Origin of the sequence: Lysinibacillus sp. RC79 (genome assembly GCF_041262405.1) — a bacterium.
Classification (GTDB): Bacteria; Bacillota; Bacilli; order Bacillales_A; family Planococcaceae; genus Lysinibacillus.
In genome coordinates this window covers 173,015-230,685 of the sequence record NZ_JBGCCD010000003.1, presented here as the reverse complement: position 1 = coordinate 230,685, position 57,671 = coordinate 173,015, and the positions used below count along the sequence as shown (strand labels likewise).

At 38.6% G+C, this 57,671-nt stretch carries 57 protein-coding genes (1 of these 57 cut by a window edge); 55 read left to right on the top strand and 2 right to left on the bottom strand.

Going from position 1 to position 57,671, the window contains the following annotated elements:
* Nucleotides 1-339: 339 nt before the first annotated feature.
* Nucleotides 340-771, bottom strand: coding sequence for a hypothetical protein (locus ABH968_RS04845; protein WP_370042898.1), 432 nt, complete (start codon nucleotides 769-771; stop codon nucleotides 340-342).
* 187 nt (nucleotides 772-958) lie between these two features.
* On the bottom strand, nucleotides 959-1,273 hold the full coding sequence (locus ABH968_RS04840; RefSeq protein ID WP_370042897.1) for a hypothetical protein: 315 nt from the start codon (nucleotides 1,271-1,273) through the stop codon (nucleotides 959-961).
* A gap of 974 nt (nucleotides 1,274-2,247) precedes the next feature.
* On the opposite strand from ABH968_RS04840, the gene ABH968_RS04835 reads away from it, so the two are divergent.
* The 55 genes from ABH968_RS04835 to fliP all read left to right on the top strand — a co-directional run.
* On the top strand, nucleotides 2,248-3,462 hold the full coding sequence (locus ABH968_RS04835; protein ID WP_370042896.1) for a GGDEF domain-containing protein: 1,215 nt from the start codon (nucleotides 2,248-2,250) through the stop codon (nucleotides 3,460-3,462).
* Between the two features lie 100 nt (nucleotides 3,463-3,562).
* Entirely contained in the window at nucleotides 3,563-3,922 is a 360-nt protein-coding gene (locus ABH968_RS04830) for an Asp23/Gls24 family envelope stress response protein (protein WP_053483333.1), read from the top strand.
* A gap of 18 nt (nucleotides 3,923-3,940) precedes the next feature.
* Complete coding sequence (locus ABH968_RS04825; protein ID WP_370042895.1) at nucleotides 3,941-5,590, top strand: DAK2 domain-containing protein; 1,650 nt, start codon at nucleotides 3,941-3,943, stop codon at nucleotides 5,588-5,590.
* A gap of 544 nt (nucleotides 5,591-6,134) precedes the next feature.
* Complete coding sequence (sdaAB, locus tag ABH968_RS04820) at nucleotides 6,135-6,797, top strand: L-serine ammonia-lyase, iron-sulfur-dependent subunit beta (RefSeq protein WP_370042894.1); 663 nt, start codon at nucleotides 6,135-6,137, stop codon at nucleotides 6,795-6,797.
* Nucleotides 6,798-6,811: 14 nt separating this feature from the next.
* Nucleotides 6,812-7,723, top strand: coding sequence for an L-serine ammonia-lyase, iron-sulfur-dependent, subunit alpha (gene sdaAA, locus ABH968_RS04815; RefSeq protein WP_370042893.1), 912 nt, complete (start codon nucleotides 6,812-6,814; stop codon nucleotides 7,721-7,723).
* 281 nt (nucleotides 7,724-8,004) lie between these two features.
* On the top strand, nucleotides 8,005-10,050 hold the full coding sequence (recG, locus tag ABH968_RS04810; RefSeq protein ID WP_370042892.1) for an ATP-dependent DNA helicase RecG: 2,046 nt from the start codon (nucleotides 8,005-8,007) through the stop codon (nucleotides 10,048-10,050).
* Nucleotides 10,051-10,182: 132 nt separating this feature from the next.
* On the top strand, nucleotides 10,183-10,761 hold the full coding sequence (gene fapR / locus ABH968_RS04805) for a transcription factor FapR (protein ID WP_370042925.1): 579 nt from the start codon (nucleotides 10,183-10,185) through the stop codon (nucleotides 10,759-10,761).
* Nucleotides 10,758-11,750 (top strand): phosphate acyltransferase PlsX, encoded by a 993-nt coding sequence (plsX, locus tag ABH968_RS04800; protein ID WP_370042891.1) that lies wholly within the window; start codon nucleotides 10,758-10,760, stop codon nucleotides 11,748-11,750. Before fapR ends, plsX begins: the two co-directional genes overlap by 4 nt.
* A 397-nt stretch (nucleotides 11,751-12,147) precedes the next feature.
* Nucleotides 12,148-13,101, top strand: a complete 954-nt coding sequence (gene fabD / locus ABH968_RS04795) for an ACP S-malonyltransferase (RefSeq protein WP_370042890.1) — start codon at nucleotides 12,148-12,150, stop codon at nucleotides 13,099-13,101.
* On the top strand, nucleotides 13,094-13,840 hold the full coding sequence (gene fabG / locus ABH968_RS04790; protein ID WP_370042889.1) for a 3-oxoacyl-[acyl-carrier-protein] reductase: 747 nt from the start codon (nucleotides 13,094-13,096) through the stop codon (nucleotides 13,838-13,840). The genes fabD and fabG overlap by 8 nt, the downstream gene beginning before the upstream one ends.
* 58 nt (nucleotides 13,841-13,898) lie before the next feature.
* Nucleotides 13,899-14,135, top strand: a complete 237-nt coding sequence (acpP, locus tag ABH968_RS04785; RefSeq protein WP_036124798.1) for an acyl carrier protein — start codon at nucleotides 13,899-13,901, stop codon at nucleotides 14,133-14,135.
* A gap of 330 nt (nucleotides 14,136-14,465) precedes the next feature.
* Nucleotides 14,466-15,230 (top strand): ribonuclease III, encoded by a 765-nt coding sequence (gene rnc / locus ABH968_RS04780; protein ID WP_370042888.1) that lies wholly within the window; start codon nucleotides 14,466-14,468, stop codon nucleotides 15,228-15,230.
* A gap of 3 nt (nucleotides 15,231-15,233) precedes the next feature.
* Nucleotides 15,234-18,815, top strand: coding sequence for a chromosome segregation protein SMC (gene smc / locus ABH968_RS04775; protein WP_370042887.1), 3,582 nt, complete (start codon nucleotides 15,234-15,236; stop codon nucleotides 18,813-18,815).
* Nucleotides 18,812-20,065: a signal recognition particle-docking protein FtsY gene (gene ftsY, locus ABH968_RS04770; RefSeq protein ID WP_370042886.1), complete on the top strand. Its 1,254-nt coding sequence runs from the start codon at nucleotides 18,812-18,814 to the stop codon at nucleotides 20,063-20,065. Before smc ends, ftsY begins: the two co-directional genes overlap by 4 nt.
* Before the next feature lie 192 nt (nucleotides 20,066-20,257).
* Entirely contained in the window at nucleotides 20,258-20,593 is a 336-nt protein-coding gene (locus ABH968_RS04765) for a putative DNA-binding protein (protein WP_370042885.1), read from the top strand.
* A gap of 12 nt (nucleotides 20,594-20,605) precedes the next feature.
* On the top strand, nucleotides 20,606-21,964 hold the full coding sequence (gene ffh, locus ABH968_RS04760) for a signal recognition particle protein (protein WP_370042884.1): 1,359 nt from the start codon (nucleotides 20,606-20,608) through the stop codon (nucleotides 21,962-21,964).
* Nucleotides 21,965-22,058: 94 nt separating this feature from the next.
* Nucleotides 22,059-22,331 carry a 30S ribosomal protein S16 gene (gene rpsP / locus ABH968_RS04755; protein WP_010858419.1) on the top strand — a complete coding sequence of 91 codons (273 nt, stop codon included), beginning with the start codon at nucleotides 22,059-22,061 and terminating at the stop codon, nucleotides 22,329-22,331.
* Nucleotides 22,332-22,346: 15 nt separating this feature from the next.
* Complete coding sequence (locus ABH968_RS04750; protein WP_004269410.1) at nucleotides 22,347-22,580, top strand: KH domain-containing protein; 234 nt, start codon at nucleotides 22,347-22,349, stop codon at nucleotides 22,578-22,580.
* Nucleotides 22,581-22,929: 349 nt separating this feature from the next.
* Nucleotides 22,930-23,445 carry a ribosome maturation factor RimM gene (gene rimM / locus ABH968_RS04745; protein ID WP_370042883.1) on the top strand — a complete coding sequence of 172 codons (516 nt, stop codon included), beginning with the start codon at nucleotides 22,930-22,932 and terminating at the stop codon, nucleotides 23,443-23,445.
* Nucleotides 23,445-24,182 carry a tRNA (guanosine(37)-N1)-methyltransferase TrmD gene (gene trmD / locus ABH968_RS04740; RefSeq protein ID WP_370042924.1) on the top strand — a complete coding sequence of 246 codons (738 nt, stop codon included), beginning with the start codon at nucleotides 23,445-23,447 and terminating at the stop codon, nucleotides 24,180-24,182. The genes rimM and trmD overlap by 1 nt, the downstream gene beginning before the upstream one ends.
* Nucleotides 24,183-24,298: 116 nt before the next feature.
* Entirely contained in the window at nucleotides 24,299-24,643 is a 345-nt protein-coding gene (rplS, locus tag ABH968_RS04735) for a 50S ribosomal protein L19 (protein WP_049668419.1), read from the top strand.
* A gap of 106 nt (nucleotides 24,644-24,749) precedes the next feature.
* Entirely contained in the window at nucleotides 24,750-25,319 is a 570-nt protein-coding gene (gene lepB, locus ABH968_RS04730) for a signal peptidase I (RefSeq protein WP_370042882.1), read from the top strand.
* Between the two features lie 56 nt (nucleotides 25,320-25,375).
* Complete coding sequence (ylqF, locus tag ABH968_RS04725; protein WP_370042881.1) at nucleotides 25,376-26,248, top strand: ribosome biogenesis GTPase YlqF; 873 nt, start codon at nucleotides 25,376-25,378, stop codon at nucleotides 26,246-26,248.
* A 295-nt stretch (nucleotides 26,249-26,543) separates the two neighbouring features.
* Nucleotides 26,544-27,302: a ribonuclease HII gene (locus ABH968_RS04720; RefSeq protein WP_370042880.1), complete on the top strand. Its 759-nt coding sequence runs from the start codon at nucleotides 26,544-26,546 to the stop codon at nucleotides 27,300-27,302.
* A gap of 339 nt (nucleotides 27,303-27,641) precedes the next feature.
* On the top strand, nucleotides 27,642-29,534 hold the full coding sequence (locus ABH968_RS04715) for a hypothetical protein (RefSeq protein WP_370042879.1): 1,893 nt from the start codon (nucleotides 27,642-27,644) through the stop codon (nucleotides 29,532-29,534).
* Nucleotides 29,531-29,833 carry an EscU/YscU/HrcU family type III secretion system export apparatus switch protein gene (locus ABH968_RS04710; protein WP_053483314.1) on the top strand — a complete coding sequence of 101 codons (303 nt, stop codon included), beginning with the start codon at nucleotides 29,531-29,533 and terminating at the stop codon, nucleotides 29,831-29,833. The genes ABH968_RS04715 and ABH968_RS04710 overlap by 4 nt, the downstream gene beginning before the upstream one ends.
* A gap of 162 nt (nucleotides 29,834-29,995) precedes the next feature.
* On the top strand, nucleotides 29,996-31,156 hold the full coding sequence (gene sucC / locus ABH968_RS04705; RefSeq protein ID WP_370042878.1) for an ADP-forming succinate--CoA ligase subunit beta: 1,161 nt from the start codon (nucleotides 29,996-29,998) through the stop codon (nucleotides 31,154-31,156).
* Nucleotides 31,157-31,173: 17 nt separating this feature from the next.
* Nucleotides 31,174-32,076 (top strand): succinate--CoA ligase subunit alpha, encoded by a 903-nt coding sequence (gene sucD, locus ABH968_RS04700; protein ID WP_370042877.1) that lies wholly within the window; start codon nucleotides 31,174-31,176, stop codon nucleotides 32,074-32,076.
* A gap of 446 nt (nucleotides 32,077-32,522) precedes the next feature.
* On the top strand, nucleotides 32,523-33,419 hold the full coding sequence (gene dprA / locus ABH968_RS04695) for a DNA-processing protein DprA (protein ID WP_370042876.1): 897 nt from the start codon (nucleotides 32,523-32,525) through the stop codon (nucleotides 33,417-33,419).
* Between the two features lie 91 nt (nucleotides 33,420-33,510).
* Nucleotides 33,511-35,589, top strand: a complete 2,079-nt coding sequence (topA, locus tag ABH968_RS04690) for a type I DNA topoisomerase (RefSeq protein WP_370042875.1) — start codon at nucleotides 33,511-33,513, stop codon at nucleotides 35,587-35,589.
* 18 nt (nucleotides 35,590-35,607) lie between these two features.
* Complete coding sequence (gene trmFO / locus ABH968_RS04685) at nucleotides 35,608-36,921, top strand: FADH(2)-oxidizing methylenetetrahydrofolate--tRNA-(uracil(54)-C(5))-methyltransferase TrmFO (protein WP_370042874.1); 1,314 nt, start codon at nucleotides 35,608-35,610, stop codon at nucleotides 36,919-36,921.
* Nucleotides 36,922-37,231: 310 nt separating this feature from the next.
* Nucleotides 37,232-38,131: a tyrosine recombinase XerC gene (xerC, locus tag ABH968_RS04680; RefSeq protein ID WP_053483308.1), complete on the top strand. Its 900-nt coding sequence runs from the start codon at nucleotides 37,232-37,234 to the stop codon at nucleotides 38,129-38,131.
* Between the two features lie 20 nt (nucleotides 38,132-38,151).
* Complete coding sequence (hslV, locus tag ABH968_RS04675; RefSeq protein ID WP_053483307.1) at nucleotides 38,152-38,697, top strand: ATP-dependent protease subunit HslV; 546 nt, start codon at nucleotides 38,152-38,154, stop codon at nucleotides 38,695-38,697.
* Nucleotides 38,697-40,094: an ATP-dependent protease ATPase subunit HslU gene (gene hslU, locus ABH968_RS04670; protein WP_370042873.1), complete on the top strand. Its 1,398-nt coding sequence runs from the start codon at nucleotides 38,697-38,699 to the stop codon at nucleotides 40,092-40,094. The genes hslV and hslU overlap by 1 nt, the downstream gene beginning before the upstream one ends.
* Nucleotides 40,095-40,181: 87 nt before the next feature.
* The gene (gene codY, locus ABH968_RS04665) at nucleotides 40,182-40,961 is read left to right on the top strand and encodes a GTP-sensing pleiotropic transcriptional regulator CodY (protein WP_370042872.1); all 780 of its coding nucleotides are present in this window, start codon (nucleotides 40,182-40,184) and stop codon (nucleotides 40,959-40,961) included.
* A gap of 1,274 nt (nucleotides 40,962-42,235) precedes the next feature.
* On the top strand, nucleotides 42,236-42,628 hold the full coding sequence (gene flgB, locus ABH968_RS04660) for a flagellar basal body rod protein FlgB (RefSeq protein ID WP_370042871.1): 393 nt from the start codon (nucleotides 42,236-42,238) through the stop codon (nucleotides 42,626-42,628).
* Nucleotides 42,629-42,631: 3 nt separating this feature from the next.
* Nucleotides 42,632-43,093, top strand: a complete 462-nt coding sequence (flgC, locus tag ABH968_RS04655; RefSeq protein WP_370042870.1) for a flagellar basal body rod protein FlgC — start codon at nucleotides 42,632-42,634, stop codon at nucleotides 43,091-43,093.
* Nucleotides 43,094-43,116: 23 nt separating this feature from the next.
* Complete coding sequence (gene fliE, locus ABH968_RS04650) at nucleotides 43,117-43,422, top strand: flagellar hook-basal body complex protein FliE (RefSeq protein ID WP_370042869.1); 306 nt, start codon at nucleotides 43,117-43,119, stop codon at nucleotides 43,420-43,422.
* A 361-nt stretch (nucleotides 43,423-43,783) separates the two neighbouring features.
* Nucleotides 43,784-45,376: a flagellar basal-body MS-ring/collar protein FliF gene (gene fliF, locus ABH968_RS04645; protein ID WP_370042868.1), complete on the top strand. Its 1,593-nt coding sequence runs from the start codon at nucleotides 43,784-43,786 to the stop codon at nucleotides 45,374-45,376.
* A 15-nt stretch (nucleotides 45,377-45,391) separates the two neighbouring features.
* Nucleotides 45,392-46,405, top strand: a complete 1,014-nt coding sequence (fliG, locus tag ABH968_RS04640) for a flagellar motor switch protein FliG (protein ID WP_053594207.1) — start codon at nucleotides 45,392-45,394, stop codon at nucleotides 46,403-46,405.
* Complete coding sequence (gene fliH / locus ABH968_RS04635; protein ID WP_370042867.1) at nucleotides 46,398-47,186, top strand: flagellar assembly protein FliH; 789 nt, start codon at nucleotides 46,398-46,400, stop codon at nucleotides 47,184-47,186. Before fliG ends, fliH begins: the two co-directional genes overlap by 8 nt.
* Before the next feature lie 5 nt (nucleotides 47,187-47,191).
* Nucleotides 47,192-48,517, top strand: coding sequence for a flagellar protein export ATPase FliI (gene fliI, locus ABH968_RS04630; RefSeq protein ID WP_053483299.1), 1,326 nt, complete (start codon nucleotides 47,192-47,194; stop codon nucleotides 48,515-48,517).
* 1 nt (nucleotide 48,518) lies between these two features.
* Complete coding sequence (fliJ, locus tag ABH968_RS04625; RefSeq protein ID WP_370042866.1) at nucleotides 48,519-48,968, top strand: flagellar export protein FliJ; 450 nt, start codon at nucleotides 48,519-48,521, stop codon at nucleotides 48,966-48,968.
* A gap of 4 nt (nucleotides 48,969-48,972) precedes the next feature.
* Entirely contained in the window at nucleotides 48,973-49,581 is a 609-nt protein-coding gene (locus ABH968_RS04620) for a MotE family protein (protein WP_370042865.1), read from the top strand.
* A 23-nt stretch (nucleotides 49,582-49,604) separates the two neighbouring features.
* The gene (locus ABH968_RS04615) at nucleotides 49,605-50,894 is read left to right on the top strand and encodes a flagellar hook-length control protein FliK (protein WP_370042864.1); all 1,290 of its coding nucleotides are present in this window, start codon (nucleotides 49,605-49,607) and stop codon (nucleotides 50,892-50,894) included.
* Nucleotides 50,895-50,896: 2 nt separating this feature from the next.
* Nucleotides 50,897-51,577: a flagellar hook assembly protein FlgD gene (flgD, locus tag ABH968_RS04610; RefSeq protein WP_370042863.1), complete on the top strand. Its 681-nt coding sequence runs from the start codon at nucleotides 50,897-50,899 to the stop codon at nucleotides 51,575-51,577.
* Between the two features lie 15 nt (nucleotides 51,578-51,592).
* Nucleotides 51,593-51,964, top strand: a complete 372-nt coding sequence (locus tag ABH968_RS04605; RefSeq protein ID WP_370042923.1) for a TIGR02530 family flagellar biosynthesis protein — start codon at nucleotides 51,593-51,595, stop codon at nucleotides 51,962-51,964.
* 77 nt (nucleotides 51,965-52,041) lie between these two features.
* Entirely contained in the window at nucleotides 52,042-53,010 is a 969-nt protein-coding gene (gene flgG / locus ABH968_RS04600) for a flagellar basal body rod protein FlgG (protein WP_370042862.1), read from the top strand.
* 153 nt (nucleotides 53,011-53,163) lie between these two features.
* A complete protein-coding gene (locus ABH968_RS04595; protein ID WP_049668748.1) occupies nucleotides 53,164-53,385 on the top strand; it encodes a flagellar FlbD family protein in 222 nt (73 codons plus the stop codon).
* Nucleotides 53,375-53,806, top strand: a complete 432-nt coding sequence (gene fliL, locus ABH968_RS04590; protein WP_370042861.1) for a flagellar basal body-associated protein FliL — start codon at nucleotides 53,375-53,377, stop codon at nucleotides 53,804-53,806. The genes ABH968_RS04595 and fliL overlap by 11 nt, the downstream gene beginning before the upstream one ends.
* Before the next feature lie 31 nt (nucleotides 53,807-53,837).
* Nucleotides 53,838-54,833, top strand: coding sequence for a flagellar motor switch protein FliM (gene fliM / locus ABH968_RS04585; protein WP_370042860.1), 996 nt, complete (start codon nucleotides 53,838-53,840; stop codon nucleotides 54,831-54,833).
* Complete coding sequence (fliY, locus tag ABH968_RS04580) at nucleotides 54,826-56,046, top strand: flagellar motor switch phosphatase FliY (protein ID WP_370042859.1); 1,221 nt, start codon at nucleotides 54,826-54,828, stop codon at nucleotides 56,044-56,046. Before fliM ends, fliY begins: the two co-directional genes overlap by 8 nt.
* Before the next feature lie 21 nt (nucleotides 56,047-56,067).
* Entirely contained in the window at nucleotides 56,068-56,430 is a 363-nt protein-coding gene (locus ABH968_RS04575; RefSeq protein WP_079560469.1) for a response regulator, read from the top strand.
* Between the two features lie 4 nt (nucleotides 56,431-56,434).
* Nucleotides 56,435-57,109 carry a flagellar biosynthetic protein FliO gene (locus ABH968_RS04570; protein ID WP_370042858.1) on the top strand — a complete coding sequence of 225 codons (675 nt, stop codon included), beginning with the start codon at nucleotides 56,435-56,437 and terminating at the stop codon, nucleotides 57,107-57,109.
* On the top strand, nucleotides 57,106-57,671 hold the 5' portion of the coding sequence (gene fliP, locus ABH968_RS04565) for a flagellar type III secretion system pore protein FliP (protein WP_370042857.1). 100 nt of this gene lie beyond the right edge of the window; only the first 566 of its 666 coding nucleotides appear in the window; the start codon lies at nucleotides 57,106-57,108; its stop codon lies off the right edge, out of view. Before ABH968_RS04570 ends, fliP begins: the two co-directional genes overlap by 4 nt.

Below are 57,671 nucleotides of genomic sequence, written 5' to 3'. Positions count from 1 at the left end.
CTCTTGAGACATGATTAAAATTCATTTTCGTTAAGTTGCTATTGTGGGGATGACACTGTTTGATACTGTTTTTGGAAACATTGGTGCGAAACTTCTAAAAGCCGCAGATTCATAAGATGGTGAAATAACAACATTTATGATGGCTATAACGAAAACTACATAAAAATAGACAGACAAAATGCCTGTCCATTCTGTGTTTTAGGATAGGGAAATTATAACGCAAGTGATTATTCTTTTATTTCTGGTAAAGTATCAGCTCATTTGTTGAATACTACTAATCATTTCTATTAAGTCAGTGGTTGTTCCGAAACTATTGAATGAGCATTCAACTAAAGCATTTTATTGATAAATCCATTGTTTTTCTGATGTGCTGTTCAAATTGTATTCTGCACTTGTGATTTTTCCTGATGAATCTTCAGAAATAATACCAACCGTATCAAGATTTTTTTCTATTAAAATTAAAGTATTTGGTTTTCTCTCAATATTCTTATTGTAATACTCTGAGTAAATAATATTAGAAACTTTTTCATAATCTTCTGTACTATAAATCTCTTTTAAGATGCTATCTACATCTTCCAAATTGCTTATATAGTAAGAATCTAAATCAAGAGCCAACTGATTTTTCGCATTATTTAGTAGCTGTGTTTCATATGTGTGTAGCATTTCATCAGAATACTCTTCATGTGAAGTGGAATAATTAGAAGCACATCCACCAACCAAAAACAGGGGTATTATTATACAAGAAGTAGTAATAATTAATACCTTTCTCAAAGGTATTCCCCCCTTAGTTTACGGTAATTTTTCCATTTTGATCACAGTATATAGTCAATGTATGAGAGTTATTATAAACTGAATCCTTGTAAAGTGTAAAATAACCACTCATATACATGTAACTATTAGATATCCAGTTCCATCCAGATACAGCGGTACCTGACCATCCCTTAGCGTAATTTCCCATTCATGCTCGGTTCCCTGATTCTAAAACTCTCTTTCCATCATAATAAAATGTGACACTTAGAGAATATTCTGCAACTGTAGAGCCAGAAGACGTAAGGTAAAACCTTCCTGTTGCGGTTTTACTCTTATAAGATCCACGCGCATTTGGATTTGTTACATCCACTTCATCAATTTCATAATAGACCACTTCATCACTAGTTAGTACAATTTTCTGCAATCCTTCTGACTCATAAACTTCTGCATCCGTCTGTTCCTCAGCAAATACACTACTTGATACACTAAAGAAAATTGTTAGAGATAATACTATACTTAACATATTTTTAAGTTTTTTTATGTCTATCACTCCATTCTTATTGTCATAGTTTCTTTAATCCCGACAAAATACATAATTAGATTTGGCTCATCCGAATGTTTTAGTTTTATTCTCTAATAAGAAATATCCTTTGGTATAGAAGAAAAATGAAATAATGTATCATCCTTTGTCAGCCTTTACCACCCCCAAAAAAATAAATTATATATATAGTTTAATAAATCTACTGAATTTTCGCAATATTCGACAAAAAATAACAAGAATGATTTCTTTGCGTAGAACAATCCAAAATGTTTAGGTTTGTTGGATCTTCTTCTACTTCTGCTTTCCTGTAACTTGCGTACTAAATATATCGATCATTCTGAAGTCAATGAAGCAAAGAGCTATTGATTTTTTCGGTTGCTCCTACCATTGTTATGTTTGGTATCATCCGACTTGCTATCATGGCTTTGTATCGATATGCAATTGCTTTTATTATAAAATTGCTGATCTTCATGTTGACAAAATGAAAGGATTGTCGGCTGATGGCGTTTTTTAACTGCTTAAAATGCTATGTGTACGCAAAATAGTAAGTAGCTAATTGCATAACCTTGGTTGTGGATGCCATTTGTTAAAACTTATTCCATGTATTTAGGTGATTGGAGTGGAGGCTGGGCGACTCCTTGGGGATCAGCAATAGAGGAACGAAGGCTAAGAGCATCACATCCTGTGATAACGCCTTCGTGTCCAACATCGTGTTGGCCCAAGCGGCTCATCGGACGCCCCCAGGAAGCGCCCAGTCGGAACGGAAATCAACCACACGATATGGTGATGAGCCACATATAATATTGATTATTTTTCTAGTCTATTTCAATTTATCATCCGCCCTGAGCCGGTTTTGTTCTTTTTCAATGATTTTGCAAAGACTACTTGTATTTTTCATTATTTAGACGATAAATAAAGAACAAATTATTGCAAGATTGTTATTAGGAGCGGAAGTTATGGAAAATCAAGAAAAGCTAACTCTCTCTATTCAAATAGAAATGCTTCAATTTAATTTAATGCGAATGCGAACAGTAGCGTGGACATTGATGTATGTAACAGCCATCATTATAATTATTCATTATGGTGAGGTTTTCTTTACAAAAACAGAAAGAGAGATGGTGCCAGCTTATATAGGCATTCACATTATATTGTTTTCTATAGATTTAGCGGTGTTATTATTTGTGAAGGAAAAGAGGATTAAGGTTACAACTCTTAATTTACGAAAATACGAATCTATCTTACTTGCGTATATCTATACAATATTATTATTAATTACTATCATAACCGTAATGGACGTTTATTTCTTTAAACATGTGGCTCTTTATGAGGTGCTATTTTTAATGATTTGTACTTTTTTTCCCCTCCCTTTCCGGAAAATTTTTTGGATTATGTTATTAACAGTACCACCCATTTTGATAAGTGCTTATTTGAGTGTCGGGATATCTGGTGAAAGTATTAAACTATTTTTACCGATGTCCCTTATTATTCCGATAGGGCTAATTATTCAGCGTCATACATTTAAAATAAAAAGACAATTTACGAAACAACATATTTTATTACAAGAAGAAATGATAAAATCCAAGAATTTGTCGAAATTATTAGCTGAGAAAAATAATGAACTATCAGAGCAAGCACTTCGGGATACGTTGACAAATTTGCCTAATCGACGAGCTTTTAATAATAAATTGACACAAATAGGGCAACAACTTAGTAAACCAAAATCTTTGTCTGTCATGATGATTGATATTGATTTCTTTAAAAATTTCAATGATTATTACGGTCATTTACAAGGTGACGAAGCATTGATAAAAGTGGCAGCTCTAGTAGATGAGATTGCAGAAAAGTATAATGCATTTGCAGCACGATGGGGAGGCGAAGAGTTCGTAATTGTTAGTCAGCATGCCGCAAAGTTTTCAGAGCATGTTTGTGAGGAAATTTTAGAGGAAGTACGCAACTTAAACATTCGTCATGAACGTTCAAAAGTAGCTGATATTGTAACAGTCAGCATCGGGATGTGTCATGCTAAAATCTCGAATAGCGAGCAATTGAAAGCATGCTGTGCATTAGCTGATCAAGCACTATACACAGCAAAACAAAACGGTCGTAACAACTTTTACAGAAAAAGTGGAAATTTCGATGAAGATGTATGTTTACCTTTATCATGTCAGTAAAACGTTGATACAGAGCGCTTTCTTGCCTTCCAAGGTTGCTTAATGTATAACGAAAGTGTTACAATATCATTTAGTCAAAAAGAGCCAAGGGGGCATTTCTATGTCAATTGAATTAAACAATGAATTCGGCCAAATTGATATTTCAACAGATGTACTTGCACAAATAGCTGGTGGCGCTGCTGTAGAATGCTACGGTATTGTTGGCATGGCATCTAAACATCAAATTCGTGATGGTCTAACTGATATTTTACGTAAAGAAAATTTTGCTAAAGGTGTTGTTATTCGAAAACAAGACGACGATTTACATATTGATATGTACATTATTGTTAGTTACGGGACAAAAATTTCGGAAGTTGCTTATCAAGTACAATCGAAAGTGAAATATACAGTGGATAAAACATTAGGTATGAGCGTAAAATCTGTCAATATCTTTGTGCAGGGCGTTCGTGTAGCGAATTAAGAGGAGGAACAAAATCGAATGCAGTCTTTAAACGGAATAAAGTTTGCAGAAATGGTGCAAATGGGTGCCCATCACCTATTCCAAAATGCAAATTATGTTGATTCATTAAATGTATTTCCAGTACCAGATGGTGATACAGGAACGAATATGAACTTATCGATGACATCTGGGGCAAAGGAAACGGAGCTTTATGCATCAGAACATATCGGCAAAACAGCTCAAGCTTTATCAAAAGGTTTACTTATGGGAGCACGCGGAAATTCTGGCGTTATTTTATCGCAGTTATTCCGTGGCTTTGGTAAATTTATTGAAAAAGAAGCGACAATTGATGCCAAGGGCTTTGCAGGTGCCTTCCAAGCGGGTGTTGAAACGGCCTATAAAGCAGTGATGAAGCCGGTTGAAGGAACAATTTTAACAGTTGCACGTGAAGCGGCGAAAAAAGGTGTAGAAGTGGCAGAAACTGAAACCGATATCATTGCGGTGATGGAAGCATTTACTGCTGAAGCACAGGCTTCGTTAGAACGTACACCAGATCTTCTCCCTGTTCTAAAAGAAGTAGGGGTAGTAGATAGTGGCGGTCAGGGTCTTCAATTTGTATATGAAGGATTTTTAGCATCCTTAAAAGGCGAGCCATTACCGGTGAAAAATGAAGCAACTTTAAATGATTTAATTAATGCAGAACATCATAGAGCACAAGATTTCATGAATACTGCGGATATTGAATTTGGATATTGTACAGAAATCATGGTACGTTTTGAAGAAGGAAAAGAGCCATTTAGCGAAGAACAATTCCGCAATGAATTAAACCCTCTGGGTGATTCTTTACTCGTTATTTCAGATGAAGAGATTGCAAAAGTGCATATTCATTCTGAGCAACCAGGCACTGTTTTAGCAATGGGCCAAAAATATGGTAGTCTCATTAAAATTAAGGTCGATAATATGCGTGAACAGCATTCTGCCATTGTTGGTGAGGATCATAAAGCACCTTCTTCAGCTAAAAAAGCAGAAAAGCATCCATATGCAATTGTAACGATTGCAATGGGCGAGGGAGTTGCTGGATTACTTCGTTCAATTGGTGCCTCTTATGTGATTGAAGGCGGTCAAACAATGAATCCTTCAACTGAAGATATTGTGAAGGCAGTACAAGAAATTGGTGCTGAAAAAGTATTAATTTTGCCAAATAACAAAAATATCGTCATGGCAGCAGAACAAGCAGTAGAGCTTTTAGATATAGAAGCGGCTGTAGTGCCAACGAAAACAATCCCTCAAGGTATGGCAGCGATTCTATCGTTTAATCCAGAGGCGGCAGTTGAAATGAACCAAGCAACAATGACAGAAGCTTTTGCAAATGTTAAAACAGGACAAGTAACTTATGCAGTTCGAGATACATCTATTGATGGTGTGGAAATTCATAAGGACGATTTCATGGCTCTTGCTGAGGGGAAAATTGTATTATCTACTCCAGCATTAAAAGATGCTGCTGAGAAGGTCATTACTGATTTAGTGGATGAAGATGCAGAAATTGTGACAGTCATCTATGGTGAGGATACAACGGAAGAAAACGCCTCAGAATTAGTGAAATTTATTGAAGAGAATTATCCAGAGGTTGAAGTAGAGTTATTTAATGGTAAACAAGGATTATATCCATATATTATTTCAGTAGAATAATTTGATGCTACTTTGCATGTAAGTAGACAAAGCAGTGCACAAGCCGTGTACTGCTTTTGTTTATGGTACAAGGAGAATAGAGGATAAGAAACTATAAAATCAGCTTAAAATAAATGATTTGATGTATGTATCCAGAGGACGATGAACTTGGAAATACTGGAATATCAGCGTTTTGAAATCATTGTGTTTACGGAGTAGACAAAAGTTAATCAATATTTCCATTATGTAAATTATAGGAGTGTAAATTTTCTGAAAGTTGATAAAGAAGTGCTTTACTTTTATAGTAACTATCAAGCATGATATAAGTAAAAATCAATTTCGCCTTTGCGTAATTGTGTCCGGATTTTGAATTGTGCCTGCACAATTTATTCCTTTCAAAAATCTGTGACATCCGCCGGAGGCTTTATCTTCATTCAGTAGGTGTTTGGGCATCCACTTAAAAGGAACCACGTCCGCATTTATCTCACCGACTTCAGAGGTGGGAGTCTTCTACTGAATGAAGATAATCGATAATATTATATGGATAGATTAGAGGGGTGTTATTATGAAGTTTACTTCAGTATTTGATATTATTGGACCAGTGATGATTGGGCCTTCTTCTTCTCATACGGCAGGTGCCGCACGAATTGGACGCGTTGCCAGGGATTTATTTGGAAGACAACCAAAGTGGGCGAAAATCCACTTATATGGTTCGTTTGCTGAAACGTATAAAGGACATGGAACAGATGTAGCTTTGGTAGGGGGCCTATTAAATTACGATACATTCGATGAGCGGATTAAAACAGCTTTTGCCGATGCAGAAAAGGCAGGCTTAGAATATGAGTTTATCCCAGAAACAGCAAACATGGAGCATCCGAATACAGCTCGCCTTGTGATTGGCGATGATGAAGGAGAGATGTCTGTCGTTGGTATTTCTATCGGTGGCGGTAAAATTGAAGTGAGTGAGGTTAATGGCTTCAAGCTACGTCTAACAGGTGGCATGCCAGCAATCCTTGTTGTACACGATGATCGTGCTGGTTGTATTGCCAATGTGGCAAATTGCTTAGCGATGCATGCTGTCAACATTGGGCATATGGAGGTTTCTCGTATTGAACGTGGTTTAACGGCTCTTATGGTGATAGAAATCGATCAAAACATCGAGGAAAAAGTATTACAACAAATTTCTTTAATACCACATATTTCGAAGGTTTCTAAAATTAATAACTAAGGAGGTGCCCCAATATGGACGTATTGTTTCATAATGTTCGTGAACTTGTTGAACGAGCGGAGCAAGAAGGAAAACTAATTTCTGAAATTATGATTGAGCAGGAAATGTTAATTACAGGACGCACAAGAGCAGAAATTATACAGCAAATGGACACTAATTTAACGGTGATGGAAGAAGCTGTTGAAAGAGGCTTGAAGGGTGTGAAATCTGTAACGGGTTTAACTGGTGGTGACGCAGTATTGCTTCAAAACTACATTGCGCAAGGCAATTCATTGTCGGGAGATTTATTATTAGATGCGGTGAGTAAAGCAGTTGCAACAAATGAGGTTAATGCGGCTATGGGTACGATTTGTGCTACCCCAACTGCAGGCTCGGCTGGGGTTGTACCAGGGACACTGTTTGCAGTGAAGAACAAGCTAAATCCTACACGTGAGCAAATGATTCGTTTTTTATTCACATCGGGTGCTTTCGGCTTCGTTGTTGCCAATAACGCTTCGATTTCAGGTGCTGCTGGTGGCTGTCAAGCGGAGGTTGGTTCAGCTGCTGGAATGGCAGCGGCAGCGATTGTAGAGATGGCTGGCGGTACGCCACAACAATGTTCAGAAGCATTTGCCATTACACTCAAAAATATGCTAGGGCTTGTTTGTGACCCGGTAGCTGGATTAGTAGAGGTTCCTTGTGTTAAGCGAAATGCTATGGGGGCGGCAAATTCACTAGTGGCAGCGGATATGGCACTTGCAGGGGTCACAAGTCGCATCCCGTGTGACGAAGTGATTGGTGCGATGTATCGCATTGGACAATCTATGAGTCCGAATTTAAAAGAAACTGCACGTGGAGGCCTTGCTGCAACACCAACAGGTAAAGCTATTAGTAAAGCCATTTTTGATAATGGCAATTTAGAAAGTATCAAGTCACTTCAAAAATAAAAATATTCAACACGCTTTCCTAAGTGGAAGGCGTGTTTTTTTGAGGCAATAGAATTGAATTGCTATCTTACTGAAAATGAAAAGTTATATAATGATATTGAATATATAAAAATGCTTAGTATGATTTGTTCAAAAGTGTTAAACGCAAACAACAATATTATGAAAGCTAAGAGTAATCGTTAGAAAGGGGAAAACTCATATGCTGAAAAATAATATGGTTATACGAATGACTATAGGTAAAGTACTGGCGGTGAAAAAATTTGGAGGAGCTGTCGTTCAAGGTGACTGATTTAACGAGCCCCGTGACTGATTTAAAGGGAATCGGGAAAGAAACAGCAGGACATTTAGAAACGTTGGGCATCGAGACGATCGCGGATTTGTTATGGACGTTTCCGCATCGTCATGAGGATTTTCGCTTAAAGGATTTGGCACAAACACCACATAATGAACGTGTCACTGTTGAGTGTAAAGTGGAACGTGAGCCGACAGTATTGTTTTTAGGCCGCAATAAATCACGATTACAAGTCACGGTGCTGGCAGGTCGACATTTAGTTAAGGTTGTTTTTTTTAATCAAGGCTATTTGAAGCAGAAGCTTGTACCGGGAGCTATTATTACCGTTACAGGTAAATGGGACCGCGGCAGACAAGTTATCAATGGGACGTCTGTTTCGTTTGGTCCGAAAACAGATCAGGTCGACTTTGAACCTGTTTATAGTTTAAAAGGTTTGATTCCGCAAAAACGTTTTCGTAAATATATGCGACAAGTGCTAGATGAGTTTGGTACAGAGATACCAGATGCTGTTCCACAACGTTTACAGGAAGATTATAAGCTTGCTTCAATGCGTGATGGGCTTGAGGGAATTCATTTCCCTGTTGATGCAGGACATGCAAAGCAGGCTAGAAGACGCTTTGCCTATGAAGAGTTGCTAAACTTTCAACTACGTATACAAGCGTTACGTAAAATTCGCAAGGACAGTGAGCGCGGTACTGTTATACAGTTTGATTTGCAAAAGTTGCGATCCTTTATTGCATCGTTACCATATGAATTAACAGGTGCACAAAAACGCGTCGTCAATGAAATTTGCAAAGATTTGAAAGAGCCACATCGTATGAACCGCTTACTTCAAGGTGATGTAGGGTCGGGGAAAACTGTTGTTGCGGCAATATGTTTATATGCGGCTGTAACTGCTGGTTTTCAAGGGGCGTTAATGGCGCCGACGGAAATTTTAGCTGAGCAGCATGCTGAAAATTTACAGGAATGGTTTGAGCCATTTGGTGTACGTGTAGCTTTACTATCAGGATCGACGAAAGCAAAGGAACGTCGTTTACTTTTAGAAAAACTGGCAAACGGAGACGTAGATATTTTAATTGGTACACATGCGCTAATTCAGCCTGATGTCGTTTTTTGCAAGCTTGGTTTTGTTATAACGGATGAACAGCATCGTTTTGGTGTAGAGCAGCGTAGAATATTGCGTGATAAAGGAGAAAATCCAGATGTGCTCTTTATGACGGCGACACCAATACCGCGTACACTCGCGATTACAGCGTTCGGAGAAATGGATGTTTCGATGATAGATGAAATGCCAGCAGGGCGTAAGCAAATTGAAACACATTGGATGAAAAAAGAGCAATTTGGCTCTGCTATGTCAAAACTAGAATTAGAGCTTGCTGCTGGTAGACAGGCTTATGCTATATGTCCACTAATCGAGGAATCAGACAAGCTGGATGTACAAAATGCAGTAGAAATCTATGAGCAGCTTGCATCATATTTTAGTGGGCGTTACAATGTCGGATTAATGCATGGTCGCCTATCTGCGGATGAAAAAGACGCTGTCATGCGAGCTTTTAGTGAGGGAACTATTCATGTGCTCGTGTCTACAACTGTTGTTGAGGTTGGGGTTAACGTACCGAATGCAACTTTTATGATTATTTATGACGCTGAACGCTTCGGCTTAGCTCAGTTGCATCAGCTACGTGGGCGTGTTGGACGTGGTGAACATCAGTCATATTGTGTGTTGCTAGCCGATCCGAAATCCGATGAAGGTAAAGAGCGAATGCAGTCGATGACAGAAACGAATGATGGCTTCCGCCTAGCTGAAAAGGATTTGGAACTACGTGGTCCAGGTGATTTCTTTGGGCGTAAACAAAGTGGTTTGCCTGATTTTAAAGTAGCGGATTTAGTGCACGATTATCGCATACTAGAGACTGCGAGAAAAGATGCAACGGATATGCTTAAGACGGATGCTTTTTGGCATGATGATGAGTACAAATATTTACGTGAAATGCTTGAAAATTCAGGTGTTTTACAAGGGGACCGCTTCGATTAATTGAATATTTGTTGCTCAATCAAGAATGTGGGCACTTGTTTTTAAAACAAGTCTTGCATTCTTTTTTTATACTATATATACTGATATTAGTACCAAGTGCTAATAACAACTAAAAAAAGGTGGCGAATGATGTTGAGACGAACGAAAAAAGAGCGACAGCGACTATTATCCGAAACGATAGCTGATAATCCATTCGTCACAGATGAACAGCTAGCAACACAGTTTCAGGTTAGTGTCCAAACAATTCGTTTAGATCGTATGGAATTAGCGATTCCAGAATTACGAGAACGAATTAAAGATGTTGCTTCGAAAACTTATGAAAATGAAGTGAAATCACTACCGATTGATGAAGTAATCGGAGAAATAATTGATATTGAATTGGATAATCGTGCATTATCTATTTTTGACGTAAAAGAAGAACATGTTTTTCAGCGCAATGGCATCGCACGTGGACATCATTTGTTTGCGCAGGCAAACTCATTAGCGGTAGCAGTTATTGACGACGAACTAGCATTAACAGTACATTCTAACATTACCTTTGTGAAACCTGTTAGAGCTGGAGATCGTGTTATTACAAAAGCAATCGTTATCGGACGTGATGAAAAAAGTCAGCGTACAAAAGTAGAGTTAACGTCCACTGTTAACGGTGAAACAGTTTTTGTTGGTGAATTTGATATGTACCGCACGAAAGGTAAAGGTGAACAACAATGAAATTAGCGCTTGATGGAATGGGTGGAGACAACGCACCAAAATCAGTTATTGAAGGTGCTTTATTAGCATTAGAGCAAATCCCAAATTTAGAAATTCAATTATATGGTCAGCAGCAAAAGCTTGAACCATTTTTAAAAATACATGATCGATTAACTGTAGTACATTGTGATGAAGTTGTCGAAGGTACAGACGATCCAGCACGCGCTGTTCGTCGTAAAAAGGATTCATCAATGGCACGAATGATGGATGCAGTTGAAGAAGGAAAGGCGGATGCTTGTCTTTCAGCAGGTAATACAGGTGCTTTAATGGCAGGAGGCTTATTTAAAGTAGGACGTATTAAAGGAATTGCTAGACCTGCTCTAGCCACTACACTGCCTACTTTAGATGGTAAGGGCTTTTTAATGCTTGATTTAGGGGCAAATGCAGATGCGCGACCTGAGCATTTATTGCAATATGCGATTATGGGCGATATTTATGCGAAAAAGGTAGGCGGTTTACAAAAGCCACGTATCGGCTTGTTAAATATCGGTACTGAGGATAAAAAAGGAAATGAATTAACGAAGGCAGCTTTCGGATTATTAAAAGAAGCGGATTTAAACTTTGTCGGTAACGTTGAAGCTCGAGATTTACTTGAAGGGGTAGCGGACGTTGTTGTAACAGATGGGTTTACAGGTAATATGGTGCTGAAATCGATAGAAGGTACTGCTGGTGCGTTATTTTCAATGCTAAAAGAGGCGTTTATGTCTTCAACAAAAACGAAAATTTCGGCAGCGCTTATGAAAAACAATTTGCGTGACCTAAAAAATAAAATGGACTACACAGAGTACGGTGGTGCAGGTTTGTTTGGTTTACAAGCACCTGTGATTAAGGCACATGGCTCATCCAATGCCAAAGCAATATACAGTGCAATTCGCCAAGCAAATACGATGGTTGAGCATACAGTCATCTCGACGATTACAGATACAGTACGTCACTTAGAAATTGATTAACTTCTTTCAGCAGGTAGGTACAGGTGTCCAAACACCCGCTGAAATATAGGAACTCAGTCTAAGAACGCCACGTCCTGTGGCAATTTATCTGTGCGAAAGCGAAGCGACAGCAACACGGTTTTAACTGTGCGAAAGCGAAGCGACAGCAACAACACACGACTGAGTGACCAACATCATGTTGGCCCAAAGCCTCCGGCGGATGTCACGGAATCGGAAAGGAATGAATATAGGATGTTAGCCTAAAATCATCGCATCCATGCGATAACGGCTAACTGACCTGCATCGTGCAGGCCTAAGCACAAAGCCGATTCCGTACGCATTGTTTATCTGTGCGAAAGCGAAGCGACAGCAACAATTATGCCGAGGCATAATTGATTAAAAAGGGGATTAATAAAAAATGACGAAAATAGCATTTATTTTTCCAGGCCAAGGTTCTCAAGTAGTTGGGATGGGGCAAGAGTTTATCGAGAATGCGGCAGCAAGTAAAGCATTTTATGAACGTGCAAATCAAGCACTTGGCTTTGAGCTATCTAAGCTTATGTTAGAGGGACCAGCTGAGGAGCTAACATTGACTTACCATGCACAGCCGGCACTCTTAACTACTGGTGTGATGGTTGCAGAAAAATTACGTGTAGCAGGTATTACGCCGAATTATGCAGCTGGACATTCACTTGGAGAATACGGTGCATTAGTAATCGCTGGTGTGCTATCGTTCGAGGATGCAGTTTCTGTTGTGCATAAGCGTGGGCTTTATATGAATGAAGCTGTACCTGCAGGGCAAGGTTCTATGGCAGCTATTCTAGGGATGGAGCTTGAGGCACTGCATGAAGTAACTGAAAAAGTATCTGCAGCAGGTGAGCCAGTTCAGGTAGCGAATGTAAACTGTCCAGGGCAAATCGTTATTTCTGGTACAAAAGAAGGCGTTGAAAAGGCTTCTTTAGCGGCGAAGGAAGCTGGTGCAAAACGAGCAATTCCTTTAGTTGTTAGTGGTCCATTCCATTCAGAGTTAATGCGACCATCATCTGAAAAATTAAAAGAAGCGTTGGCTGATTTATCATTATCAGCACCACAAATCCCTGTAATCGGCAATGTAATGGCGAAAGAATTAGAGGATGTTTCAGCTATTCAACATGAGTTAGTAGAACAAGTATATAGCGCCGTGCAATGGGAGGCATCTGTGCGTGAAATGATTGCACAAGGTGTGGATGTCTTTATTGAGTGTGGACCAGGCAAAGTATTAAGTGGATTAGTGAAAAAAATCGATCGATCTGTTACGACATACTGTGTTTATGATGAAGCATCATTGGAGGCTGTACTAGAAGCGGCGAAGGAGTGGACGATTAATGCGTAAATTAGAAGGTAAAGTAGCGGTTGTAACTGGTGCTTCACGAGGAATAGGGCGATCTATTGCATTAAAGCTTGCTGATGAGGGTGCTAAAGTTGTCGTAAACTACAGCGGGTCACAGGCAAAGGCGGAAGAAGTTGTCGCGACGATTCAAGAGAATGGCGGAGAGGCTATAGCCGTACAAGCGAGTGTTTCCAAAACAGAGGAAGTTACAGCATTAATGGATGCAGCGGTGAAAACATTTGGCTCGCTTGATATTTTAGTAAATAATGCGGGTATTACACGTGATAACTTGTTAATGCGTATGAAAGAAGATGAATGGGACGATGTGTTAGATACCAACCTAAAAGGTGTTTTCCTTTGTACGAAAGCAGTAACACGTCAAATGATGAAGCAACGTGCAGGCCGTATTATCAATATATCATCGATTGTCGGTGTAGCTGGTAATGCAGGGCAAGCTAATTACGTAGCTGCAAAAGCAGGGGTTATTGGGCTAACTAAAACAACTGCAAAAGAATTAGCATCACGTAATATTTTAGTAAATGCGATTGCACCAGGCTTTATAGAAACTGAAATGACTGAACAACTACCAGAAGATTTAAAGCAAGGCATGCTTACGCAAATTCCTCTAGCAAAACTTGGGCAGCCTGAGGATATCGCAAAGGCAGTAGCTTTTCTAGCCTCAGATGATGCTAACTATATGACAGGTCAAACGTTACATATAGATGGTGGCATGGTAATGTAATTTCAATTAGTCATAGATAATGATTTTTTGTATAATCATTTGAGGGGAGGTGAATGTTTTGTCTACAGTATTAGAACGCGTAACAAAAGTAATCGTGGACCGTTTAGGTGTTGAAGAAAGTGAAGTTACTCTAGAAGCTTCTTTCCGTGATGATTTAGGTGCTGACTCATTAGACGTAGTTGAGCTTGTAATGGAGCTTGAAGACGAATTCGATATGGAAATTTCTGATGAAGATGCTGAAAAAATCTCAACAGTTGGTTCTGCAATTTCATACATCGAAAGTAAATTAAACTAATTCGTTTAACTTTATTTAGCATAGATGAATCACCTCTACTGGTGCTGACATGAATGCGGTCATTATACAATAAGTGTTTATGATTGAATAAAGTTAAAGCCTTTGGCGGATTTACTCCTGCTTTTCTTAAGTGTGAGGAGTAGATATTATGCTGAGGTGTGTTTAAAAAGGGGACGCGATGGTTCGTTTAACGAACTGTGAACGTCCCCTTTTTGATTTTGCAAAATAAAAGTTTCCAAAACATTGTATTTAAGCCGAAATACTTTTGCATAAATGCCTTGAAAAAGGTACACTTAAACGGTAGAAACTATTAGGAAGGCAGATTGTTCAATGGCTATGAAAAGAAAAGGAACTATGCAGAAATCGGGCGTGCTTCCTGAAAAAGTACGCAATCAATTCGAGCTTTTACAGCATGAATTAAATATCACATTTATTAATAAAAATTTATTGTATCAAGCATTCACGCATTCATCTTATGTGAATGAGCATCGCCGTAAACTGTTTACGGATAATGAGCGTCTTGAATTTTTAGGAGACGCAGTACTTGAACTGTCTGTTTCTAAATATCTTTTTGAGAGATACCCTCATATGAGTGAGGGTGAGCTGACGAAGCTACGAGCATCCATAGTATGTGAGCCGTCACTTGTTATCTTTGCAAATGAATTAGGCTTTGGTCGCTTTGTATTACTTGGAAAAGGTGAGGAATTAACAGGTGGACGGGAACGCCCAGCACTACTTGCAGATGTATTTGAGTCATTTGTAGGTGCCCTTTATTTAGATCAAGGCTTACAAACGGTTGTGTGTTTTTTAGAACGAATCGTATTCCCGAAAGTAGAAGACGGTGCTTTTTCGCATGTGATGGATTTTAAAAGCCAATTGCAAGAAATGGTACAGCAAACAAATAACGGCCTTCTTTATTATGAAATTATTGATGAAAAAGGTCCTGCACATAACCGTACCTTTGTATCGAGCGTACTATTAAATGGGCAGGAGCTTGGTATTGGTCGCGGGAAATCAAAAAAAGAAGCCGAGCAGCAAGCTGCGCAATGTGCAATGCGTTCAATGCGTGAGCAAACTGCAAAAGAGGAGGCTTAATAGATGTTCCTAAAACGACTCGAAGTGATTGGCTTTAAATCTTTTGCGGAGCGCATTGGAATTGATTTTGTACCCGGTGTTACAGCAGTGGTTGGACCAAATGGCAGTGGAAAAAGTAATGTCATTGATGCCGTTCGTTGGGTACTTGGGGAGCAATCGGCAAAGTCGTTACGTGGGGCAAAGATGGAGGATGTTATTTTTGCTGGCAGTGACTCACGTAAGCCACTAAACTTTGCAGAGGTAACATTAATTTTAGATAACACAGATGAACAGCTTGCTTTTTCATATACAGAAGTTAGCGTAACAAGACGCGTATACCGTTCAGGTGATAGTGAATATTTACTAAATAACCAGCAGTGTCGCCTGAAGGATATTACGGACTTGTTTATGGACTCAGGACTTGGGAAAGAGGCCTTCTCCATTATTTCGCAAGGCCGTGTCGATGAAATTTTAAATAGCCGACCCGATGACCGTCGCTCAATTTTTGAAGAAGCAGCTGGCGTGTTAAAGTATAAACTAAGAAAGAAAAAGGCAGAGCATAAGCTTGTTGAAACAGATGAAAATTTGTATCGTGTTTTAGATATCTTACATGAGCTAGACAGTCGTCTGGAGCCGTTAGAAATTCAAGCATCAAGTGCAAGAGATTATGTGCAAATGTCAACAGAGTTAAAGGATTTTGATATTGCTATCCTTGTGCACGATTTAAAAAATTGTGCACAATCTTTGCATGCTCTGAAAGCTGAGTATACAGAGCTATATGAAACAGAGCAAAAACAAGCTCATCATATTTCTTCGATAGAAAAGCAAACTGTAAGTATTCGGAAGCTTTTAAAAGAGCTAGATGACTTTTTGGATACGACTCAGGCTGAGTTTGTTAATGCAACAATGGAGGTAGAGCGTTGGGATGGTCGTAAAGCGTTAATGGCTGAAAAGCGGCAAAATGCTTCTAATCAACTACTTCAATTGAATACGGCATTACAAGAAGCAAAAGGTGAGGTTGAGGCTCTTATAGCTCAAGAGCAAGAGAAAAAAGAATTATTCACTGAAAAACAGCAAGAAGTATCAGAGCTGAAACAAAGCATTAAGCAATTAGAACAATCTTTAAATCGCTCAGTTTCTGAAATTGAACAAGAAATTGAAGAACAAAAAAACCGATATATCGACTCTTTAAACGAAGAAGCAACAGTTAAAAATGAATTAAAAAATATTGAACAACAGTTAGCTCAGCAAAAAGCGATGGCGACAAGAATGTCAGATCAAACTGATGAAATCGGGCAAGAGCTTGCGCAAATTCTAGCTGAAAAAGAGAAGCTAGTTGTTGCTCATACTTCAACATCTAACGAATTGCAGGAAAAACTTGAGCGATATGAAGCATTGCAAATACAGCTGAAGAACGTCAATACATCGTTTAATGAAAAGCAAGATATGCTTTATAAAGCTTATCAGCATCAGCAACAATTAAAGGCTAGAAAAGATACGCTAGCTGAGCTTGAAGCGGATTTTTCAGGTTTTTTCCATGGAGTAAAAGAAGTATTATTAGCACGTGATAAAGGTGAACTAGCTGGGATTGAAGGAGCCGTTGCTGAGTTAATTCAAGTGGATGGGAAATATTCTCAGGCTATCGAAACAGCATTAGGGGCAGCCTCTCAGCATATAGTGACAACTGATGAGCGATATGCTCAACAGGCAATTCAGTGGTTAAAACAAAAGAGAGCTGGACGGGCAACATTTTTACCTAAAACAGTTATCAAGTCACGGAAAATTAATCTATCTACGATTCAGCTAGCTACTGAGCACCCGGCGTTTGTCAAAATGGCTGATGCACTTGTAACGTTCGATGATGACAACCGCACAATTGTCGAGAACCTTCTTGGCAATGTCATCGTTGCAGCAAACTTAGAAGGTGCAAGTCAAATTGCCCGATTATGTGGGTTTAGATATCGTGTTGTAACACTTGAAGGTGATATCGTCAATGCAGGCGGTTCATTAACTGGTGGTGCAATGAAACAACAATCTTCACTCTTTACAAGAAAAGCGGAATTAGATGGTTTAATAGTAAAGCTAGAATCGTTAGAAGCGTCTATTTATAGTGCTGAACAGGCTGTCTCAACTGAAAAAGAGAAGCTTGCAACATTACGAGACAAAGTAGATCAATTGAAGCTTGACGGTGAGCAACTACGAAAAGATGAAATGCAACAGGCGAGTCGTATACGCGAGCTAGAGGTTGGCGAGAAAAGCTTATCTGCACGAGTATCTTTTGCTTCTAATGAAACACAAGATGTAAAAACACGCGAAGAAGCATTGTTAGCTCAAAAAGAAGCGGCTACGGAGCGATTAACGGCATTAGCAACAGAACTGTTAGAGATAAATGAAACAGTGGAACAACTAAGTAAGGTGAAGCTACAAAGTGAATCGGAGAAAGATGTACTTCGTGAGCAGTCAGCAGAAAAACGTTCGCAGTTAGCGGTAATGCAGGAGCAAATGTCACAAGTACAAATTGCTACAGCAGAGATAGCCCTACAATTAAACAAAGCTCGTCAAAAAGTCGATAATATTTCTCAGGAAATAATCTGGCTCCAATCGGATGAATCGACAAAACTTTTAAGCGATGAAGAAGTGGCTGAGCAGGTTGCTACGTGGAAAGCGAGAAGAGATTCGCTGCAAGACACGATTTCACAGAAAAAAGATGAAAAAATAGCACAACAACGAGAGCTTACTACTTTAGAAGAACAGCTGAAGGAATTGCAACGTACACATAAAGGCTACCTTGAAGCGATACGTGCAAATGAATTGAAGCGAAGTCGCGTAGAATTTGAAATCAATAATTTCAATGAACAGCTAGAAGAAAACTATCAGCTAACATTTGAGGAAGCTGAGGAGCTTGCCCTTGCAATTGAAGATGAAGAGCATATGCGACGTCGAGTGAAATTACTGAAGAAATCTATAGAAGAGCTAGGTCCTGTTAATTTGAGCGCCATTGAGGAATACGATCGCGTACTTGAACGCCATTCATTTTTAACAGAGCAGCGTGAGGATTTACTTGCTGCACAGGAAACATTACATGAGGCTATTAAAGAAATGGATGAAGAAATGACGCTGCGATTTAGCGAAACCTTCTATGCCATTCGAGAGCAATTTAAACGTGTATTCCGTGAATTGTTTGGTGGAGGACAGGCAGATTTAGTGTTATTAGACCCTCAAAATCTGCTAGAAACAGGTATAGAAATTGTAGCACAACCACCAGGTAAAAAATTACAAAATCTAAGCTTGCTTTCAGGTGGTGAACGTGCACTAACTGCAATCGCTTTATTATTCTCCATCCTAAATATTCGACCTGTACCATTTTGTATTCTCGATGAGGTAGAGGCGGCTTTAGACGAGGCAAATGTTGTACGTTATAGCCAATATTTGAAGAAATTTAGCCGTGACACGCAATTTATTGTGATCACACATCGTAAAGGAACGATGGAGGGAGCGGATGTGTTGTATGGTATTACAATGCAGGAATCTGGCGTATCTAAACTTGTATCAGTAAAATTAGAAGATGAACCCGTACTTGCGGAGCAAAGGAGCGAACAAGCATGAGTTTTTTTAAACGGTTAAAAGATAAATTGATGGGCAACGAGGATGAAAAAGTAGCGGCAATTAATGAAGAAGAAGCTGCTGAACAGAAGCAAGACGAAGCACAAGACGAAGCAACAGAGCCTGCTCAAATTGGAGAAACTGTAGATGAAATAGAAAAAGTTGAGGAAGTTTCTGTAACGGAAAGCTCAATTGAAACAGAAATTCCTGTAGCAATAGAAGATCAAGAGCAACAAGAAGTACAAGAAGTCGCAATAGTGGAAGAACCTGTAGAGGAGAAAAAACCTTCTGCATGGTCTATTACACAAAAGTTCAAGGCTGGTCTTGAAAAAACGCGGAATTCATTTACTTCTAAAGTAAACGACTTAGTTGCACGTTATCGAAAAGTGGACGAAGATTTCTTTGAAGAATTAGAAGACTTATTATTACAGGCAGACGTTGGCTTTGAAACAGTAATGGAGCTAATGGACAAATTACGCTTCGAGGTTCAGCGTAAAAATATCAAAGATACAAACGGTATTCAAACGCTTATTTCTGAAAAACTTGTGGAAATTTATGAGCAAGGAGAAGCGGATTTAATCGAGCTTAATATGCAACCTAAAGGTGAACTTACTGTAATTTTATTCGTCGGGGTAAACGGTGTTGGGAAAACGACAACAATCGGTAAACTTGCCCATCGTTTAAAATCACAAGGTAAAACAGTTGTTTTAGCGGCAGGTGATACTTTCCGTGCTGGTGCCATCGATCAATTACAAGTTTGGGGAGACCGTGTAGGCTGTGAAGTGATTAAACAATCAGAAGGCTCAGATCCAGCGGCAGTTATGTATGATGCAATTCGTGCGGCGAAAAACCGTAATGCAGATGTATTAATTTGTGATACAGCAGGGCGCTTACAAAACAAAGTAAACTTAATGAATGAGCTTGAAAAAGTTCATCGAGTAATCTCTCGAGAGGTACCGAATGCTCCGCATGAAGTACTATTAGCTTTAGATGCAACAACAGGTCAAAATGCACTTGTTCAAGCACAAACATTTAAGGAAGCTACAAATGTAACAGGAATCGTTTTAACAAAGCTTGACGGCACTGCAAAAGGTGGTATTGTTCTTGCTATTCGTAATAAATTACACATTCCTGTGAAGTTTGTTGGTCTTGGTGAAAAAATGGATGATTTACAGCCATTTGATGCGGAGCGCTATGTGTATGGCTTATTTGCTGATGGTTTAGATAAAGAATTACAAAATAGTGAGGATTAACAGCTCACAAGTAGTTTGAAGCGCTCGTCTGTAAACAGGTGAATCGCATTGTTTAAAAGGGAAATACTAGCTATAGGTGAAAAACGCCTAAAAAGCAGTTAATTAAAGCTTTTAGACAAGGAGATTACCTTGACACAGACGGGCGCTTTTCGTTATGATACAAATGACTAATAACGGGAGGAGAAACATTCGATGCTACTTGAAAAAACAACACGCATGAACTTTCTCTTCGACTTTTATCAAGCATTATTAACAGATAAGCAACGAAGTTATATGGAGCTCTATTATTTAGATGATCACTCACTTGGAGAGATCGCTGAATCGTATGGGATTTCACGCCAAGCTGTTTATGATAATATTCGTCGAACAGAAGCGATGCTTGAAGAATATGAAGAAAAACTATGTTTACTTGAAAAATTTCAACAACGTACACAAATGCTTGCGCAGCTAACAACAGGGATGACAGAACAAAGTATGACAGTTGAAGAGCAGCTAACGCTTATAGAACAGTTGAAAGAATGGGATTAGGAGGCGAAAGCAATGGCTTTTGAAGGATTAGCGGAACGACTCCAAGGAACGATCCAAAAGATTAAAGGTAAAGGTAAAGTATCGGAACAAGACGTTAAAGAAATGATGCGAGAAGTCCGATTTGCTTTAATCGAGGCGGATGTTAACTTAAAAGTAGTCAAAGAATTCGTTAAAAAGGTCAGTGAACGTGCTATCGGTGTAGATGTTATGCAAAGCTTAACACCAGGTCAGCAAGTTATTAAAATCGTACAAGAAGAGTTAACAGAATTAATGGGTGGCGAGCAAAGCCCAATTAAATTTAATACAAAGCCACCAACTGTTATTATGATGGTCGGCTTACAAGGTGCAGGTAAAACGACAACTACTGGTAAATTGGCAAATGTGTTGCGTAAAAAATATAATCGTAAGCCATTACTAGTTGCTGCAGACGTTTATCGTCCAGCGGCTGTTCAGCAGTTACAAACATTAGGAAAGCAGTTATCCCTACCTGTTTTTGCGTTAGGAACCGATGTATCTCCAGTAGAAATTGCACGTCAGGCAATTGAATTGGCAAAAGAAGAACATCATGATGTCGTTATTATCGATACAGCTGGTCGCTTGCATATCGATGAAGATTTAATGCAAGAATTAAAAGATATTCGTGCGTTAAAAGAGCCGGATGAAGTATTCCTAGTTGTAGATGCTATGACAGGTCAGGATGCTGTCAACGTGGCAGAAAGCTTTAATGAAGCAGTCGGTATTACAGGAGTTGTTTTAACAAAGCTTGATGGTGATACACGTGGTGGTGCAGCGCTATCAATTCGTTCCGTTACACAGAAGCCGATTAAGTTTGTCGGTATGGGTGAGAAGCTGGATGCGCTGGAACCTTTCCATCCAGAGCGTATGGCATCTCGTATATTAGGAATGGGTGACGTTTTATCACTTATTGAAAAGGCTCAGGCAAATGTTGACGAAGCAAAGGCTAAAGAACTAGAGGAAAAATTTAAAACCCAGACCTTTACGTTTGATGATTTTGTTGAACAATTGCAGCAAGTGAAAAAAATGGGTCCTCTTGATGAAATTTTAAAAATGTTACCAGGTGCCGGCAAAATCAAAGGCTTAGACAATGTTAAAGTTGATGATAAGCAAATGGGACGTGTAGAGGCGATTATTTATTCGATGACGCCTGCTGAAAAGACGAATCCAGAAATTATTAACGGTAGCCGTAAAAAGCGCATAGCAAAGGGTTCTGGGACATCAATTCAAGAGGTAAATCGACTATTAAAGCAATTTGATGAAATGAAAAAAATGATGAAGCAAATGACAGGCATGGCAAGTGGCAAAGGCAAGAAAAAGATGAAACTACCAGGCTTCGATTCATTGTTTAAATAATAATTTATAGGTGTTAAGAAAAAACACTTTACAAACAACCTAAACATTGATAATATACTATCTTGTGTGAAACTTATTCGGAGGTGCTATTAAAATGGCAGTTAAAATTCGCTTAAAACGTATGGGAGCTAAAAAATCTCCTTTCTATCGTATCGTAGTTGCAGACGCTCGTTCACCACGTGACGGTCGTCAAATCGAAACAGTTGGTACTTACAACCCACTAACTCAACCAGCTACTGTAAACATCGATGAAGAGAAAGCTCTTAAATGGTTAACTGACGGTGCAAAACCATCAGATACAGTGCGTAACTTGTTCTCAGAACAAGGTATCATGGAAAAATTCCATAACCAAAAATTCAGTAAATAATCGGGGGCGACGTCTTTGAAGCAGCTGATTGAAGCAATCGTTTTACCGTTAGTCGATTATCCAGAAGAAGTTCGTATAGAGACGGATGAAAATGCAAATCGAATTGTTTATAAACTTTTTGTTCATCCAGAGGATCGAGGGAAAGTCATAGGCAAGCAAGGGCGAGTAGCGAAAGCGATTCGTACAATTGTTTATTCAGCGGCGGGTAGTCACCATCAAAAAAAGACCTACGTCGATATATTGGATTGATAGAAAAGATTTTCACGCTCTTTTACATGCAACAAGCACTGGAGAGTCCTGATCGGTATGTTTACATGCGCTTAGGAATTCAAAGTGGCTCTGAGGTAAAGCGTAAAATCTGGACTAAAAGGAAGGAGCTTGCCGGTTCCTTCCTTTTTTCATTATCATAATTATATTGAGAGGTAATTGAACATAATGACATTGAGGAAGACTGGTCAACGTCATAGCTATAACACCGTCCACCAAAAGTTACTCTGCTTCTTTAGGTGAAAGTGAGAGATGGTTACTTTTGATCTGGCTAGCTAGTAGCTTGACGTGGATGAGTTTATTTAGCATTTTTATACGAGGTGAGATTTGAATGGAATGGTTTAATGTAGGTCGTATTGTCAATACGCATGGTATCCGCGGTGAGGTGCGTATATTATCAACAACAGATTTTGAGGAAGAGCGCTTCGCAGTAGGAAATAAGCTTGCAGCGTTTAAAAAAGACGATAAAAAGCCAACATGGGTAACAATTGAATCAATGCGTCGTCATAAGAACTTTATTTTATTAACTTTTGAAGGAATGCATAACATCAATTTTGTTGAGCCTTTCAAAGAAGGCATGCTTAAAATTACGAAGGATCAATTGTCAGATGATTTATTAGAGGAAAATGAATATTTCTTCCATGATATAATTGGCTGTTCAGTTGTTTCTGAAGAAGGCGAAACAATCGGAGCAGTGACCGACATTCTTCAAACAGGTGCAAATGATGTGTGGGTAGTCAAAGGCGCTAAAAAAGAGCATTACATCCCGTATATCGAAGACATCGTTAAGGAAATTAATATTGATGAGAAGAAAATTGTGATATACGTAATGGAAGGCCTGCTATGATGAATATTCATGTGTTAAGTTTATTTCCTGATATGTTTACAGGTGTCTTTGGTGCATCAATATTAAAAAAAGCACAAGAAAAAGATGCTGTAAAGCTAGAAGTAACTGATATCCGTGAATATTCTGGTAACAAGCACAATCAAGTAGACGATTATCCGTATGGTGGTGGTGCGGGAATGGTGTTAAAACCAGAGCCGATGTTTAGCGCTGTCGAGGCCATTACTGAAGGGAAAAATCCCCGTATCATTTTGATGTGCCCACAAGGTGAGCGTTTTACTCAGAAAAAGGCAGAAGAGCTAGCTCAGGAAAAAGAACTAGTGTTTTTATGTGGCCATTACGAAGGCTATGACGAACGCATACGTCAGCACCTTGTCACAGACGAGATTTCAATTGGAGATTTCGTATTAACTGGTGGTGAGCTAGGAGCTATGACGGTTATAGATAGCGTTGTACGACTTCTTCCGGGGGTTTTAGGACAAGCGGATTCCCACATACAAGATTCGTTCTCAACGGGTCTTCTAGAGCACCCACATTATACACGACCTGCTGAATTTCGCGGAATGAAAGTACCTGATGTTTTACTGTCGGGCAATCACGCAAAGATTGAGCAATGGCGTGCGGAAGAATCGCTGAAAAGAACATTCGAGCGTCGTCCGGATTTATTCGAGAATTATCCATTAACAGACAAGCAAAAAATGTATGTAGAAAAACTTAAAAATAACAATAAAGATGCTTGATTGCTATCTATATTTATGATAACATCTATTCTGTACTTCTATGTGAAGTACTGAATTATGGTGTTCCGCTGTGGCATAGATTGCGTGCAAGAGCATCTGTCTAAGGAGAGAAAACAATGTCAAACATTATTACAGAAATTACAAAAGCTCAGCTTCGCACTGATCTACCAACTTTCCGTCCTGGTGATACTGTTAAGGTACACGTGAAAGTAGTAGAGGGTACTCGTGAACGTGTCCAAGTATACGAAGGTGTAGTAATTAAACGTCGTGGTGGCGGTATTAGCGAAACTTTCACAGTTCGTAAAATTTCTTATGGTGTAGGTGTTGAACGTACATTCCCTGTACACACACCAAAAATCGCTAACTTAGAAGTTGTACGTCGTGGTAAAGTACGTCGTGCTAAACTTTACTACCTACGTAACCTACGTGGTAAAGCTGCTCGTATTAAAGAAATTCGATAATTATGACTTGAAAGTGAGGAGCTTGTGTAACAAGCTCCTTTTCTTTTTGCTTGTCATCTTAAATAACTATCAACTAAAATGAGGATAGACAAGGGGGCATATCTCGATGGAAAAACAGGTGAAGGAAAAGAATGAACTATGGGAATGGACAAAGGCACTTCTAATTGCATTTGCGATTGCAGCGATTATTCGTTATTTTTTATTTACACCGATTGCAGTAGATGGCCAATCCATGATGCCAACCCTTGAAGATGGCGACCGTATGATTGTGAATAAAATTGGTTATAAAATAGGTGAACCAAAACGCTTTGATATTGTTGTATTTCATGCTCCTGAGAAGAAAAACTATATTAAACGTGTTATTGGGCTACCAGGAGAGACTTTGGAATATAAAAATGACCAATTATACATTAACGGTGAACCGATAGACGAGCCTTATTTAGATAACTATAAATCAAAAATTACAGAAGGTACTTTAACCGAGGATTTTACATTAAAAGATATTGATGTAAACCTAAAAGATAATGTAATTCCAGAAGGCTATGTTTTCGTTATGGGGGATAATCGTCGATACAGTAAGGACAGTCGTATTATTGGAGTCGTCGATCAGAAAGAGATTATTGGTAATACAAGTCTGATTTTCTGGCCGTATAGTGATATTAAAATTGTAAAGTAATTCTTGAAAGGGAGGGCTAAACACTCCCTTTTTCTTTTAGTGTAGGAGGTATAGATATGACTATACAATGGTTTCCAGGGCATATGGCAAAGGCCCGCAGAGAAGTAACAGAAAAATTAAAGCTTGTTGATATTATATTTGAATTAATAGATGCACGTTTACCTCTATCTTCCCGAAATCCGATGATAGACGAAGTGATTAATCAAAAACCGCGTCTTCTTATCTTAAATAAGTCAGATATGGCAGATGAGCAGGAAACACGTAAATGGGTTGAATACTTTGCGCAAAGGGGTCATAAGGCAGTAGCCATCAATTCTCTTGAAGGCAAAGGATTACAACAGGTTACAAAGGCTGCTCAAGAAATATTAAAAGAAAAATTTGAGCGTATGAAGTCACGTGGGATGAAGTCAAGAGCCATTCGTGCAATGATAGTCGGAATTCCGAACGTAGGGAAATCGACGCTAATTAATCGCCTAGCAAAGAAAAATATAGCAAAAACAGGGAATACTCCAGGGGTAACTAAGGCTCAGCAATGGATAAAGGTTGCGAAGGAGCTTGAATTACTCGATACGCCAGGTATTTTATGGCCGAAATTTGAAGATCAAGAAGTAGGCTATAAATTAGCCTTAACAGGTGCCATAAAGGATACTATAACGAATATGGAGGATTTGGCCGTTTATGGCCTACGCTTTTTATCCGTTCATTATCCGGCAAGAATGGAAGAACGCTATGGCTTCCAGTTTATACATGAAGATTTAGTTGAAACCTTTGATCATATTGGGAAACTTCGACGTGTTTTTGGTCCTGGAGGAGAAATTGATTATGATCAAGTAGCTCAACTAATTGTTCGAGATATTCGAGGATTACAATTAGGTAAACTAACCTTTGACTTTGTTAACGAACAGCTTGAAAAGGAAGCACAGCAGTAATAAGAAAAAAACTGTCATACTCACTTGAGAAGGTTGTGAGCATGGCAGTTTTTCTTTTAGGAATACTTTTTCTTGCCGATAAATGATATAGAGCGAGAAATTTATTAGATTGTATAGTTGTCTATTGAAAAAAGGAATACATATTTTACGAGACGGTCCTCTAATCACTAAGACAAAAACTGATCGGCTTCGTCAATAATTTGAGTAGAATGCTCAAAAGCAATTAGCAAAGATATATTAGAACGCAAACATTGGCTACGAACTGTTGATGTGGAACCAAAAGGGAGTAAGTAATATGAAAACAATTAAAGAGATTACAGCAGCATTGAAAGAAGCGGAGGAATGGCAGGATTGGATGACCACTGTAGCAACCGACGAACGAGCGGGAGTGCAAAAAGCTTGGCAAAGTTGGGAAAAGCGTCAGGAGAAAAAACAACAACTAGTAAAGGAACATCAAGCGAAAGTCGATTTTGACCAAAGCTATGGAGGGATAGGGGCACTCATTGCAGGGGTAGACGAAGCGGGGCGTGGACCGTTAGCAGGACCAGTAGTAACAGCTGCTGTTATTTTACCTGCAAACTGTGAGGCTTTAGTCGGATTAAATGATTCAAAGCAATTATCAAAAGATAAACGCAATAACTATGCTGCTTTAATAAAAGAGCATGCATTAAGTTATTTTATCCATTTCCAATCAGCACAACAAATCGATGAATTAAATATTTATGAAGCGACGAAGCAATCGATGAAAACAAGTGTAGAATCGTTATCTATTAAACCTAATTATGTGCTAGTTGATGCTATGACGCTGCCAATCTCTATTCCGCAGGATTCAATCATTAAAGGGGACGCGAAAAGCTTGGCTATTGCAGCTGCATCAATATTGGCGAAAACGGCTCGAGATGGTTATATGGATCAATTGGACGAAGAATTCCCTATGTATGGTTTTGCTCAGCACGCAGGGTATGGAACAAAGCAGCATTTAAAAGCACTTGAAGAGTTCGGTCCAACTATTCATCATCGCAAGTCATTTGAGCCGATAAAGTCAATGCTTTAACTTGTTTCAGCAAATGTTTTATGTAGCGAAAGCAAAGAGGCAGCTACAATTGTTTTGTGTAGCGAAAGCAAAGCGGCAGCTACAAATATATATTGTGCAAACATCCGCTGAAATAAGTTAATGCTCCGGCGGATGTCATTTTGAAAACATAATAGCAAATAAAAAATAAAAGGCACATCAGCAAAAATGACATTTGTTAAAACGTATATCATGTGGATAAGTTGATTTCCGCTCCGACTGGACGCCCCCAGGAAAGCGCCCAGTCGGAGCGGAAATCAACCCCACGTAAAAAAAGGACGCCAATTACGCCAAGGAGTAATTGATGAAAGGAGTACGTATATGACAGCCACATCTTTTAATCCGATTCAAATGCAACAAACTGCTTTAAGCTCAGCTAATCAGCCACTTACTTTAAAACAAGGACAAGTATTTCAAGGAACAATCAAACAATTATATCCAGATCAAATGGCGGAAATACAAGTTGGCCATCAGAAGTTTATTGCTAAACTCGAAGTACCACTAAAAGCAGGCGATGCCCATTTCTTTCAAGTAACTGGTACAAGCCCACAAACAGAACTAAAGGTTGTTACGGGTCCCATGACGCAAACGGCTTCCCAAAGTCAACAAATTAATCAGTTACTTGAATCAATGAATTTGCCAAAAACAACTGAAATGCAGCAGCTTTTAGCTCATTTTATGAAAGCACAGCTACCGATATCAAAAGAGCAGCTGATGCAGGCAGAAATGTGGTTAAAGGCATTACCAGAAGGCATTACTAAAATGGATGCCCTGCAAGCCATTCAAAAAATGGTGGAGTTTAAAATGCCGATGACAAATGATGTTTTTCAAGCTCTTATGAGTGGACAAAAAACTAATGGCATGATTTCCGTAATGGAAAACTTTACGCAACTTTTAACGAAGGATATAGCTTTACCAGAAAACCTTAAGCAAAATCTAATGCAACAGGTACAGGCAATTGCAAAGCCTTTTGAAGTAGAAACAGGTAGTTTAGTACTTGCCAAGTCTATACAAATATTAACGAATAATGCGGCTTCTATGAGTGACAAGATTCAAGCCATGAATATTTTAAAGGAGGCAGGGATACTTCCTCAGCAGGCGACCTTGCAAAACTGGTCAAGCCTTAGCGATGTAAAGTCTATCCAGCCAAATCAGCTTCAACAGGCTGGAGAAGTTATTCAAACCATTTTAACGACAAAATCTGACAATATAAATCATCTTGTTGACCAGCTTAAATCATGGACAGCAAATCAAAGCTTGTTAACCGATGGACAAAAGCAGTCATTAAATCAACTTATCGATCGATTTAATCAGCTACCAGCAACTAAACAAACTCTAGAGATTTTTGCAAAACAGATGCAAGAACAACTTATAAAAGCGTTTGCAGAAAATTCTACGGAGCGTTTGTTTACACAAGACGCCAATGCTCTTTCAGTGAAGGACCATTTATTATCCCTTCTAAAGAATGAAGCAACTTCTCCGCTACAAAACGAAGCATTCATGCGAAGTCTTATGAAAAATAGTGTTGAATCCCCGCAATCAATGATTCAGCAGATTGTTACACAAGCAGATGCTCATGTACAAAATTCTATGGACAGTAAAGCAATGGAACATGCACTTAAAACGGTATTAAAAAATCTAGGAGTTAGCTATGAAGCGACACTTAGTAATAAGTCAGCAGATTTACAGGAGATTGCACATCAGTTAAAACCTCAGCTACATACATTATTGCAGGAAACACACCTTACTCCTCAGCTAAAGGAAGCTGCCGAAATGTTAATGGCACGTATGAACGGCATGCAGCTAGCATCAGGGGAGAATGGCCATCAGCACCAGCTTATTATGCAAGTACCATTGGAATTCTTCGGCAAGAAAATGGATGCAACATTACAGTGGAATGGACGCATGAAGGAAGATGGTAAAATTGATGCCAATTATGCGCGTATATTATTTTATTTACAAATGGAATCTATGAAAGAGACGGTTATTGATATGCAGGTTCAAAATCGTGTAGTTTCTGTGACAGTATTTAATGAAAATAATGATATTATTCCGCTTGCAGAACCACTAAAAGCAGCATTAAAAATAGGCCTAGCTGAAAAAGAGTATCAACTTTCAGGTGTTTTTATTAAGCAATTTGAAAAAGCCCAACCTGAAAAAAAACCTGTAGTAGAACAGCAGGAGGAACATAGTGGGGTGGATTTTCGCATATGAGTGAAGAAAAATTTACTCGAAAAGAGGCTATCGCTCTCACGTATAAGTTAGGACGTTTTGATAGTCCAACAGTCGTAGCAAAAGGAAAAGGGAAAACAGCAGAAAATATATTAGCACGCGCGAATGAGCACGATGTCCCGATTTATGAGGATCCTAACCTTGTTCAATTACTTGGACAATTAGATTTAAATGAGTCAATTCCGGAAGAATTGTACGAAGCTGTCGCTGAGGTATTTGCATTTATATATCGATTAGATCAACAACATGCGCAAAAATACAGAAAAAACAAAGAATTCTGATTTTCATAAAAATCTGTTTTAGTACACGAAACAGAAGAAAGTGTCATATTAAAAGATAAAAAATGAATAAAAGACAAAGTGTAGACTTTATCAGAATCTTTAGTTAGAATAGATTATGTTAGTAAAACAATTTTATGCAAATGTTTGATGGGAGGATGTATTATGAATATCCATGAATATCAAGGGAAAGAGATTCTTAGAAAATATGGTGTAGCTGTACCAAACGGAAAAGTTGCTTTTTCCCCTGATGAAGCAGTGAAAGTAGCGAAGGAACTTGGCTCTAACGTGACAGTAGTCAAGGCGCAAATTCATGCAGGTGGACGCGGTAAAGCGGGTGGCGTAAAAATCGCTAAAAACCTTGACGAGGTGCGTACATATGCAAAAGAATTAATAGGTAAAATTTTAGTAACTCATCAAACAGGTCCTGAGGGAAAAGAAATAAAACGCTTATATATTGAAGAGGGTTCTGATATTCAAAAAGAATACTATTTAAGTTTAGTATTAGACCGCGCAACATCCCGTGTAACAATGATGGGGTCTGAAGAGGGCGGCATGGATATTGAGGAAGTAGCAGAATCACATCCAGAAAAAATCTTCAAAGAAGTTGTGGATCCTGTTATTGGGTTAACAGGTTTCCAAGCACGTCGTATGGCGTTTAATATGAATATTCCAGCTAACCTAGTAGGGAAAGCTGTTAAATTAATGCTAGGCTTGTATCAAGCATTTATCGACAAGGATGCTTCTATTGTAGAAATAAATCCACTTGTTGTAACTGGACAAGGTGAAGTTTTGGCATTAGATGCTAAATTTAATTTCGATGCAAATGCGTTGTATCGTCATAAAGATATTGTCGAATTACGTGATTTTGATGAAGAAGATCCAAAGGAAATCGAAGCATCAAAATATGACCTTAGCTATATTTCACTAGATGGTAACATTGGCTGTATGGTTAATGGAGCTGGTCTTGCTATGGCTACAATGGACACAATTAGCTATTATGGCGGAAGCCCCGCTAACTTCCTAGATGTAGGTGGCGGTGCAACGGCTGAAAAAGTAACAGAAGCTTTCAAAATTATCCTTTCTGATCCACATGTAAAAGGCATTTTCGTAAACATTTTTGGCGGAATTATGAAATGTAACATTATTGCTGAGGGTGTTGTAACAGCTGCCAAAGAAATTGGCTTAGCTGTGCCGTTAGTTGTACGTTTAGAAGGTACAAATGTAGAACTTGGAAAAGAGATTTTAAATGCATCTGGTTTAAACATCGTTGCAGCAGATTCAATGGCTGACGGTGCACAAAAAATTGTGGGACTAGTAGGCTAAGGAAGGCAGGGAGAACAATGGCTGTATTTATAGATAAAGATACGAAGGTAATTGTACAAGGGATTACGGGCGAAACAGCGCTTTTCCATACGAAGCAAATGCTTGAGTATGGTACTAAAATTGTAGCTGGTGTAACACCAGGTAAAGGTGGTCTTGAAATCGAAGGAGTGCCTGTATTTAACACTGTAGTGGAAGCTGTAGCTGCAACAGGCGCAACAACTTCAGTTATTTATGTACCTGCTCCATTTGCTGCAGATGCTATTTTAGAGGCTGTTGATGCTGAATTAGAATTAACAATCTGTATTACTGAACATATTCCTGTCCTTGATATGGTTAAGGTTAAACGTTATATGGAAGGTAAAAAGACACGTCTAGTAGGTCCAAACTGTCCAGGTGTTATTACGGCAGATGAATGTAAGATTGGTATTATGCCAGGTTATATCCATACGAAAGGGCATGTAGGAGTTGTTTCTCGCTCTGGTACGCTAACATACGAAGCCGTACACCAATTAACACAAGCTGGTATTGGTCAAACTACAGCTGTAGGTATCGGTGGAGACCCTGTCAATGGTACAAACTTTATCGATGTTTTGGAAGCGTTCAACAACGATCCAGAAACATATGCAGTTGTGATGATTGGGGAAATAGGAGGTACTGCTGAAGAAGAAGCGGCTGAGTGGATTAAAGCGAATATGACGAAACCTGTCGTTGGTTTTATCGGTGGACAAACAGCGCCTCCAGGAAAACGTATGGGTCACGCTGGTGCTATTATCTCAGGTGGTAAAGGAACAGCGGCAGAGAAAATTAAGGCAATGAATGCTGCTGGTATTGAAGTAGCAGAAACGCCATCTGTCATTGGTGACACACTTATTAAAGTAATTAAAGAAAAAGGGCTATACGAAAAGTGTAAAACCCATTAAAATGGAAGATGTAGCACATTGTGGCTACATCTTTTTCTTTAACTTCTTTCAGCGGGTGTTTGGACATCCGCTGAAAGAAGTTAAAGCCTCCGGCGGATGTCATGGAATCAGAAAGGAGTTCTTAGGGGATGTTAGCCTAAAATCATCGCATCCATGCGATAACGGCTAACTGACCTGCATCGGTAAAAGCGCCACGTCCTGTGGCATTACCGAAATGACCGACATCGTGTCGGCCCTCGTGCAGGCCTAAGCACAAAGCAGATTCCAGACGCAATTATGCCGAGGCATAATTGATTTAGACACGGCTTTACTATGCTTTTAATGGAAATGTGTCAAAAGATGAAATTTCTAACTCCTACTTACTTTTAAAAAAACCTTTCCTAAAAAAGCTGTGTCATTAAAAAATGCGGTCATTTAATTTCTTCTATATAAAAGGAGGTTTTTAGATGATTTTTTCAGTCGATACACAGAGATTACTAGCTTTACATTATATATACCCATTACCACTTCAAAAACTTCAGCAATTATTGTCCCCGGTGGATATACTAAGTTATTTTGAAGAAGCGCCCCCCTACGAGATTGCAAAAGCACTGCAAATATCATCACACAAAGCATTAGATTTATCTCGTAGCTTTCGACAAAATATGACATTGTCGTTTGAAAAAGCTTATGAACGGGCCGATATTTCCCCTATACCTTTTCATCATCCTTTTTACCCGGCGCAATTATTTGAAATATCCAGTCCACCTACTGTATTGTATGTGAAAGGTCGGTATTCTCTATTAACGAACGACAAACAAGTAGCTATTATAGGCTCTAGAAAGGCTACAGCTTATACAAAAACTGCGATGGACCTAATTGTTCCGCCTCTTGTTGAAGACGGATATACTGTTGTAAGCGGGCTTGCAAGAGGGGCGGATACGATAGCTCATGAGACGACTATAAAAGTTGGAGGTTCCACAATTGCAGTGCTTGGACACGGGTTTAATTATATATACCCTAAGGAAAACCAGTCTCTTGCTGGGCATATGGCGGAGCATCAGTTACTTGTCACAGAGTATCCTCCATATATGAAGCCTGAGAAATGGCATTTTCCTATGCGTAACCGAATAATTAGCGGATTGTCCAAAGCTTTAGTTGTAACCGAAGCAGCATTAAGAAGTGGAACGCTTATTACAACAGAATATGCATTAGAACAAGGAAAAGATGTATTTGTTGTACCGGGTCCAATTAATGCGGAGCAATCAAAAGGCACAAATAAACTACTATTAGAAGGAGCCATTCCAGTGTGCAATGGTCACGAAATCGTTGAAACACTTGCGCTCTTTTCTAACAAAAATTGAAAAAAAGTTGCATTATCTTAAAATCTGTTATACATTTTGCAACAGGTAACTTAAAAAATTAGCAATGGACCTCGCTAAGGGGGAGACATAGATGGCGGATTATTTAGTGATTGTAGAATCACCAGCAAAAGCAAAAACAATTGAACGATATTTAGGGAAAAAATATAAAGTAAAGGCGTCTATCGGGCATGTTCGTGATCTACCACGTAGCCAAATGGGCGTTAGTCCTGAAAATAATTATGAACCTAAATATATTACGATTCGTGGTAAAGGGCCTGTTTTACAGGACTTAAAGTCTGCGGCTAAAAAAGTGAAGAAAGTCTTTCTAGCAGCCGATCCAGACCGCGAGGGAGAAGCGATTGCTTGGCACCTTGCGACTGCGTTAAATATTGATATTCATTCAGATTGTCGTGTCGTTTTTAATGAAATTACAAAAGATGCGATTTTAGAATCTTTTAAAAATCCACGTCCTATTAATATGGATTTAGTAGATGCACAGCAAACACGTCGTATATTGGACAGACTTGTTGGTTATAACATTAGTCCGATTCTTTGGAAAAAGGTTAAAAAGGGATTATCAGCAGGACGAGTACAATCTGTAGCACTACGCATGATTATTGATCGTGAAAATGAAATTAAAAACTTCCAACCGGAAGAATATTGGACAATTGAAGGTTCATTTGAAAAAGGTAAGAAAACGTTCGATGCACTTTATTATGGTGATGGCAAAGAAAAAATTAAATTAACAAATGAAGAACAAGTAAAATCTATTTTAAAAAATGTTAAAGGTACAAGTTTTGAAGTTGTCAATGTATCCAAAAAAGAACGTAAACGAAATGCAGCACCTGCTTTTACAACATCTTCTTTACAGCAAGAGGCCGCACGTAAGTTAAATTTCCGTGCTAAAAAAACGATGATGCTTGCGCAACAATTATATGAAGGTATTGATATTGGTAAAAAAGAGGGGACAGTCGGTTTAATCACGTATATGCGTACCGATTCTACACGTGTTTCGGATACAGCAAAAACAGAGACAATTGCCTACATTGAATCCAAATACGGCAAAGAATTCATCTCCACAGAGACGAAGCAGGCTAAAAAAGCATCGAATGCACAAGATGCCCATGAGGCCATTCGTCCAACTAGTACGATGCGAACTCCAGATGAATTAAAAGCAGTGCTTAGTCGCGACCAATTGCGCTTATATCGTTTAATTTGGGAGCGCTTTATCGCTAGTCAGATGGCGCCGGCCGTACTTGATACAGTTGCTGTTGATCTACAAAATGGTGATGTTTTATTCCGTGCAAACGGCTCACAAGTTAAATTTGCAGGCTTTATGAAGCTATATATTGAGGGTACAGATGATCAAACAGAAGAAACAACCAAGCTTCTACCTGAAATGGAAGTTGGCGATCAAGTAAAATCTCTTGAAATTGAGCCAAAGCAACATTTTACACAGCCACCACCACGTTATTCAGAGGCGCGTCTTGTGAAAACAATGGAAGAGTTAGGTATAGGGCGCCCGTCCACATATGCACCGACCCTCGATACAATTCAGCGCCGTGGCTATGTCGTATTAGATGCAAAGCGATTTATGCCGACAGAGCTAGGAGAAATCGTGCACCAACTCGTACTTGAGTTTTTCCCTGATATCATAAATATCGAATTCACAGCACAAATGGAGCAAGATTTGGATGATATTGAAGAAGGCGATCGTCAGTGGAAAGAAGTTGTACATGAGTTTTATAAGGATTTTGAGGTCCATGTAAAATATGCAGATGAGGCTATGGAAAAGGTCGTTATAAAAGATGAACCGGCTGGCGAGGATTGTGAGCTTTGTGGATCTCCAATGGTCTTTAAGCTTGGACGATATGGGAAATTTATGGCTTGTTCAAACTTCCCAGATTGCCGCAATACAAAAGCTATTATGAAACCTATTGGCGTAAAATGTCCTTCCTGTGAAACAGGCGAAATTGTAGAACGAAAGAGTAAAACAAAGCGTTTATTCTATGGTTGCAATCAGTATCCTGAGTGTGAATTTGTTTCTTGGGATAAGCCAATTAGTAGACCATGTCCGAAATGTAATGCATTATTAGTAGAGAAAAAAATTAAAAAAGGTGTCCAAATTCAGTGTACGAAATGTGACTATGAAGAGACACCTACTCAATGATAGAAAGATGGTAAGAACATGACTGAACAAGTAGTAAATGTAATAGGCGCAGGTCTTGCAGGCAGTGAGGCTGCTTGGCAAATTGCTCAACGTGGTGTGAAAGTTAGACTTTATGAAATGCGCCCAGTAAAGCAAACACCAGCTCACCATACTGATAAATTTGCAGAGCTTGTTTGTTCGAACTCACTACGTGCAAATGGATTAACAAATGCCGTAGGTGTGATTAAAGAAGAAATGCGTATGTTAGATTCTGTTATTATGAAGGCAGCAGATGCATGTTCAGTACCAGCAGGCGGTGCATTAGCAGTGGATCGTCATGAGTTTGCGGGCTATGTGACAGACTCAGTGAAAAACCATCCTCTTGTGGAAGTAATTCATGAAGAAGTCACTGAAGTTCCAGAAGGTATTACGGTTATTGCCACAGGTCCACTAACATCGAAAGCTTTAGCTGAAAAAATTCAAGGCTTAACAGGTTTAGATTATTTATATTTCTATGATGCAGCAGCACCAATTATTGAAAAAGATAGCATCGATATGGAAAAGGTTTATTTAAAATCTCGTTACGATAAAGGGGAAGCAGCTTATTTAAACTGTCCTATGACAAAGGAAGAATTTGATCGTTTCCGTCAAGCGTTAATCGAAGCTGAGGTTGTGCCATTAAAAGAATTTGAAAAGGAAATTTACTTTGAAGGTTGTATGCCAATCGAAGTAATGGCTGCTCGCGGGGAGAAAACAATGTTATTTGGACCGATGAAGCCAGTAGGTCTAGAGGATCCAAAAACAGGAAAACGACCTTATGCTGTTGTCCAATTACGACAAGATGATGCAGCAGGAACTCTTTACAATATCGTTGGCTTCCAAACACATTTAAAATGGGGACCACAGAAAGAAGTATTGCAATTAATTCCGGGATTAGAGAATGTTGAAATCGTTCGTTATGGAGTAATGCATAGAAACACGTTCATTAATTCGCCGAAGGTTTTAGAGAAAACTTATCAGCTTCGCGAGCAAAAAAATATTTTCTTTGCTGGTCAAATGACAGGTGTCGAAGGATATGTTGAATCAGCTGGTAGCGGATTAATTGCTGGTATTAATGCGGCTCGATTAGCATTAGGACAAGAACAACTTATCTTCCCATTCGAAACGGCTTTAGGAAGTATGGCGCGTTATATAACAGAAGCACAATCGAAAAACTTCCAGCCAATGAACGTTAACTTCGGCATTTTCCCTGAACTACCACCAGGACGTCGTTCGAAACCAGAGCGTGCAGAAATGCATGCTACACGCGCAATAAACACAATTCGTAATTTTGTGAATTCACAAACAATTTGATTGCAAAAAGCCTCTAAAAGTTGATATACTCTTAGAGGCTTTTTCTTTTTTGTAGGCAAAATGCTAATTTACACGTATTTTATTATTTTGTATGGAGATTTTCTCAAAATATAAACATTTCCACTTGCTATATGATGAAGATAGGTATAGTGTCAGTATGTATGTTTATCTACATTAACGATACCCAAAGTGACACACTAAAGAGGATAAACGAAATTGTACATCCTTTTATTGGCAAGTGTAAGTAATTTTGGCTCATCAGCCGTAATTTGAGAAGGTTATTAATTATCATTTGGTGGTGAATCTTTTAATGTTAGTTTCGTCCCAAGATGCACTTGAGCAGTTTATGCTTTATATTCAAATTGAAAAAAACTTCTCTGTTCATACAGTGCGAGAATATGAATCGGACCTACTAGATTTTTTAGCGTTTTTGCAAGCAGAAGGTGTAAATGATTTAGCTAGTGTTGAGTATATACATGCACGTCTTTATGTAACAAAGTTGTACGATGAAAAGAGAGCAAGGTCATCTGTATCAAGGAAAATCTCCTCAATACGCTCTTTCTTTCGCTTTCTAAATAGACAGTACGGATTAGATGATGGGGCATTTCGATCACTTTATCACCCCAAAAAAGAATCGCGCTTACCAAGTTTTTTCTACGAAGAAGAATTGAAGCAGCTATTTGATGCGAATGTTGGCGATGATTTGAAATCATTAAGAAATATGGCTATATTAGAGCTGTTATATGCGACAGGTATTCGTGTAAGTGAGCTTACCTCAATTCAAGTAGAAGATGTTGATTTCCATTATTCAATTATTAGGGTAATGGGAAAAGGGCGAAAAGAACGTATTATTCCATTCGGGCAATTTGCGAGTTTAGCTATGCAGGATTACATAGAGCAAGCTCGTCCACGATTGATGAAAAACACAAGTCATCAGCAATTGTTTGTCAACATGCGCGGTGGGGAACTTACTCCTCGAGGTGTACGTCATATTTTAACTGAAATGATTGATAAGGCCTCGCTCCATACGAAAATATACCCACATATGCTTCGCCATACTTTTGCTACACATTTATTGAATAATGGCGCAGATTTACGTACGGTGCAGGAGTTATTAGGCCACGCTCATTTAACTTCTACACAAGTTTACACACATGTAACAAAAGAGCATCTTCGTCAGACATATATGAATGCTCATCCAAGGGCATAATAAGCTAAGGAGGAAGGCAAATGGGACAAATTCATGCGACAACGATATTTGCAGTTCATCATAATGGAGGTTGCGCTATGGCAGGTGATGGTCAAGTAACCCTGGGGAATGCGGTTGTAATGAAGGGTACAGCAAGGAAGGTCAGACGTCTGTTTAATGGGCAGGTGCTTGCCGGATTTGCAGGATCGGTTGCCGATGCTTTTACACTTTTTGAAATGTTTGAAGGAAAGTTAAATGAATACAATGGTAACTTACAACGTGCAGCGGTAGAAGTTGCAAAGCAATGGCGCGGTGATAAAATGCTACGTCAATTAGAGGCCATGCTACTTGTAATGGATAAAAGTACACTCCTTCTTGTTTCAGGTACTGGAGAAGTGATTGAACCGGATGATGGAGTTTTGGCAATTGGTTCTGGGGGTAATTATGCATTATCAGCAGGTCGTGCTCTGAAAAAATATGCTGGTGATACAATGTCTGCTCGTGAAATTGCAGAGGCAGCATTAGAAACCGCTGCTGAAATCTGTGTGTTTACGAATCATAATATTATCGTGGAGGCGCTTATCTAATGACAAAAAATAATTTAACGCCAAGACAAATTACTGAGCATTTGGATCGTTATATCGTTGGACAAAATGAAGCGAAACGAGCGGTAGCTATTGCGCTACGTAATCGATATCGACGCTCACTGTTAAGTGATGAGATGAAGGCTGAAGTAATTCCGAAAAATATTTTGATGATTGGACCAACAGGTGTCGGAAAAACAGAAATTGCTCGAAGAATTGCAAAGCTAACAAATGCACCATTTGTGAAAGTAGAAGCAACGAAGTTTACAGAAGTAGGGTACGTTGGACGCGACGTAGAATCAATGGTACGTGATGTAGTAGAAGCTTCTCATCGTCTTGTAAAAGAAGAAATGATGGAGTCTGTGAAGGACCAAGCAGAAGAATTAGCAAACGAAGCTATCGTTAAGTTATTGGTTCCTTCTTTACGAAAAAAACAATCCATGCAAAATCCATTTGAAATGTTATTTGGTGGGAAAGAACAGCAAGCCAATGACGATTCCTCTGAAGAAACTGAAGTACGCTCCAAACGTGCGCAAATCGCTATCGATTTACGTAATGGCAAATTAGAAAATGAATGGGTTACAGTTGAAGTAACGGAACAAAATTCTTCTATTTTTGATGCATTACAAGGAACGGGCATGGATATGTCTTCAAACAGTGGCATGCAGGATATGCTATCTAGTTTGATGCCTAAAAAGCAAAAGAAACGCCGTGTACAAGTGAAAGACGCGCGCCGTATTTTAACAATCGAGGAAGCGAATAAGCTCATAGATGCAGATGAAGTTGCACAAGAAGCCATTACAAGAGCTGAACAGTCAGGCATTATTTTTATTGATGAAATTGATAAAATCGCTAGTAAGGAAGGTAACTCCGCTGCGAATGTATCACGTGAAGGTGTACAACGCGATATTCTGCCAATCGTTGAAGGTTCTACTGTAACGACGAAGTACGGTGCTGTAAAAACAGACTTTATGCTTTTCGTTGCTGCTGGAGCATTTCATATGTCAAAGCCGTCAGATTTAATTCCTGAATTGCAAGGCCGATTCCCGATTCGAGTAGAGCTTGAAAAATTAACGAAACAAGATTTTGTACGTATTTTGAAAGAGCCAGATCAATCGCTTATTTTGCAATACAAGGCATTATTAGAAACAGAAGGCGTGGAAATAAACTTTACAGAAGACGCGATTGAGCGAATTGCAGAAATTGCAACCGAGGTTAATCAGGAGACTGATAATATTGGAGCTCGTCGTTTGCACACAATTTTAGAACGTTTATTGGAAGAATTATCGTTTGAAGCTGCAGAAATTGCACCTGCAAATATTCCGATCAATGCTGCATATGTAGATCAAAAGCTTGCGGGTATAGTAAAAAACAAAGATTTGTCACAGTTTATATTGTAAGATAAGGCTGAATAGTTTCATTCAGTTGTAAAAAACTTTAGAATATTAAGTAAATACTCTTCGGATTATTTATAGGAGGAACATATAATGAATTTATTAGAAAAAACACGTAAAATTAACTCGATGCTTCAAGCATCTGCTGGTAAGCCAGTAAACTTTAAAGAAATGGCAGATACATTAGGAGATATTATAGACAGTAATGTTTATATTGTAAGCCGTAAAGGGAAGCTTTTAGGCATTTCAATTCACCAACAAATTGAAAATGAACGTATGAAAAAGATGTTCGAAGAGCGTCAATTCCCAGAAGAATATACACATAGCTTGTTTACAATTTCTGAAACATCTTCAAACTTAGATATTCATGACGAACATACTGCTTTCCCAGTTGAAAACAAAGAGTTATTCCAAAATGCATTAACAACGATTGTACCGATTGTTGGTGGTGGTGAGCGTCTAGGTACATTAATTCTTGCTCGTTTATCTTCACAATTCGAGGATGATGATTTAATTTTAGCTGAGTATGGTGCAACAGTAGTTGGTATGGAAATTTTACGTGAGAAATCTGAGGAAATTGAAGAGGAAGCCCGTAGCAAAGCTGTTGTACAAATGGCAATTAACTCTCTTTCATACAGTGAGTTAGAGGCTATTGAACATATCTTTGAAGAGCTTGACGGACATGAAGGCTTACTTGTTGCTTCTAAAATTGCAGACCGAGTTGGCATTACACGTTCAGTGATCGTAAACGCATTACGTAAACTAGAATCTGCAGGTGTAATCGAATCTCGCTCTCTAGGTATGAAAGGTACTTACATTAAAGTGCTAAACGATAAATTCTTAAATGCATTAGCTGAAATTAAAATGAAATAATATAAAACGTCCTTTATGGAACGGTGTAAGGCATCTGGAATAATATTGTTCCAGATGCCTTTTAACTTCTTTCAGCGGCTTTCCAAACATCCACTGAAATAGAAGAACTCAGTCTAAGAACGCCACGTCCTGTGTCAACGACTGAGTGACCAACATCACGTTGGCCCAAAGCCTCCGGCGGATGTCACGGAAATCGGAAAGGAGTGCTTAGAGGATGTTAGCCTAAAATCATCGCATCCATGCGATAACGGCTAACTGACCTGCATCGGTAAAAACGCCACGTCCTGTGGCATTGCCGAAATGACCGACATCGTGTCGGCCCTCGTGCAGGCCTAAGCACAAAGCCGATTCCGGACGCAATTATGCCGAGGCATAATTGATAGTGTGTTGAAAAACAAAATGGCGAAGGAAATCTTTATGAATACTGTGGCCCTTTTATTTCCGTTCCAGGTTGCTCACTTTCCTCTGACGAGCGCAGAGGCGCTTCCTCGTTTTTTGTCGCTACGTTAGCATTGTGCTTTCACACGTAAAACCCCTAAAAAAGCGCTCAGTCGGTACGGCTATTTCCCCCCTTCGTTTGCGTGAAAGGTTATACTTTAGATACCTAAATTTCATAGGTAACATGTAGGCAGCTGGAATATTTGTGTTTCAGCTGCCTTTTTGAACTCTTTCATAATTCGATGAGAATTCGACAAAATTTTCAGCTGATTGACATTGCATCTAATTATGTCAAACTATGATATAGTACTAAATAGTGGGGAGAATCATCTATGTTTTATTCTTTTTCTTCATCTCCTGTAGGTAAGATTTCAACCATCATAGACGCTATTATTATTGCTTTCTCCCTAGATTAGATTTTTAGAATACACATTACTTATTGCATAAATCAAGAAAACAGATACTCCTATTGTTACTTATAAGACAGTCTAGAATCGCTATTCAGAATTTTTTGCCATATTTTAAGCTCAACTATAAGTAGTAAAAAGGAACTCTAATTTAGACACTGTGTCTACTGTTGTTTTGTTAATAAAAGGAAAAAAACCAATCCCAAAACCGTAAACACTGTTGGAATAGTGTAAATTGACTAGAAGTGAGTTTGGTTGCTTGAAGCCATGCGGCGCAAGGGGTACAGAAGTATTGTCCTGGTTATTTGTGAATAAAAATAGGGCATATATACTACTAGAAAATGACAAAAGACAATAGACACTACGTATCATCTTAATTACAATTGTATTATTGGATAAAATAAGAAGTACATAAATGAGGTGAATGTTTTGGATTTGTTTGGAGGAACTATTAGTAGCCTGGAAAACGGACTTTCCTATGCAACTTTGAATCATAAAACGATCGCTAATAACATTGCGAATGTCGATACGCCGAACTATAAGGCGAAAAGTGTAAGTTTTAAAGATATGTTGGAGAAAGAACAACAAATGTCAATTTCGGCATATCGTACTGATAGTAGACATTATGATTTCGAGATTCGACAATCTACGCCTGGTGTGAATAATATTAATGGCTTACGTTATCGAAATAACGGTAATGGCGTGGATATGGATGCTGAACAGGCGAAGCTTGCGGAAAATCAAATTTATTACAACGCATTAATTGAACGTATGAACGGTAAATTAAATACATTAAATACTGTTATTAAAGGAGGTAGGTAATAGATGTCTATTTTTCATGGAATGAATACCACTGCCTCAGCTTTAACGGCACAGCGTTTACGAATGGATGTCATTTCTTCAAATATGACAAACATGGATTCAACGCGTGCTAAACAAGTGAATGGGCAGTGGGAACCATATCGCCGGAAGTCTGTGACATTAACAGCGCAAGAGGGACAGTTTTCAAAGTTCTTTAATGTCGCACTTGGTAAAAACGCAAAAAGTGTCGTTGGTAACGGCGTAAAAGTTACACAAATAAAAGAAGATACAGAAACACCTTTCAAACTTGTGTATGATCCAACTCATCCCGATGCGAATGCAGATGGCTATGTAAATATGCCAAATGTAGATCCATTAAAAGAAATGGTAGATTTAATGTCAGCCACTCGTTCCTACGAGGCAAACGTAACTGTATTGAATGCAAATAAATCCATGCTGACAAAGGCTTTAGAGATTGGAAGATAAATAAGAAGAAAGGAAGATACATAATGATAATTTCGTCCGTTTCACAAATGACACCTATGCAGGTTGTAAATGAAACAAATAAACTTAACACGACACCTTATGAAGCACAACAGAGCTTTGCGAACTCGTTAAAAGAAGCAATATCGAAAGTTAATGATCAACAAATTACTTCTGACAATCTTACTCAAAAGTTAATTAATGGTGGGGATGTAGAGTTGCACGAAGTGATGATTGCATCACAAAAGGCGAGCATTACATTAAATGCAACAATTGAAGTTCGCAATAAGGTGATTGAAGCTTACCAAGAAATAATGCGAATGAGTGTCTAACTTTATTTGAACTAGTGATACATTCACTATTGCAGTAAAGAATATATCCCATAATTTATACTTTATTTTAATGAACGATTGATGTGGAGGCTAGGTGACTCCTTAGGGGTCATGTTACAGATAATACCCAGTAGCGAGACAATAGAGAAATGAAGGTTAAAAGCATCACGTCCTGTGATAATACCTTCGTGACCAACATCCTGATGGCCCCAAGCGGCTCATCGGACGCCCCCAGGAAAGCGCCCAGTCGGAACGGAAATCAACCCATTATGGTGATAATAATGATTGAATGTTATGGGATATCACTGTTTTCGCGAATTATTAGATGGATAGGTTATTCACTATAACCGGAGGATTCATAATGAATGAACGATTGACGAAAATAAAAAACGACACCAGCCAATTTTGGACAAGTCGCAGTAAAAAACAAAAAATTGTGATGATTGGTTCAGTATTAGGGATTATAGCACTTGCTACCGTTATTACAATTTTTGCTACAAAAACTACATATGTACCACTTTATAAGGATTTATCGACAAGAGAAATCGGACAAGTGAAGGAAGCGCTAGACACCCAAGGTGTAAAGTATGAAATTGCACCGGGAGGGACATCGATTTCAGTACCTGAAGAACAAGTAGATTCATTGTTAGTGCAGATGGCATCGGAAGGATATCCGCAATCAGGATCGATTGATTACTCTTTTGCCAATAGCTCTGGGTTTGGTATGACAGATAATGAGTTCAATCTATTAAAAAAAGCAGCGACTGAAACAGAAATTGCAAAGCTTATTAAAAATCTAGATGGTGTAAAAGATGCAAAGGTAATGATTAACGTTCCTGAAGAGGGCGTTTTCTTAAAAGATGTAAAAGAAGAAGCGACAGCATCTATTGTTTTGAACACAGACCCTGGCTATAAATTTACAGAGCAACAAATTGCCACTATGTACAACTTAGTAGCAAAAAGTATTCCGAATTTAAACACAGATAACATTGTTATTTCTAACCAATTCTCCGAGTACTTTGATCTGCATGCCGCAACTGCTGATGGTACTTCAACAACGACAGCAGAAGGTCAGTTACAAGCGAAGAAATTGGTTGAGCGTGACCTACAACGTCAAGTTCAAAATATGCTAGGTACGCTTATGGGACAAGACAAAGTAATAGTTTCTGTGACAACAGACATTGATTTCAAAAAGGAAAATCGTGAAGAAAACCTAGTTTTGCCGGTTGACGAAGAGAATATGGCAGGAATAGAGATTAGTGCTCAACGTATTACAGATCAATATTCTGGTACAGGAGCAGCAGCCACTGGTACACCTGAAGCTGAAACGACGACAGATAACTTCACAACTTATAACGAAGGTGCAATGGGTAATGGAGAATCCGAACATACTGAAGAAACAATTAATAGTGAAGTAAATCGTATACGCAAAGATATCCAAGAGGCACCATATAAAATTAAAGATATGGGGATCCAAGTAATTGTTGAACCACCGACAGGAACTGACACGGGAACGTTACCAAACGGGGTTCAAGAGGATATCCAGAAAATTTTAAGTACTATTGTTCGTACGACGATTTCTAAAGATGTAACAGCTGAACTTACTCAACAGCAAATCGACGAAAAAGTAGCAGTTTCAGTGCATCCTTTAAATGGTAAAGCGACAGAGACAGCTAGCGAAAAATCTGTTATTCCATGGTGGGTTTGGGTAATCGGCGGCATATTACTAGCTGTAATATTATTGCTTGCATTCTTTATTATCCGTTCACGTAAACGTGCGCAGGAAGAAGAAGAACTTAGTATCCTAGATGAACAAGAAGAACTAATGATTGAAGATATTAATGAAGAAATTGAAACGGAAGCTACAATGCGTCGTAAGCAGCTTGAAAAAATGGCAAAAGATAAGCCAGACGATTTTGCGAAGTTACTGCGTAGTTGGATTGCGGAAGACTAACTAGGAGGTTCGACTGTGTCCAAGAAAGATAAAGAATTAACCGGAAAACAAAAGGCCGCTCTCTTGTTAATTTCATTAGGGCCTGAGGTTTCAGCTTCTGTCTATAAACATTTAACAGAAGAGGAAATTGAACGTTTAACATTAGAGATTTCAAGCGTTAAAAAAGTAGAAGCAAATGTTAAAGAAGAAATTATTGAAGAATTCCACAATATTGCACTTGCGCAAGATTATATTACACAGGGTGGTATTGGTTACGCGAAGACAGTATTGGAGAAAGCACTTGGTGTAGAACAGGCGCAAACAATTATTAATCGTCTAACATCTTCTTTACAAGTGCGTCCCTTTGACTTTGCACGTAGAGCTGATCCAGCACAAATTTTTAACTTTATTCAAAATGAACATCCACAAACAATTGCCCTTATTCTATCTTATTTAGAGGCAGGGCAAGCGGGCGTTATTTTATCTTCATTGCCACAGGAAGTACAGGCTGATATTGCTAAACGTATAGCCGTAATGGAATCAACTTCACCAGAAGTTATTAGTGAAATTGAATCTGTTTTAGAGCGTAAATTATCATCAACTGTTACACAGGATTACACGGAAACGGGTGGCATTGATGCAGTTGTTGAAGTGTTAAATGGTGTAGACCGACAAACGGAAAAAACGATTCTCGATGCACTCGAAATTCAAGATCCAGAGCTTGCAGAAGAAATCAAAAAACGTATGTTTGTATTCGAGGATATTGTTACGCTCGACAACCGCTCGATTCAACGTGTTATTCGTGATTGTGAAAATGAAGACTTACTGCTTTCAATGAAGGTTTCAAGCGAAGAAGTAAAAGATATTATTTTCCGCAATATGTCACAACGTATGGCTGAGACATTTAAGGAAGAAATGGAAATTATGGGACCTGTACGTCTGCGTGATGTAGAGGAAGCGCAATCTCGAATTGTTGCGGTTATTCGTCGCTTAGAGGATGCTGGTGAGATTATTATTGCACGTGGTGGAGGAGATGACGTCATTGTCTAGAATCATCCGTTCTGTATATACACAGTCCAATGGCGATCATGTCAAAAAGATTCAAATTCGTGACATGTTTGAGATGCAAGAGGTAGAAAACGGAGAAATTCCACCTCAAAAACAAATTACTATCGAAGAAGTGCTAGAAGAGCGCGATCGTTTACTTGCAGAGGCTAGAGCTACTATACAAGCTGAACGTGAGGCTTATGAACAAGAGAAGCAAATGTTCTTTCAGGAAATTGAACATTTAAAGCAAGGTTGGGAAGAAGAACGACCTAATCGAGTGCAAGGAGCGTATGATGAAGGATTTGGTCAAGGTTATGAGGATGGGACAAACAAAGCTAATGAAGCGATGGCCCAATCTCTCCAAACGGCCAATGAAATAATTATTCATGCGGGGGAGAATGCTCGAAAATATATTGAAGATCAGGAATCGATTGTTTTAGAGCTAGGCTTAACAGCAGCAGAGCGAATTATTGATGCATCTTTAGAGCGAGACAATGAATTATTTGTTTCAATCGTTCGTAGAGGACTTAAAGAAGCGAGAGAAATGAAAGAAATAAAAATTTATGTTGCACCTATCTACTATGCACTCATTACTGCCAATCGAGATGAACTAGCTGAAATGTTCCCAACTGACGTACCATTTATGATTTTTGTAAATGAGGATTTAGAAAATGAAACAGATTGCTATATTGAAACAAATCATGGCCGTATTGTTGTAAGTATTGATGAGCAATTAAACGAACTAAGATTGAAGCTATATGAAATATTAGAAAGTAAGGAATGATCTAGATGAAAACGGCTCAATTAATCGAACAAATTCCTCAAATACCAACCTTTAAAAAATTTGGTAGAGTAACTAGAGTTGTCGGCTTAATGATTGAGTCGCAAGGTCCAGATAGTTCCATTGGTGATGTTTGTAAAATTCATGTGGAAACTTCCAAAAACGGCCATCAAATCATCTTAGCAGAGGTTGTAGGCTTCAAAGATGAAATTGTTGTCTTAATGCCTTTTACCTCTCTTCGAGAAATATCAATTGGCTGCCTAGTCGAAGGTACAGGGGCACCACTTGAGGTAAAAGTAGGTCCCGAGCTAATTGGTAAAGTACTTGATTCCATGGGAAATCCAATAGATGGAACTGTATTACCGAAAGGATTAATGTCAGTTCCGACAGAGCAGGACCCACCGAATCCGCTAACACGCCCACCTATTAATGAAAGACTTGAAGTAGGTGTTAAAGCAATTGATGGCATGTTAACAGTTGGTAATGGACAACGTGTTGGTATTTTCGCTGGTTCTGGGGTCGGGAAAAGTACATTGCTCGGTATGATTGCGCGAAATACCCAAGCGGATTTAAACGTAATCGCGCTAATTGGAGAGCGTGGTCGTGAGGTTCGTGAGTTTATAGAGCGTGATTTAGGACCAGAGGGTTTAAGTCGATCTATAGTTGTTGCTGCCACTTCTGATCAGCCTGCATTAATGCGAATTAAAGGAGCCTTTACCGCAACAGCAATTGCCGAATATTTTAGAAACCGTGGCTTAAATGTCATGTTGATGATGGACTCTGTGACCCGTGTTGCTATGGCACAGCGTGAAATCGGTCTTGCGACAGGTGAACCACCAGCTCAAAAAGGATACACACCATCTGTATTTGCGATTTTACCTAAACTATTAGAACGCACAGGCACTAATGAGAAAGGCTCTATTACTGCCTTTTATACAGTATTAGTAGATGGTGATGATATGAATGAGCCAATTGCAGATACTGTGCGAGGGATTTTAGATGGTCATATAGTCCTTGATCGAAACCTTGCCAATAAAGGTCAATATCCAGCTATTAATGTATTAAAAAGCGTCAGCCGTTTGATGAATCATGTGGCAGAGCCAGAGCACAAAAAGGCTGCAGAACGATTAAGGGAGCTCTATTATACATATGACAAGTCAGAGGATCTAATTAATATCGGTGCCTATAAGAAAGGAACATCAAAAGAAATTGATGAAGCAATTTACTATGAACCTCTCATTACCGCATATTTAAAGCAGGGCTATTTAGATAAAGTGACCCTTGTGGAAAGTATGAATGAGTTAATTTCATTATCGAACGGTGGTGGAAACTAGGGTGGTCAGCTATATATATCGTTTTGAAAAAGTGTTAACCATTCGAGAACAGGAAAAAAATGAAACTGAAATTGCCTATAAAGAATCTGTACGTTCTTTTGAAGACGTGGCAAATAAGCTATATGATTTGTTAAAAAAGAAAGAAGATTTATTAGAGTTTCAGCAGGAGCGTTTAGCTGTAGGTTCATCAATAGAGGAGATTCATCACTATGCACGATTTATTGATAGCCTCGAAAAAACAATTGTTGATGTACAGCAGAAAGTTGTTCAAGCGCGTGCAAAAATGAATTGGCACGAAGAAAAATTATTAGAAAAAAACTTGGAAGTACGTAAATTTGAAAAAATGCGAGAAAAAGATTTTAAGGAATTTCAGCAAGAGCAGGATCGTATCGAAGGCATTTTTTTAGATGAGATTTCATTGCTTACGTATAACAAGAGAGAAATCAGGTGATTTCATGGCAAAAAAAGACAATCGACTTAAAACGGAATTAGTAGAACAACCGCCTAAACGTAAATCAGGTGGCATTCGAAAGTTTTTTACTTGGTTTGTAATACCTATCATGTTTGTGGCGGCAGTTCTACTTGTTGTTGCAACCCTAATGAATACGAATGTCTTTAATTTAGGGAAGAAGGCAATTGAAAGCTTACCATTCGTTCCTTCGGAAGAACAACAAGCAAAAGATGCTGTAGTTAATAATGATTCGAAGGTTGTAAATTTACAGGCTGAAGTACAAGAAAAAGATGCGGAAATCGTACAGTTGCAAAAGAAAATGGATACGGCAACAACTGAAAAAGAAAAGTTAACGACAGAAAATGAACAGCTGAAATTTGAAATTGAAAAATTAAATAGGGAGCAAAGTGACGTAAAGCGTGACTTTACTGATATTTTAAAAACATTTGATAAGATGTCCCCTAAAGCAGCAGCGCCAGTTCTTATTAAAATGAGCGATACTGAAGCACTCCGTATTTTAACAAACTTAAAACCGGATAAATTAGCAGCGATTCTAGAAAAAATGAATCCACAAGATGCAGCGAAATATACAGAAATGATGGCTAAACAATAAGAAAATCTGAAAGGAGGTGAAACATGATGGATGTGGCGATGATGCAAATGATGTCTAAGGCGATACCAACTAAAACAGCGGCTACAAAACCTGCAACACCAGGCGATTCCAATGTTAAAGCAAATGGACCGTCGAACCAAGAGAATTTAGCAACGTTTGGGTCTGTTTTTGGACAAATTATTTCTTCTTCAAATCAAATGCAGCAGCCTACACAGTCAACTGATACAAAAGATACTTCTGATGTAGCAGCAGTTTTAAACGCTGAATCTATAGAAGACGTACTAGATTTATTAGATATTCCACACGACGATGGCTTGTTAATGCTGCAAATTGGTGACGAAGGCAAAGCTGTTTCTATAGATGAAATGTTAAATCTTGATAACTTAATGGATGCATTGGGGATTGATACCGAGCAACTTCAAAAGTTAGTACAACAGTTGCTAGGAGAAGATAAAGAAGCAAGAGATGTATGGGAGCTTTTAGCAATAGTAGACGCTCAGGCACCAATGCTTCAAACACAAGTCGTGGCAGCTTTACAGGGTGAAGGACAAGTGACTCCAAAGGAAGTAGCGCCATTACTTCAAGTGTTAAAGTTAGCACAATTAGTTGGGCAAAAAACGGACTTAACAGCATCACAAGAAAACTTGCTAACTGACATAAAAAGTCTTTTAACAACGATACAAACACAAGTAGAGACGACTCAATCTGAACAGCAAGTAACAACTAAAACAACCGTAACGCTTCCGTTGCAAGGCTTCCAGAAAGTAGTTCAACAAGTTCAGGTTACAAAGCAGACAGACACAAGTGCTAATGAAATGGTGACTTCTAATACAGTCCAAACAAAAGCAGACACGTTCCAAGTGACACTGCCAGCGGCAAAACCAGCACAGTCTGAGGCATTTTTAAAAGAGATGCAAGCAATCATCAATAAAGCTCAAATCTCGAATGTACAAGGTATAACACGCTTAACATTGAAATTGTATCCTGAAAATCTAGGAACAATACGTATCGAACTTGTGCAAAATGACGGTGTCCTCACAGCCCGTCTGCTAGCTTCGACAGCTCATGGACGTGAATTACTTGATAGTCAGGCACATCAATTAAAGCAAGCCTTTGTTCAGCAAAATATTCAAGTTGATCGTCTCGATATTGCCCAATCATTGCAAGACGCAGATCGCCAACAACGCGACCAAAGCTTCTTCAATAATTTCTTTAAGCAACAACAGCAAGATGAGCAGGAGCAAAAAAACGACGATGAAGATGAAGATGAAGGTAAATCGTTTAGTGATTATTTAATAAGTAAGGAGGTGTAAGGATGGCAGATGCAACGACTAATACAAAACCAGTAAATACAAATGTAACGGATGAACTTTATTATTCCAATTATAAGAAGCCAACGAAGCAGACGGGTAATAGTGAACTTGGTAAGGATGCCTTTCTTCAATTATTAATTGCGCAATTGTCACATCAGGATCCAACAAATCCAATGGACGACCGAGAATTCATTTCTCAAATGGCACAATTCTCTTCTTTAGAACAAATGCAAAATATGACAAAAGCGATGCAATCATTACTTGCCTCACAGCAACAAACACAACTTATGAGTTATACAACATTTGTTGGTAAGGAAGTACAATGGCACGAGGTAACAGATAAGCTAGACGAAAAAAACAAACCTATTATTAATGAAGGAACAGGCACAATTAAATCGGTGAAGTTTGTAGATGATGAACCGGTGTTTGTACTAACTGATGGTAAGGAATTAACTCCTCGTAATATCTCAGCTATTTTAGGCGGTTCAAGTGAAAATGTAGTAACAGAATCTCCACTTGTACAAGCAAGCAAACTAATTGGTAAAAATGTTACGTATATGGACGGCGAGCAAGAACTACAAGGACGTATCGTTTCTGTAACGAATAAAGATGGCGTAATTCATTATGTCTTAGACAATGACAAAAAATTAACAGATAAAGAATTTACCGTAATCAGCGAATAAAGGTGGAGAAGAATGATGGATAAGTTTTCAATTCATCGTGTACCATTGCATCCATCTATTCGCCAGACACAACCTAAGCCAATAAACACACAGCAATCGTTTAAAGCTCATTTACAAGAAGCTACCAATCAACAAGAGTTAAAAGTGAGCAAGCATGCGCATGAACGTATTATGGAGCGTAAGATAGCGATTTCTGAACAGGAATGGCAGGTTGTATCGGACAAGGTATTTGAAGCACACTCAAAAGGTGTCAAACAACCATTAGTCTTGATGGATCAAGCAGCTTTAATTGTCAGCGCTAAAAACGCAACTGTCATTACAGCAATGGACCGCACGGAAGCAAAGCAGCAAATATTTACAAATATTGATGGCACAATTGTGCTTTAAGGGCTGGACCTTTGAAAGGAAGCCTAAGTGTGCTGATTGATAGAGGCACACAATATAAATGAAGGGAGAACGACATTATGTTACGTTCTATGTATTCAGGTATTTCAGGTCTTAAAAACTTCCAAGTAAAGCTAGACGTTATTGGTAATAATATTGCTAACGTTAATACAGTTGGTTTTAAAAAAGGGCGTGTTAATTTTAAAGATTTAATGTCTCAAACACAAGCAGGCGCATCTGGGGCTACTCCAACACGTGGAGGTGTAAACCCAAAACAAGTAGGTTTAGGTTCACAATTAGCTGCTATCGATACTATCCACGGTGGTGGATCCATACAGAATACAGGTCGTGGACTAGATTTAGCTATTGAAGGCGATGGTTTCTTTATGGTGGCTAATGCTAATGGCGCTCCGGACGCAGATTCTGGCTTTATTGGTGAAGAAGGTTTCAATAACACGTTATTTACACGTAATGGTATTTTCTACATGGATAGCAATGGCTACTTAGTAAATGCTGATGGGAAATATTTAGTTGGTGTAACGGCTGGAGAAGAGCTTGTTACCGAGAAGGATGATACAGGTATTTCAGAGGAGGATGCACCAAAAGCATCTGGGGATGAAGGTGCTAATTTATTTGATGCTGATGGAGTATTAACACCTGATGATGGTACTGTAGGACCTATTCGTATCCCGACAACAGCTAAAGAGGTGAATATTGGACCTGATGGTAATATTACTTATCAAGATTTAAATGGTGATCTGCAGTGGGCTGGGCAGTTGATAATGGCTAAATTCCCGAACGCTGGTGGCCTTGCTAAAACAGGGGGCAATTACTATCAACAAACTACAAACTCGGGTACAGCATATGCACAAGTTGCTACAGTAGCAGGTATGGGTCAAGTTGTTGCGGGATCGGTAGAAATGTCTAACGTAGACCTTTCAGAAGAGTTCACTGAAATGATTGTGGCGCAACGTGGTTTCCAAGCAAATACACGTATTATCACGACTTCTGATGAAATTCTTCAAGAGCTTGTGAATTTAAAACGCTAGATTTTAATAAGTAGATTTTAGTATGAGATGTATACTTAATATGGTCATACAGGTAAAGAAAGAATGCCAGTTAAGAAGTGCTCAAAACTAAAAACATAATTTCATATGAGGGAGGGTCGGGCCGGCTCTCGTGCTAGACCCGGCCCTATTTCAATGATTGAACTAACACGTTTAAATGGCAAAGCATTTACATTGAATGCTTTATACATAGAAACGGTCGAATCTTTTCCAGATACGACCATTACATTAACGACTGGAACCAAAATCATTGTTTTACAAAGTGAAGATGAGGTGCGACAAAAGGTAACAGCCTTTTATAAAAATATACAAATACTATCAAACCCGCATCTACGAGGTGAAGAAGATGAAGAATAACAAAATGTTAACGATGATTATCATCGTACTAGTAGCAATCATACTTATCGGGGGTATTTGCTTTGTATTGTTTACCCAATTTAATAAGCCGGCAAAGTCTCTTGAGCCAACTATTGATGAAATCGTAGAAGCTTCTGTTGAAATTCCGGAAATTACAACAAATCTAGCTGATAACAAAATTGTACGCTTTTCGTTAAAAATTCAAACATCAAGTAAAGATGCTGCTGCAGAATTAACGAAGCGTGATTTCCAAGTGAAAAATATTGTTATTGAAGAGCTTTCCGAAATGGAACAAAAAGATTTAGAAGGTAAGCAAGGGAAACAAGTTTTCCAAAAAGCATTAAAAACAAAAATTAATGAATTGATGCAAGAGGGAGAAATTCAGGAAGTTTATTTTACCTCCTTCATCACTACCCAATAAAACAGAAACTGCTTGAAATGGAGGTGGGCAAATGGCAGGAGATGTGTTATCTCAATCCGAGATAGATGCGCTGCTTTCCGCAATATCAACTGGGGAAATGTCAGCGGACGACATAAAAAAAGAGGACGAGGGGCGCAAGGTTAAAGTGTATGACTTTAAACGAGCACTACGTTTCTCAAAAGATCAAATCCGAAGTTTGACCCGAATACATGAAAATTTTGCACGATTACTGACAACTTTCTTTTCTGCACAGCTGAGAAGCTATGTGCAGATTACTGTTGCATCAGTAGACCAAATACCATTTGAAGAGTTTGTACGTTCGATTCCGAATATGACACTCATTAATGTGTTTGAAGTGCCGCCATTAGATGGTAATATATTGATGGAAATAAATCCGAACATTGCCTACTCGATGTTAGATCGTTTAATGGGCGGTAGTGGGGCGAGTCATAGTAATGTAGATAACTTAACAGAAATAGAAACTAAAATTATGACAAACCTTTTTGAACGTTCATTCGACAATTTACGCGAGGCGTGGGAAAATGTTGCGGAAATAGATCCGATTTTAGTAGAGCTTGAGGTCAACCCTCAATTTTTACAAATGATTTCACCAAATGAAACGGTTGTCGTTATTTCCTTAAACACGATCATCGGTGAGACAAGCGGTATGATTAATATTTGTATTCCGCATGTTGTATTGGAGCCAATTGTTCCAAATCTTTCTGTTCGCTACTGGATGCAGACAAATACAAAAGAGATGTCTCCAGAGCAAACAAAAATGCTTGAAACACGTGTGAAACAAGCACAACTACCTGTTTCCGTTGAACTAGGTATTACAGACATTACCATTGAGGATTTCCTCACAATGCAAGTTGGGGATGTCATTCAATTAGAACAAAAAATTGAAGATCCACTACTATTAAAAGTTGGAACATTACCGAAATTTACAGTTCAACCAGGAAAGCAAGGCAAAAAATTAGCAATCCAGATTATCGACCCTTTGAAAGGAGGAGACGAAGATGAGTGATGAAATGCTCTCCCAAGAAGAAATTGAAGCGTTATTAAGGGGCGAGACGTTGGAAGATAAAAACAGCGACACTGAAGCTTCAACAAATGAGGATATTAATGATTTAAAAGTAGAGGATTACCTCGATTCGTTTGCCCAAGATGCGTTAGGTGAGGTAGGAAATATATCTTTTGGTAGCTCTGCCACAGCCCTTTCAGCGTTATTAGGTCAAAAAGTAGATATTACTACCCCAAGTATTTCAATGATTAACCGTAATAAATTAGAAGAGGAATTTCCTCATCCTTATGTAGCCGTACAGGTTGAATATACAATCGGGCTAACAGGTATGAATTTACTTGTTATTAAGCAATCCGATGCAGCGATTATTGCTGATTTAATGTTAGGTGGAGATGGCTTAAATCCGAAACCAGACTTAGGTGAAATTCAGCTAAGTGCCGTTCAAGAAGCTATGAATCAGATGATGGGTTCTGCAGCCACTTCAATGTCGACAGTATTTAATAAAAAAGTGGATATTTCTCCACCTACTATTGATTTAATGAATATTTCTCAAAACGAAGGACGAGAAAATATTCCTGAAGATGATTTACTCGTAAAAGTATCCTTCAGATTGAAAATTGGTAATTTAATTGATTCGAATCTAATGCAATTATTACCGCTGAAATTTAGCCAAAACATTGTAAAATCTCTATTAGGAGAAACGGAATCAATCGAGGAACCTGTGGCTGCAACAATAGCACCTGAAGCGCCAGTAGCGCCGACGCCTGTGCAACCACAAGCACCTGTAACACCACCGCCTGCGCAGCCAGTATATCAACAGCAGGTAGCGCCTGTGCAGCAACCAATGTATCAAGAGCAACAACAGATTCCACAAGCAACAAGACCTATTCAACCGGTCAATGTTCAACAAGCACAGTTTGCTAGTTTTGATCCAAATGTTATCTCGCAATCTGAAGCTAGAAATTTAAATATGCTACTTGATATTCCATTGCAAGTTACTGTAGAGTTAGGACGTACAAAGCGTTCTGTAAAAGAGATATTAGAACTATCTAGTGGTTCGATTATTGAATTAGATAAATTAGCTGGTGAACCAGTTGATATTTTAGTTAATAGCCGTTTAATCGCTAAAGGTGAAGTCGTTGTTATTGATGAAAACTTCGGTGTCCGTATTACAGATGTTTTAAGTCAAGCAGAGCGTTTAAATAATTTAAGATAGTTTCAATTGGAGGAGTTAACCATGTCTAAAAGAATTTTGATTGTAGACGATGCTGCATTCATGCGCATGATGATCAAGGATATTTTATCGAAAAATGGATTTGAAGTTGTTGGAGAGGCAGCTGATGGTTTACAAGCTGTTGAAAAGTACAACGAATTAAAGCCAGATTTAGTAACAATGGATATTACGATGCCAGAAATGGACGGTATTGCTGCTCTTAAAGCAATCAAGGGTTCACATCCAAATGCAACTGTAATTATGTGTTCAGCAATGGGACAACAAGCAATGGTAATCGATGCAATTCAAGCTGGAGCGAAAGACTTTATTGTTAAACCTTTCCAAGCTGATCGTGTAATTGAAGCGATTCAAAAAGCTCTAGGATGATCGAATGAAAATGTTAAAATCATTTCGTCAAACGATGATTTTCGCATTTCTTGTATCCTTCCTGTTTTTGTACCCTACAACTACTGCTGTGTATGCAGACTCTAACGCGAATTATGTAAACGACTGCATCACTAAAGGAGATTGTAAAGAAGATAATGCTCCAGCTGCTAAGCAAGATTCAGATCTACAAGCAGCTGGAGACATATCTACATGGGAATACATAAAAATGGTTTTGGCGCTTATTTTTGTTGTAGCTTTATTTTATGGGTTAATGAAGTTTTTAAATAAAAGAAATTTAAACTTTCAACGTAATCAATTAGTACAAAATTTAGGCGGTTTATCGTTAGGTGCTCAAAAGTCAGTACAACTATTACAAGTAGGTAAAACACTTTATTTAGTGGGGATCGGTGAGGATGTCCAACTATTACGTGAAATAACTGATCCTGATGAAGTTGCAGCACTTTTAGCACTTTATAATGAACGACAAGAACTTGCAACAACATCACCGTATATTGCAGAAGTATTATCTAAGTTTAAGAGAAAAAATAATGAGAGTTCACCAGCACAGCAAAAACAAGGCTCTTTTGGTGAGCTATTTGAAAAAAAGATTTCCGAAATTAAACAGGAGCGCAGTGAAGAACTGGGGAAATGGAAGCAAAAGGAGAATGATGATAAATGAATGATGTAATCAGTGTTTTTTCCAACAGCGATCCGACTAATGTCTCAAGCGCTGTAAAGCTTCTCTTGTTGTTAACAGTTCTATCACTGGCACCGAGTATTTTAATTTTGATGACATCGTTTACACGCATTGTTATAGTGCTTTCGTTTGTTCGTACTGCGTTGGCGACACAGCAAATGCCACCAAACCAAGTCATTGTAGGTCTTGCCTTGTTTTTAACTTTCTTTATCATGGCCCCAACATTTCAAGAGGTCAATAAAGAGGCATTGCAGCCATTATTTTCTGAGAAAATCGGAATTGAAGAAGCGTATGATCGTGCCAGTGTGCCGTTTAAAGAGTTTATGAGTAAGCATACAAGACAAAAAGATCTTGATTTATTTTTAAAGTATAATAAGGCAGAAAAGCCAGCATCTGTAGAAGAAATTCCTCTTACAATGTTAGTACCTGCTTACGCATTGAGTGAGCTTAAAACAGCGTTTCAAATTGGCTTTATGATTTTTATTCCATTCCTAGTAATCGACATGATTGTCGCAAGTACTCTAATGTCGATGGGGATGATGAT

What these genes read in the sequence shown, in the direction of transcription:
- fabG (WP_370042889.1), top strand. Translation starts at nt 13,094, where the DNA reads ATGCGTAAATTAGAAGGTAAAGTAGCGGTTGTAACTGGTGCTTCACGA.
- trmD (WP_370042924.1), top strand. Translation starts at nt 23,445, where the DNA reads ATGAATATTCATGTGTTAAGTTTATTTCCTGATATGTTTACAGGTGTC.
- rnc (WP_370042888.1), top strand. Translation starts at nt 14,466, where the DNA reads ATGGCTATGAAAAGAAAAGGAACTATGCAGAAATCGGGCGTGCTTCCT.
- trmFO (WP_370042874.1), top strand. Translation starts at nt 35,608, where the DNA reads ATGACTGAACAAGTAGTAAATGTAATAGGCGCAGGTCTTGCAGGCAGT.
- dprA (WP_370042876.1), top strand. Translation starts at nt 32,523, where the DNA reads ATGATTTTTTCAGTCGATACACAGAGATTACTAGCTTTACATTATATA.
- ABH968_RS04595 (WP_049668748.1), top strand. Translation starts at nt 53,164, where the DNA reads ATGATTGAACTAACACGTTTAAATGGCAAAGCATTTACATTGAATGCT.
- ABH968_RS04620 (WP_370042865.1), top strand. Translation starts at nt 48,973, where the DNA reads ATGGCAAAAAAAGACAATCGACTTAAAACGGAATTAGTAGAACAACCG.
- rplS (WP_049668419.1), top strand. Translation starts at nt 24,299, where the DNA reads ATGTCAAACATTATTACAGAAATTACAAAAGCTCAGCTTCGCACTGAT.
- ABH968_RS04720 (WP_370042880.1), top strand. Translation starts at nt 26,544, where the DNA reads ATGAAAACAATTAAAGAGATTACAGCAGCATTGAAAGAAGCGGAGGAA.
- rimM (WP_370042883.1), top strand. Translation starts at nt 22,930, where the DNA reads ATGGAATGGTTTAATGTAGGTCGTATTGTCAATACGCATGGTATCCGC.
- fliF (WP_370042868.1), top strand. Translation starts at nt 43,784, where the DNA reads ATGAATGAACGATTGACGAAAATAAAAAACGACACCAGCCAATTTTGG.
- fliE (WP_370042869.1), top strand. Translation starts at nt 43,117, where the DNA reads ATGATAATTTCGTCCGTTTCACAAATGACACCTATGCAGGTTGTAAAT.
- hslU (WP_370042873.1), top strand. Translation starts at nt 38,697, where the DNA reads ATGACAAAAAATAATTTAACGCCAAGACAAATTACTGAGCATTTGGAT.
- sdaAB (WP_370042894.1), top strand. Translation starts at nt 6,135, where the DNA reads ATGAAGTTTACTTCAGTATTTGATATTATTGGACCAGTGATGATTGGG.
- xerC (WP_053483308.1), top strand. Translation starts at nt 37,232, where the DNA reads ATGTTAGTTTCGTCCCAAGATGCACTTGAGCAGTTTATGCTTTATATT.
- flgD (WP_370042863.1), top strand. Translation starts at nt 50,897, where the DNA reads ATGGCAGATGCAACGACTAATACAAAACCAGTAAATACAAATGTAACG.
- sucC (WP_370042878.1), top strand. Translation starts at nt 29,996, where the DNA reads ATGAATATCCATGAATATCAAGGGAAAGAGATTCTTAGAAAATATGGT.
- sdaAA (WP_370042893.1), top strand. Translation starts at nt 6,812, where the DNA reads ATGGACGTATTGTTTCATAATGTTCGTGAACTTGTTGAACGAGCGGAG.
- lepB (WP_370042882.1), top strand. Translation starts at nt 24,750, where the DNA reads ATGGAAAAACAGGTGAAGGAAAAGAATGAACTATGGGAATGGACAAAG.
- flgC (WP_370042870.1), top strand. Translation starts at nt 42,632, where the DNA reads ATGTCTATTTTTCATGGAATGAATACCACTGCCTCAGCTTTAACGGCA.
- ABH968_RS04830 (WP_053483333.1), top strand. Translation starts at nt 3,563, where the DNA reads ATGTCAATTGAATTAAACAATGAATTCGGCCAAATTGATATTTCAACA.
- ABH968_RS04710 (WP_053483314.1), top strand. Translation starts at nt 29,531, where the DNA reads ATGAGTGAAGAAAAATTTACTCGAAAAGAGGCTATCGCTCTCACGTAT.
- fliL (WP_370042861.1), top strand. Translation starts at nt 53,375, where the DNA reads ATGAAGAATAACAAAATGTTAACGATGATTATCATCGTACTAGTAGCA.
- plsX (WP_370042891.1), top strand. Translation starts at nt 10,758, where the DNA reads ATGAAATTAGCGCTTGATGGAATGGGTGGAGACAACGCACCAAAATCA.
- rpsP (WP_010858419.1), top strand. Translation starts at nt 22,059, where the DNA reads ATGGCAGTTAAAATTCGCTTAAAACGTATGGGAGCTAAAAAATCTCCT.
- flgG (WP_370042862.1), top strand. Translation starts at nt 52,042, where the DNA reads ATGTTACGTTCTATGTATTCAGGTATTTCAGGTCTTAAAAACTTCCAA.
- codY (WP_370042872.1), top strand. Translation starts at nt 40,182, where the DNA reads ATGAATTTATTAGAAAAAACACGTAAAATTAACTCGATGCTTCAAGCA.
- ABH968_RS04575 (WP_079560469.1), top strand. Translation starts at nt 56,068, where the DNA reads ATGTCTAAAAGAATTTTGATTGTAGACGATGCTGCATTCATGCGCATG.
- ftsY (WP_370042886.1), top strand. Translation starts at nt 18,812, where the DNA reads ATGAGTTTTTTTAAACGGTTAAAAGATAAATTGATGGGCAACGAGGAT.
- ABH968_RS04765 (WP_370042885.1), top strand. Translation starts at nt 20,258, where the DNA reads ATGCTACTTGAAAAAACAACACGCATGAACTTTCTCTTCGACTTTTAT.
- ffh (WP_370042884.1), top strand. Translation starts at nt 20,606, where the DNA reads ATGGCTTTTGAAGGATTAGCGGAACGACTCCAAGGAACGATCCAAAAG.
- sucD (WP_370042877.1), top strand. Translation starts at nt 31,174, where the DNA reads ATGGCTGTATTTATAGATAAAGATACGAAGGTAATTGTACAAGGGATT.
- fliY (WP_370042859.1), top strand. Translation starts at nt 54,826, where the DNA reads ATGAGTGATGAAATGCTCTCCCAAGAAGAAATTGAAGCGTTATTAAGG.
- smc (WP_370042887.1), top strand. Translation starts at nt 15,234, where the DNA reads ATGTTCCTAAAACGACTCGAAGTGATTGGCTTTAAATCTTTTGCGGAG.
- ABH968_RS04825 (WP_370042895.1), top strand. Translation starts at nt 3,941, where the DNA reads ATGCAGTCTTTAAACGGAATAAAGTTTGCAGAAATGGTGCAAATGGGT.
- fliM (WP_370042860.1), top strand. Translation starts at nt 53,838, where the DNA reads ATGGCAGGAGATGTGTTATCTCAATCCGAGATAGATGCGCTGCTTTCC.
- ABH968_RS04840 (WP_370042897.1), bottom strand. Translation starts at nt 1,273, where the DNA reads ATGTTAAGTATAGTATTATCTCTAACAATTTTCTTTAGTGTATCAAGT.
- ABH968_RS04605 (WP_370042923.1), top strand. Translation starts at nt 51,593, where the DNA reads ATGGATAAGTTTTCAATTCATCGTGTACCATTGCATCCATCTATTCGC.
- ABH968_RS04570 (WP_370042858.1), top strand. Translation starts at nt 56,435, where the DNA reads ATGAAAATGTTAAAATCATTTCGTCAAACGATGATTTTCGCATTTCTT.
- hslV (WP_053483307.1), top strand. Translation starts at nt 38,152, where the DNA reads ATGGGACAAATTCATGCGACAACGATATTTGCAGTTCATCATAATGGA.
- ylqF (WP_370042881.1), top strand. Translation starts at nt 25,376, where the DNA reads ATGACTATACAATGGTTTCCAGGGCATATGGCAAAGGCCCGCAGAGAA.
- ABH968_RS04615 (WP_370042864.1), top strand. Translation starts at nt 49,605, where the DNA reads ATGATGGATGTGGCGATGATGCAAATGATGTCTAAGGCGATACCAACT.
- topA (WP_370042875.1), top strand. Translation starts at nt 33,511, where the DNA reads ATGGCGGATTATTTAGTGATTGTAGAATCACCAGCAAAAGCAAAAACA.
- ABH968_RS04715 (WP_370042879.1), top strand. Translation starts at nt 27,642, where the DNA reads ATGACAGCCACATCTTTTAATCCGATTCAAATGCAACAAACTGCTTTA.
- fliI (WP_053483299.1), top strand. Translation starts at nt 47,192, where the DNA reads ATGAAAACGGCTCAATTAATCGAACAAATTCCTCAAATACCAACCTTT.
- ABH968_RS04835 (WP_370042896.1), top strand. Translation starts at nt 2,248, where the DNA reads ATGGAAAATCAAGAAAAGCTAACTCTCTCTATTCAAATAGAAATGCTT.
- fabD (WP_370042890.1), top strand. Translation starts at nt 12,148, where the DNA reads ATGACGAAAATAGCATTTATTTTTCCAGGCCAAGGTTCTCAAGTAGTT.